This window comes from Collinsella sp. HCP3S3_D1 (assembly GCF_052064015.1).
Classification (GTDB): Bacteria; Actinomycetota; Coriobacteriia; order Coriobacteriales; family Coriobacteriaceae; genus Collinsella.
Genome location: NZ_JBQHWK010000008.1, coordinates 1 through 57,671, shown reverse-complemented (window position 1 = coordinate 57,671; position 57,671 = coordinate 1). Strand labels below are relative to the sequence as shown.

41 protein-coding genes, 5 tRNA genes and 1 pseudogene are annotated in these 57,671 nt (G+C 57.8%); 9 read left to right on the top strand and 38 right to left on the bottom strand.

Going from position 1 to position 57,671, the window contains the following annotated elements; all coding sequences use genetic code 11:
• Positions 1-72 precede the first annotated feature (72 nt).
• The 4 genes from ACTNDJ_RS04045 to ACTNDJ_RS04030 all read right to left on the bottom strand — a co-directional run bounded on the left by ACTNDJ_RS04045 (position 73) and on the right by ACTNDJ_RS04030 (position 3,227).
• Complete coding sequence (locus tag ACTNDJ_RS04045; RefSeq protein ID WP_441083398.1) at positions 73-756, bottom strand: site-2 protease family protein; 684 nt, start codon at positions 754-756, stop codon at positions 73-75.
• A gap of 9 nt (positions 757-765) precedes the next feature.
• Complete coding sequence (locus ACTNDJ_RS04040; RefSeq protein WP_427717404.1) at positions 766-1,062, bottom strand: hypothetical protein; 297 nt, start codon at positions 1,060-1,062, stop codon at positions 766-768.
• Positions 1,049-3,079: an ABC-F family ATP-binding cassette domain-containing protein gene (locus ACTNDJ_RS04035; RefSeq protein WP_441083397.1), complete on the bottom strand. Its 2,031-nt coding sequence runs from the start codon at positions 3,077-3,079 to the stop codon at positions 1,049-1,051. Before ACTNDJ_RS04035 ends, ACTNDJ_RS04040 begins: the two co-directional genes overlap by 14 nt.
• 75 nt (positions 3,080-3,154) lie before the next feature.
• Positions 3,155-3,227 (bottom strand) — tRNA-Ala (locus ACTNDJ_RS04030).
• Positions 3,228-3,933: 706 nt separating this feature from the next.
• Here ACTNDJ_RS04030 and ACTNDJ_RS04025 point away from each other — a divergent pair.
• Positions 3,934-4,009, top strand: a tRNA-Ile gene (locus ACTNDJ_RS04025).
• 208 nt (positions 4,010-4,217) lie between these two features.
• Here ACTNDJ_RS04025 and ACTNDJ_RS04020 read toward each other — a convergent pair.
• The 4 genes and pseudogenes from ACTNDJ_RS04020 to ACTNDJ_RS04005 all read right to left on the bottom strand — a co-directional run.
• Positions 4,218-4,290 (bottom strand) — tRNA-Ala (locus ACTNDJ_RS04020).
• A 524-nt stretch (positions 4,291-4,814) separates the two neighbouring features.
• Positions 4,815-5,972 (bottom strand): hypothetical protein, encoded by a 1,158-nt coding sequence (locus tag ACTNDJ_RS04015; protein ID WP_441083396.1) that lies wholly within the window; start codon positions 5,970-5,972, stop codon positions 4,815-4,817.
• A gap of 371 nt (positions 5,973-6,343) precedes the next feature.
• Positions 6,344-6,418, bottom strand: a tRNA-Val gene (locus tag ACTNDJ_RS04010).
• Between the two features lie 138 nt (positions 6,419-6,556).
• Positions 6,557-6,766 (bottom strand): annotated as a pseudogene (locus ACTNDJ_RS04005) (DUF3825 domain-containing protein); the annotation flags it as partial.
• A gap of 891 nt (positions 6,767-7,657) precedes the next feature.
• Between ACTNDJ_RS04005 and tet(W) the strand changes: the two are divergent.
• Entirely contained in the window at positions 7,658-9,577 is a 1,920-nt protein-coding gene (gene tet(W) / locus ACTNDJ_RS04000) for a tetracycline resistance ribosomal protection protein Tet(W) (RefSeq protein WP_441063590.1), read from the top strand.
• A gap of 144 nt (positions 9,578-9,721) precedes the next feature.
• On the opposite strand, the gene ACTNDJ_RS03995 is transcribed toward tet(W), so the two are convergent.
• The 24 genes from ACTNDJ_RS03995 to ACTNDJ_RS03880 all read right to left on the bottom strand — a co-directional run bounded on the left by ACTNDJ_RS03995 (position 9,722) and on the right by ACTNDJ_RS03880 (position 35,875).
• The gene (locus tag ACTNDJ_RS03995) at positions 9,722-10,795 is read right to left on the bottom strand and encodes a hypothetical protein (RefSeq protein WP_441083395.1); all 1,074 of its coding nucleotides are present in this window, start codon (positions 10,793-10,795) and stop codon (positions 9,722-9,724) included.
• Between the two features lie 256 nt (positions 10,796-11,051).
• Positions 11,052-11,726, bottom strand: a complete 675-nt coding sequence (locus ACTNDJ_RS03990; RefSeq protein WP_441083394.1) for a hypothetical protein — start codon at positions 11,724-11,726, stop codon at positions 11,052-11,054.
• Positions 11,727-11,988: 262 nt separating this feature from the next.
• The gene (locus tag ACTNDJ_RS03985; RefSeq protein WP_441083393.1) at positions 11,989-13,248 is read right to left on the bottom strand and encodes a nucleotide sugar dehydrogenase; all 1,260 of its coding nucleotides are present in this window, start codon (positions 13,246-13,248) and stop codon (positions 11,989-11,991) included.
• Positions 13,249-13,316: 68 nt separating this feature from the next.
• The gene (locus ACTNDJ_RS03980; protein ID WP_441083392.1) at positions 13,317-14,357 is read right to left on the bottom strand and encodes an NAD-dependent epimerase/dehydratase family protein; all 1,041 of its coding nucleotides are present in this window, start codon (positions 14,355-14,357) and stop codon (positions 13,317-13,319) included.
• A gap of 36 nt (positions 14,358-14,393) precedes the next feature.
• Positions 14,394-15,566 (bottom strand): non-hydrolyzing UDP-N-acetylglucosamine 2-epimerase, encoded by a 1,173-nt coding sequence (wecB, locus tag ACTNDJ_RS03975; protein ID WP_441083391.1) that lies wholly within the window; start codon positions 15,564-15,566, stop codon positions 14,394-14,396.
• Positions 15,567-15,609: 43 nt separating this feature from the next.
• The gene (locus ACTNDJ_RS03970; protein ID WP_441083390.1) at positions 15,610-17,055 is read right to left on the bottom strand and encodes a lipopolysaccharide biosynthesis protein; all 1,446 of its coding nucleotides are present in this window, start codon (positions 17,053-17,055) and stop codon (positions 15,610-15,612) included.
• Entirely contained in the window at positions 17,052-18,053 is a 1,002-nt protein-coding gene (locus ACTNDJ_RS03965) for a GNAT family N-acetyltransferase (RefSeq protein ID WP_441083389.1), read from the bottom strand. The genes ACTNDJ_RS03970 and ACTNDJ_RS03965 overlap by 4 nt, the downstream gene beginning before the upstream one ends.
• Positions 18,054-18,110: 57 nt before the next feature.
• A complete protein-coding gene (locus tag ACTNDJ_RS03960) occupies positions 18,111-19,271 on the bottom strand; it encodes an ATP-binding protein (protein ID WP_441083388.1) in 1,161 nt (386 codons plus the stop codon).
• A complete protein-coding gene (locus ACTNDJ_RS03955) occupies positions 19,258-20,670 on the bottom strand; it encodes an O-antigen ligase family protein (RefSeq protein ID WP_441083387.1) in 1,413 nt (470 codons plus the stop codon). The genes ACTNDJ_RS03960 and ACTNDJ_RS03955 overlap by 14 nt, the downstream gene beginning before the upstream one ends.
• A complete protein-coding gene (locus tag ACTNDJ_RS03950) occupies positions 20,663-21,628 on the bottom strand; it encodes a hypothetical protein (protein ID WP_441083386.1) in 966 nt (321 codons plus the stop codon). The genes ACTNDJ_RS03955 and ACTNDJ_RS03950 overlap by 8 nt, the downstream gene beginning before the upstream one ends.
• On the bottom strand, positions 21,625-22,731 hold the full coding sequence (locus ACTNDJ_RS03945) for a glycosyltransferase (RefSeq protein WP_441083385.1): 1,107 nt from the start codon (positions 22,729-22,731) through the stop codon (positions 21,625-21,627). Before ACTNDJ_RS03945 ends, ACTNDJ_RS03950 begins: the two co-directional genes overlap by 4 nt.
• Entirely contained in the window at positions 22,728-23,219 is a 492-nt protein-coding gene (locus ACTNDJ_RS03940; RefSeq protein ID WP_441083384.1) for an acyltransferase, read from the bottom strand. The genes ACTNDJ_RS03945 and ACTNDJ_RS03940 overlap by 4 nt, the downstream gene beginning before the upstream one ends.
• Positions 23,216-24,304, bottom strand: a complete 1,089-nt coding sequence (locus ACTNDJ_RS03935; protein ID WP_441083383.1) for a glycosyltransferase family 4 protein — start codon at positions 24,302-24,304, stop codon at positions 23,216-23,218. Before ACTNDJ_RS03935 ends, ACTNDJ_RS03940 begins: the two co-directional genes overlap by 4 nt.
• Before the next feature lie 144 nt (positions 24,305-24,448).
• On the bottom strand, positions 24,449-25,654 hold the full coding sequence (locus ACTNDJ_RS03930) for a polysaccharide biosynthesis C-terminal domain-containing protein (RefSeq protein WP_441083382.1): 1,206 nt from the start codon (positions 25,652-25,654) through the stop codon (positions 24,449-24,451).
• A gap of 13 nt (positions 25,655-25,667) precedes the next feature.
• Positions 25,668-26,726, bottom strand: a complete 1,059-nt coding sequence (locus ACTNDJ_RS03925; RefSeq protein WP_441083381.1) for a polysaccharide biosynthesis protein — start codon at positions 26,724-26,726, stop codon at positions 25,668-25,670.
• On the bottom strand, positions 26,719-27,921 hold the full coding sequence (locus ACTNDJ_RS03920) for a glycosyltransferase family 4 protein (protein WP_441083380.1): 1,203 nt from the start codon (positions 27,919-27,921) through the stop codon (positions 26,719-26,721). Before ACTNDJ_RS03920 ends, ACTNDJ_RS03925 begins: the two co-directional genes overlap by 8 nt.
• 4 nt (positions 27,922-27,925) lie before the next feature.
• On the bottom strand, positions 27,926-28,900 hold the full coding sequence (locus ACTNDJ_RS03915) for an ATP-grasp domain-containing protein (RefSeq protein ID WP_441083379.1): 975 nt from the start codon (positions 28,898-28,900) through the stop codon (positions 27,926-27,928).
• A complete protein-coding gene (locus ACTNDJ_RS03910) occupies positions 28,893-29,558 on the bottom strand; it encodes a sugar transferase (RefSeq protein WP_441083378.1) in 666 nt (221 codons plus the stop codon). Before ACTNDJ_RS03910 ends, ACTNDJ_RS03915 begins: the two co-directional genes overlap by 8 nt.
• Positions 29,551-30,804, bottom strand: a complete 1,254-nt coding sequence (locus ACTNDJ_RS03905; protein WP_441083377.1) for a DegT/DnrJ/EryC1/StrS family aminotransferase — start codon at positions 30,802-30,804, stop codon at positions 29,551-29,553. The genes ACTNDJ_RS03910 and ACTNDJ_RS03905 overlap by 8 nt, the downstream gene beginning before the upstream one ends.
• Before the next feature lie 15 nt (positions 30,805-30,819).
• Entirely contained in the window at positions 30,820-32,700 is a 1,881-nt protein-coding gene (locus tag ACTNDJ_RS03900) for a polysaccharide biosynthesis protein (protein WP_441083376.1), read from the bottom strand.
• Between the two features lie 86 nt (positions 32,701-32,786).
• Positions 32,787-33,332: an antiterminator LoaP gene (loaP, locus tag ACTNDJ_RS03895; protein WP_441083375.1), complete on the bottom strand. Its 546-nt coding sequence runs from the start codon at positions 33,330-33,332 to the stop codon at positions 32,787-32,789.
• Positions 33,333-34,117: 785 nt separating this feature from the next.
• Positions 34,118-34,193: transfer RNA gene (locus tag ACTNDJ_RS03890), tRNA-Ala, on the bottom strand.
• Between the two features lie 341 nt (positions 34,194-34,534).
• A complete protein-coding gene (locus tag ACTNDJ_RS03885) occupies positions 34,535-35,176 on the bottom strand; it encodes a thiamine diphosphokinase (protein WP_441083374.1) in 642 nt (213 codons plus the stop codon).
• Positions 35,177-35,185: 9 nt separating this feature from the next.
• The gene (locus tag ACTNDJ_RS03880) at positions 35,186-35,875 is read right to left on the bottom strand and encodes an HAD family hydrolase (protein WP_441083373.1); all 690 of its coding nucleotides are present in this window, start codon (positions 35,873-35,875) and stop codon (positions 35,186-35,188) included.
• Positions 35,876-36,206: 331 nt separating this feature from the next.
• On the opposite strand from ACTNDJ_RS03880, the gene glgB reads away from it, so the two are divergent.
• The 7 genes from glgB to ACTNDJ_RS03845 all read left to right on the top strand — a co-directional run bounded on the left by glgB (position 36,207) and on the right by ACTNDJ_RS03845 (position 49,648).
• On the top strand, positions 36,207-38,486 hold the full coding sequence (gene glgB / locus ACTNDJ_RS03875) for a 1,4-alpha-glucan branching protein GlgB (protein WP_441083410.1): 2,280 nt from the start codon (positions 36,207-36,209) through the stop codon (positions 38,484-38,486).
• Positions 38,487-38,579: 93 nt separating this feature from the next.
• Complete coding sequence (locus ACTNDJ_RS03870; RefSeq protein WP_441048450.1) at positions 38,580-41,006, top strand: glycogen/starch/alpha-glucan phosphorylase; 2,427 nt, start codon at positions 38,580-38,582, stop codon at positions 41,004-41,006.
• A 105-nt stretch (positions 41,007-41,111) separates the two neighbouring features.
• Positions 41,112-42,260, top strand: coding sequence for a glucose-1-phosphate adenylyltransferase (locus tag ACTNDJ_RS03865; RefSeq protein WP_441083372.1), 1,149 nt, complete (start codon positions 41,112-41,114; stop codon positions 42,258-42,260).
• Positions 42,261-42,264: 4 nt separating this feature from the next.
• On the top strand, positions 42,265-43,392 hold the full coding sequence (gene glgD / locus ACTNDJ_RS03860) for a glucose-1-phosphate adenylyltransferase subunit GlgD (RefSeq protein ID WP_441083371.1): 1,128 nt from the start codon (positions 42,265-42,267) through the stop codon (positions 43,390-43,392).
• A 90-nt stretch (positions 43,393-43,482) separates the two neighbouring features.
• Positions 43,483-45,807 carry a glycogen synthase GlgA gene (gene glgA, locus ACTNDJ_RS03855; RefSeq protein WP_441083370.1) on the top strand — a complete coding sequence of 775 codons (2,325 nt, stop codon included), beginning with the start codon at positions 43,483-43,485 and terminating at the stop codon, positions 45,805-45,807.
• 219 nt (positions 45,808-46,026) lie between these two features.
• The gene (locus ACTNDJ_RS03850; RefSeq protein WP_441083369.1) at positions 46,027-49,323 is read left to right on the top strand and encodes a 4-alpha-glucanotransferase; all 3,297 of its coding nucleotides are present in this window, start codon (positions 46,027-46,029) and stop codon (positions 49,321-49,323) included.
• Between the two features lie 88 nt (positions 49,324-49,411).
• Entirely contained in the window at positions 49,412-49,648 is a 237-nt protein-coding gene (locus ACTNDJ_RS03845) for an FmdB family zinc ribbon protein (RefSeq protein WP_441083368.1), read from the top strand.
• Between the two features lie 459 nt (positions 49,649-50,107).
• On the opposite strand, the gene ACTNDJ_RS03840 is transcribed toward ACTNDJ_RS03845, so the two are convergent.
• The 6 genes from ACTNDJ_RS03840 to ACTNDJ_RS03815 form a co-directional block, all read right to left on the bottom strand.
• Complete coding sequence (locus ACTNDJ_RS03840) at positions 50,108-51,508, bottom strand: RsmB/NOP family class I SAM-dependent RNA methyltransferase (protein WP_441083367.1); 1,401 nt, start codon at positions 51,506-51,508, stop codon at positions 50,108-50,110.
• Positions 51,505-52,425, bottom strand: coding sequence for a methionyl-tRNA formyltransferase (gene fmt, locus ACTNDJ_RS03835; RefSeq protein WP_441083366.1), 921 nt, complete (start codon positions 52,423-52,425; stop codon positions 51,505-51,507). Before fmt ends, ACTNDJ_RS03840 begins: the two co-directional genes overlap by 4 nt.
• Before the next feature lie 362 nt (positions 52,426-52,787).
• Positions 52,788-53,324 (bottom strand): peptide deformylase, encoded by a 537-nt coding sequence (def, locus tag ACTNDJ_RS03830; RefSeq protein WP_118449363.1) that lies wholly within the window; start codon positions 53,322-53,324, stop codon positions 52,788-52,790.
• An 18-nt stretch (positions 53,325-53,342) separates the two neighbouring features.
• Entirely contained in the window at positions 53,343-55,796 is a 2,454-nt protein-coding gene (priA, locus tag ACTNDJ_RS03825) for a replication restart helicase PriA (protein WP_441083365.1), read from the bottom strand.
• An 88-nt stretch (positions 55,797-55,884) separates the two neighbouring features.
• Positions 55,885-57,360 carry a glutamate--tRNA ligase gene (gltX, locus tag ACTNDJ_RS03820; protein ID WP_441083364.1) on the bottom strand — a complete coding sequence of 492 codons (1,476 nt, stop codon included), beginning with the start codon at positions 57,358-57,360 and terminating at the stop codon, positions 55,885-55,887.
• 239 nt (positions 57,361-57,599) lie between these two features.
• Positions 57,600-57,671 (bottom strand): IS3 family transposase (locus ACTNDJ_RS03815; RefSeq protein ID WP_441015707.1); only part of this gene is annotated, 72 nt, incomplete at its 5' end.

The following is a 57,671-nucleotide window of genomic DNA, read 5'->3' as shown; positions in this document are numbered from 1 at the left end:
TTGACGGCGCCTTCGCGGCGCGGTTTGGGTGCATGTTGCGACCGTTTTGCACGGCCGACCTGTAAGTTTACCCTAGATGCCGGCGATTGCGAAGTTAAGCAGCTGCCCAGCGAGCGGATACACGGTAACGTCGAAATATCGTCCGATCACATCGATGCCGGTCCACATGGGCAGCAGATACAGCACCAGGATGAGTATGGGCATGGCGTATTGCTGCAGTTGGTAGTAGTTGGTGAGCGCCTTGCCTTTGAGGAACGGCACGATGATAGACGAGCCGTCAAGCGGCGGAATCGGGATGAGGTTAAAGAACGCGAGCGACAGGTTGACCACGATAAAGGTGGCGCCAAAGTTCATGATTTGGGACGCTACGGCAAAGGACATGCTGGTGTAGAGGTTGCCGTATGCTGCGTGCATGATGGCGGCCGCAAGGCATGCCAGTGCGATGTTCGAGGCGGGGCCTGCCGCGCTCACCAAGACCTCGTCGCGCTTGGGATGCTTAAGGTTGTTGAGGTACACGGGCACCGGCTTGGCAAAGGCAAACACCGGGCCGCCGGCGGCGAGCATGAGCAGCGGCAGGAGGACGGTGCCAAACGGGTCAATATGGTTGAGCGGGTTGAGCGAGACGCGGCCGCGCGAACGGGCCGTTTTGTCGCCAAGCGCCCAGGCTGCGGCGGCGTGTGCGCTCTCGTGGATCACGATGCCCACGATGACGGCGACGGCGCTGGCAAGCAGGTTCATGAGGTAGCTACTGGACATGGCACTCCCCTAGCGGACGCGGCGCGAGGCGCGCGTGAGCAGGTAGTCGGCCACAAACAGGATGACGGCCACGATGGCGTAATCCAGGCGGAACACACCGCCAAAGGGCGATGTGATGACGCCGTAGCCGGCGATGGCGCTCGGCAGCGCGCGCGAAAGCTCTACGACAAAGCCCACAATCTGCAGCTTGGCGGAGAGGCCGCTAAAGCACAGCAGCACGGTCATCGCGCTCATAAAGATGCCGCAGATGCGGCACGCGATGGCGATGATGCTCATCGCCACGGCAGCGGCCTTACGAGAGTTCACGCGCGGTCTCCTCTTCGATTTGGGTGGAAAGCTCCAGCCATTCGTCCTCGAGCTTGGGCAGCTCTTGCTTAAGCCCGTTATATTCCCCCAGCGCGGCGTTGAACTTATCCTGATCGGCATAAAGCTCTTCGCTCGCCATCAATTCCATAAGCTCGTCATAGCGGGCTCGCTTCTTGTCGAGCTCGGCCTCGATCTTCTTGAGCTGGTTGCGCACGCCCTTGAGCTTTTTGTTGAGCGCGGCGCGGGCCTGGGCCTCGGCGCGCTTTTGCTCCTTGGTCTTTTTGCCCTCGGCCGGCTTAGGCGCTGCGGCGGGGGTATCGGCCTGGGCGGCGCTGGCTTTGGTGGGCTTGGCTGCGGAAGGTGTGCTCTCCCCTGCCGCCTCGGCGGCGCGGGCCGCGAGGTCCTCGCGCTTGTAGAGGTAGTAGTCGTAGTCGCCGTCATAGACCGTGACCTTGCCATCGCGGATATCGATCACGCGGTTGGCCACGGCTCGCACCAGGTGCTCGTCGTGGCTAATCAGCACGATGGTGCCGGGGAAGTTTTGCAGGGCGTTCTCGAGCATGTCCACCGAGTCGATGTCCAGATGGTTGGTGGGCTCGTCCAGGCACAGAAGTGCCTCGGGGGCCACGAGCATCTTAGCCAGGGCCAGACGCGCCTTTTCACCGCCGGAAAGAACGCGTACCTGCTTTTCGATAGAATCGTTGTCGCTAAACAGGAAGGCGCCCAGCAGGCTGCGCTGCTGCGGCACGGTCCACTTGGGCGTGACGGTGTCGATTTCTTGCAGGACGGTGTTGGACTCGGTCATGCCCTCGAGCGCGTGCTGGGCGTAATAGGCCACGCCCACGTTGGTACCCAGGTCGCGCGTGCCGGTAGTGGGCGGCTCCAGGCCGGCGATGATCTTCATGAGGGTGGACTTGCCGGCGCCGTTGGGGCCGACGAGCGCCACATGCTCGCCGCGATAAAGTTTGAGGTCGATATCGCTATAGATGTGCTTGTTGCCGTAGGACTTGGACACGCACTCCAGGCCCACGACCATGTCGCCGGAGCGCGGCGGGTCGGGGAACTTAAAGTCGATGTGCTTGTGGCCTTCGGGCAGGATGACGAGCTCCTTTTTGATCTGCTCGATCTTGCGGATGCGCTCCTGCGCCTGGGCGGCTTTGGTGGGCTTGTAGCGGAACTTGTCGACGAAAACCTGCATGTGGGCGATGTCGCGCTCCTGGGCGGCACGCTTGGCGCGCATCTGCTCCAGGTTGTCCTCGCGCTGCTTGAGGTAGCTGCTGTAGTTGCCGGTGTAGGTGGTCACGCGGCGGTTCTCGAGCGCGGCGACGTGGTCGACGCAGGCGTCCATAAAGGCGCGGTCGTGGCTGACGATGAGCACGGCGCCGTCGTAGTTGGCGATAAAGCCGCGCAACCACTGGACGCTTTCGAGGTCCAGGTGGTTGGTGGGCTCGTCCAGAAGCAGCAGGTCGGGATGGCGCAGGAAGAGCTTGGCCAGCGCGATGCGCATCTGCCAGCCGCCCGAGAACTCGGAACACGGGCGCTCAAAGTCGGTGACCTTAAAGCCCAGACCGGACAGGATCTTACGGGCATTGCTTTCGAGCTCGTAGCCGCCCAGATGCTCAAAGCGGTCCTGGACCTGGCCGTACTCGTTAAGGAGCGCGTCGACGTCCTTGCCCTGCTCAGAGAGCTCGGTGATCTGGGCTTGCAGCTCGTTGGCGCGCTCGCCCATGCGGCGGATTTCCTTGGCGGCGGCCATGACCTCGGCGAGGATGGTCGTATCCTTGTGCTCCAGGTTGGTTTCCTGCTCAAGGTAGCCCACCTGACAGTCCTTGGAGTACTGGACCTGGCCGGCGTCGGGGCTGTCGATACCCATGATGATTTTGAGCATGGTGGTTTTGCCGGCGCCGTTGGGTCCCACGAGCGCAAAGCGTTCGCCGGGGTTGATCTGAAAGGACGCGCCGCTAAAGAGGACGCGCGCGCCGAAGCTTTTTTCGATCTTGTCGACCAGGAGGATCATGGTGCCGCCTTTGACCTTGTGTGCCTATATGAAAAAAGGCCCCAACTTGCGTTGGAGCCTCATTCAGTGCTCGGGTGGAGACGAGGGGGATCGAACCCCTGACCTCTTGACTGCCAGTCAAGCGCTCTCCCAGCTGAGCTACGCCCCCGTGCGAAGAAGTACTATACGGGAACTCCCCCGCCGATGCAAGGACAATTTCGGAAAAACTTTCGGCTGCGGGGCCGGGGATGCGGGACGGGCTCGGGAGCGAGGGGCCCGCGGTGCCCGATCCGGCCCGCGGGGCGCGCCCCGCGGGCGGCGGCGTGGCCGCCGCCCCCTCTCCGGCGCCCTTGGGACATCTCGAGTCCCGCCGGCCGCCGTTTTTTCGCTTCCGCGGCGCGGGCCGCCATCCGCCCAACGGCCATCCTGCCGGCACCAGGCCCATTATCGGGACCAATCGCGCTCCCGCCCACCCGGCGATCTCAAAACCATGCCGGTTTACGGGGCCAGGCCGGGAACCCTCGGGCATGCCGTAATCGGTAAAATCAAAACCGCAGGTAGAAGACTTGCGAATTTCGTGAGATGCAGGGTATGGACGGCCGGTCCGGGTCCAGCCCCGTAATCCGGCATGGATTTGAAATGGCACCAGTTCGCCGATGGTTAACTCTATTTGCAGTCTTGGGATAATGGCTTGAACAATTCCCATCCAGTGATATTTCTTGTGATGCATCTTGATTGTCAGGGAATACCGGGTGTTAAAAACATGGCTTGATCGTACGTTGTGCGACATGCTTGTGCATGGTAGTATTTCAAATCGTGATTTAACCCGATGGGAAATGAATTTCCATTGTTGAAATTATTATCACAGTACATAAGGGCTCTTGGCGCAACGGTTAGCGCAGGGGACTCATAATCCCTGGGTTCTGGGTTCGAATCCCGGAGGGCCCACCAGAGTATTTCGAGGCCGGGCAACACGCCTGGCCTCTTTACATTGCGTTGACGCCTTATTTTGGCCTGCAATGGCGTAGGGCGTTAATTTCATTCATATTTGCAATTTAGAATGGATTTACTTCAACAGCCACTAAGTAAAGATAAACTGCAGGACGATTGATATGAAAAAAGGCCCCAACTTGCGTTGGAGCCTCATTCAATGCTCGGGTGGAGACGAGGGGGATCGAACCCCTGACCTCTTGACTGCCAGTCAAGCGCTCTCCCAGCTGAGCTACGCCCCCGTGCGAAGAAGTACTATACGGGAACTCCCCCGCCGATGCAAGGACAATTTCGGAAAAACTTTCGGCTGCGGGGCCGGGGATGCGGGACGGGCTCGGGAGCGAGGGGCCCGCGGTGCCCGATCCGGCCCGCGGGGCGCGCCCCGCGGGCGGCGGCGTGGCCGCCGCCCCCTCTCCGGCGCCCTTGGGACATCTCGAGTCCCGCCGGCCGCCGTTTTTTCGCTTCCGCGGCGCGGGCCGCCATCCGCCCAACGGCCATCCTGCCGGCACCAGGCCCATTATCGGGACCAATCGCGCTCCCGCCCACCCGGCGATCTCAAAACCATGCCGGTTTACGGGGCCAGGCCGGGAACCCTCGGGCATGCCGTAATCGGTAAAATCAAAACCGCAGGTAGACGACTTGCGAATTTCGTGAGATGCAGGGCATGGACGGCCGGTCCGGGTCCAGCCCCGTAATCCGGCATGGTTTTGAAATGGCACCAGTTCACTGGCAGGCAAACAAGGTTGTTCTAGTATCTCGTTGCCGGCTAATTCCCGATTTCCAACCAGTTGCACAAAACATTTGCTCGCAGTCGCGTCTCGGCGCGCTTCATCGCCTCGGATTTGGCTTTATATCGAATCCTCAAACGACTGCAGACGCTTTTGACTATGGTGTCTAGCTGCTTTTTGTCGTTAAGCATATCGTGGGTTACCAGGAACACGTCGAAACCCATGCTCTGGAGCGCAGTCATACGTTCCGCATCGTGGTCAAGTACCGCGCCTGATCCATGGATGACTTCACCTTGAATCTCGATAATTACTGCCTTCATTAGCATTGGGTTTACAATCACGATGTCGCCGTAGCAGACCTTTTGACCTGCGATGCTTTGGGCTGCCTCGGATAGAGGGGTTAAATCGTTGAGGTATACGTATCTGAAACCTGAACCACCTAGACGTCGAGAACGACTTAGGAGCAGGACTCCCGCGACCTCGAGTGGAGATGCAGCAATGCCGATAACCTGTTGAGCGGCATCATAAAACTGCTTTCCCCACATTTGACTTTTGACCTTATCGGCGAATCGATGCAGGTCGCTCAGTTCGATAAGCGGCTTTCTCATCCAAAGAGAAGTACCTTTGAGTTTCGTAACCTCTCTTCCATCCTCACGCTTGTTCGATTGGCCTTCATTATCTGGGACCTTAACGGTTGCGTGGGCATAAACTCGTTTCCAAGGAACCTCGTCTTCGCCCTCTCCAAGTTCGAACAGATTCTGCGTGCAGGAATTGCGATTCTCCTCTTCTGCAATTTTTAGCTGCATTTCGGCAGCGGGGGTTGGCTCGAAAACAGAAAACCAGCCGCATAGTTCGTACATAGCCAGCACGAGATCTATTTGAGACACAAAGCGTGTCATAGTAAATAACGTGTTAAGCGGATTGGTGACACTAAAGCCTAAATGAGTGTCGATTGTTGTGCCGGCATCCGATGCCCCTTCCCAACGAATAGTGGAGCGCAATCCCGAGTGGTGATTACAAGAACCTGGCGAAGCTACAGCGATAATCGGGGTCTTGAGGACGTCGGTTACGAAAGGGGCTTGGGATAGAGCTCGCCATCCGTCTTCGGAGTTGGGCAGGCGCGGGTAGAGATCGCGCACCTGCGGCGGGCAGCGCCAGTAGCGAAATGCTGTGTTTGCGCAGACGATTTCGTCCATTTGCGTCTCCCCTGGTTTCGGCCGCGGGCCGTGTGGATCACGGGCATGGCCGATAATCTACTGGGCCATCATGCGGGTAAGTACCGGAAGCAAACCAATAGCTTGACGAGTTCTGCCGAAGATCCCTCGTGCAATACAATTCCGCTGGAAGGAGCTCTGGGCGTGTGGTCCCTGTCTCCACATTTGCGCGCGGATCACATGGGGAATTCAATGAAAATACGCATGCGTTTTATACAAAAGATGCAATGGCGTCGGTAAATAGGGCGCGATATATAATGACGCCTTATACGACTAGGATCCGATTTTGGTGTCACCCTTGGTGTCAAAAAGAAAAAGGCCAGAGGCTTAACACCTCTGACCTGTGCTTTTGATGGTGGGCGATACAAGATTCGAACTTGTGACCCCATCCGTGTGAAGGATATGCTCTACCCCTGAGCCAATCGCCCGTCGCCTTTCGGCAAAAGAGATACTAACATAGCCGCGCGCGGTTTACCAAGAACTTTTTGCCCTCGATTTTAAATTCGTGGGCGCCAGCCAAACCAAAGCAACCAAGGTAACCGGCAAACCCGCAGCTAAACCACCATTTATCGCTTAATCCAGGATGTCTCGGGGCGGCAGATAAGTCGCGCGTTGTTGTAAGACATGTCGAGCTTGAGACAGGTGCGCGCGGCGTAAAGGCCGTCCTCGCGCTGGATGGTCAGCGCCAGCTCGGGCTTGTCGCCGGTCTGGCACAGCGGCAGGAGCAGCTGAATCCGGCCGCCGTAAAACTGAGGCACGGCGAGCGTGTAGCTAGCTGCGGCGCGGTCTGGTCCGCGTCGCGCTCGGTTAGGAACACCGCGCGGCTAAAAGAAAACGAAAGGTAGTTTTTGAGGATGCGGTTACTGGGCCCCAGTCCTCGGGGTCGGCGAGGTCAACCAGGCGGTCGTAGCAGGGCTCGGGATAAAACGCAAAGTCGTAGGCATTGCTGCACAGGGTGCTAGGGCATGCTTTCAGGATAATTCCTGCAACAATGCTCATGTACGGTAAAGAAGCAAGCAACCGAAAACAATAGATAGACCGCCAGCACTACACTATTCCGAACCAAAGACCAAAAGATAAGCATTTTGAGAAAATCTAAACTTTTGGATTTTCCTACAATGCCGACTACGGCGGAATCCCTCCCACTCCTTATATATTTCTTTCTGTATACATTGAATTTGTATTTAGTAAAATGCAGACAACACCACGGATCGGCTTTTGGTTGGACAATTCCAACCAAACACCACAGCAGACAGCAGAAAACATTCTGAACGCTAGGAAGCCGGTATGATTGTTACATATAAGGGGAAGAAAAATTTCTTTTAGGTACTTGCTTTCCTAAAACTGATGTGATAAAAACTGATGTGATACAATGATTTAATCCAGAAAAGGAGTAAAAAATATGCGGCAAGGTATTCTTAAATAAAACTATAATCAAATAGTGGGAACAAAGGATTATGATAGCTCCTTTTGTAGGGGCTTAGTTTTTTGTACCCAATTTAAGAATACTTTTGCCTTATCAATTTTGACATATCCCCAAAAACAGCACTCACAAACAGGTGTATGCTGTATATGTGTATGTCCGCAGATTATCATCCCCAGCGGTAAAAGTATTTTACTGCTGGGGATTTTTATGCCCTTTGGGGCTGTAAAGGGAGGACAATCACATGAAAATAATCAATATTGGAATTCTTGCCCATGTAGACGCTGGAAAGACGACCTTGACGGAGAGCCTGCTATATGCCAGCGGAGCCATTTCAGAACCGGGGAGCGTCGAAAAAGGGACAACGAGGACGGACACCATGCTTTTGGAGCGGCAGCGTGGGATTACCATTCAAGCGGCAGTCACTTCCTTCCAGTGGCACAGATGTAAAGTCAACATTGTGGATACGCCCGGCCACATGGATTTTTTGGCGGAGGTGTACCGCTCTTTGGCTGTTTTAGATGGGGCCATCTTGGTGATCTCCGCTAAAGATGGTGTGCAGGCCCAGACCCGTATTCTGTTCCATGCCCTGCGGAAAATGGACATTCCCACCGTTATCTTTATCAATAAGATCGACCAGGCTGGCGTTGATTTGCAGGGCGTGTATCAGTCTGTTCGGGATAAGCTCTCCGCCGATATTATCATCAAGCAGACGGTGTCGCTGTCCCCGGAAATAGTCCTGGAGGAAAATACCGACATAGAAGCATGGGATGCGGTCATCGAAAATAACGATAAATTATTGGAAAAGTATATCGCAGGAGAACCGATCAGCCGGGAAGAACTTGCGCGGGAGGAACAGCGGCGGGTTCAAGACGCCTCCCTGTTCCCGGTCTATCATGGCAGCGCCAAAAAGGGCCTTGGCATTCAACCGTTGATGGATGCGGTGACAGGGCTGTTCCAACCGATTGGGGAACAGGGGAGCGACGCCCTATGCGGCAGCGTTTTCAAGGTGGAGTATACAGATTGTGGCCAGCGGCTCATCTATTTGCGGCTATACAGCGGAACGCTGCGCCTGCGGGATACGGTGGCTCTGGCCGGGAGAGAAAAGCTGAAAATCACAGAGATGCGTATTCCATCCAAAGGGGAGATTGTTCGGACAGACACCGCTTATCCGGGTGAAATTGTTATCCTTCCCAGCGACAGCGTGGGATTAAACGACGTATTGGGGGACGACACCCGGCTTCCTCGTGAAAGGTGGCGTGATGCCCCCCTCCCCATGCTGCGGACGACGATTGCGCCGAAAACGGCAGCGCAAAGAGAACGGCTGCTGGACGCTCTTACTCAAATTGCGGATACTGACCCGCTTTTGCGCTACGAGGTGGATTCCATCACCCACGAGATCATTCTTTCTTTTTTAGGCCGGGTGCAGTTGGAGGTTGTTTCCGCTTTGCTGGCGGAAAAGTACAAGATTGAAACAGCGGTGAAGGAACCCTCCGTCATTTATATGGAGCGGCCGCTCAAAGCAGCCAGCCACACCATCCATATCGAGGTGCCGCCCAACCCGTTTTGGGCATCCATCGGACTGTCTGTTACACCACTCCCGCTTGGCTCCGGTGTACAATACGAGAGCCGGGTTTCGCTGGGATACTTGAACCAGAGTTTTCAAAACGCTGTCAGGGATGGTATCCGTTACGGGCTGGAGCAGGGCTTGTTCGGCTGGAACGTAACGGACTGTAAGATTTGCTTTGAATACGGGCTTTATTACAGTCCGGTCAGCACGCCGGCGGACTTCCGCTCATTGGCCCCGATTGTATTGGAACAGGCATTGAAGGAATCGGGGACGCAGCTGCTGGAACCTTATCTCTCCTTCACCCTCTATGCGCCCCAGGAATACCTTTCCAGGGCTTATCATGATGCACCGAAATACTGTGCCACCATCGAAACGGCCCAGGTAAAAAAGGATGAAGTTGTCATTACTGGCGAGATTCCCGCCCGCTGTATACAGGCATACCGTACTGATCTGGCCTTTTACACCAACGGGCGGAGCGTATGCCTTACAGAGCTGAAAGGATATCAGGCCGCTGTCGGTCAGCCGGTCATCCAGCCCCGCCGTCCAAACAGCCGCCTGGACAAGGTGCGCCATATGTTTCAGAAGGTAATGTAAAGATACATAATCGTCAAGACGGCAACAATCAGAAGTTATGGAGGGTAACATCGGCCCGGACAATATCTAGCCACGGATATGTTGCTAGGGATCGGTTTGGGCTTGACGGTTCGATTTTCTCTTCGCCTCCGGAAATCGAGCGCTTTAGCAGCGAATCGCGGCGCAAAGGAGCGCTATGCCGAGAAAGATTAGCGTTAGGGATGCGGCGATCCAGCAGTTATCACCGGCCTTGGGGAGCGAGGCGGTCGTCGCGGTGGCGGCCTTGGGCCTAGAGGCCTTGGCGGCCGTGGTATTGGTCACTGCGGTGGTGGTCACCATCTTAGTCGCGGACGCGGGCTTTTGTGTGGGATTCGTCGAGGGATCCGCAGCTGGCTCGCCGGTAGCGGGGTCGGTGCCAGGGGCGGACGGAACATCGCCCGGCACGTCGGGCCCGCCGGTCTCCCCCGCCGGCGCCGTGGCATCCACGGGCTCGATCGTCACATGCGCTGCCACGAACCCGTCGGCACCCACCACGCCGCCCGTGCCAAAGGTCCCACCCGCAGGCGCAACAAAGCGCGCGGATGCAAGCGACCCGCCCAGGCAGGCGACGCCGCCTTCGGCGCCCGACGCATCCAGCCAGGACGCATCGACGAAAAGCTGCCCGGCCGCGCCGCCCAGCAAACACACGCCATAGGCGCGCACGCCCGCCCCGGAGCCCGCGCCCGCGGCGACAACGCGCCCATCGCCGCGAACGGCAAGACTGTCCGCGAACACGCCGGCCACCCACGCATCCGCGATGCCGGCGCCGTTGGCCCGCGTGTCGACCTTGCAGCCGTCCACCGCGAGCGTTCCCGAGACGTAGATTCCGCACTGCGAGCCCGTGGCCACCAGCGACCCGGTGCCGCAGAGCGTCAGATCGCCCCACACCTCCATGCCGCAACGCGAGATGTCCACGTCGGGCGCGCTCGTCTCGACAACAGTGTTCTGCCCGGCCAGCGTCACCACCAGATCGCCGTCGGCGCCGATGGCCTCGCCCGTGTAGCCGTTAAGCTCTAGGTGGTCGGCATCGGTCCAAGCCCATCCGGGGCCCGACACGCCCGGCTCGTAGTACGTGGCGCCCGCGATGAACAGGCTCTCCGCGCCCGCGGCATAAGAAGGCCCGCCCAGCAAAACGCATAGGCAGGCCATGGCAGTAAACAGAATGAAGTGACGGCTGGTGTGGAACGCGGCAGCAAACATAACCGCTCCGATCTTCGCAAGAGCCAATGGAAGCTGCACCAGAAAACTACCTGGTAGCAGCAGTTATTAGTGTAGCGAGATCAGATATCGGGCGAAGAAGGAAACCTGTGATCGGCTCCCAAAATTAGGCGTAAATCGTTTTGCCAGTCGGTGAAAGGCATTCGTGCCGAAAATGTTGGTGTAGGGGCGACCCCCTAGCGTCTATTAAACAAAGAGCGGTCACCAGTCCATTACCTCTATCCTCGCTTATTGTGCGCTATCCAATCGTCAGCGTAATAAAGACCTCCTCATTTCCCAACTCAAAGAGATCCTGAGATAGTTCTTGAGAAGTCTTCGTTCCAAAGCACCCCCGAGTCAAATAGGGAACCGAACAACCGCGCACCCGTTGCAAATCTTCAGCAAGCTCCGTTCTCCTAGTCAAATGAGCGATATCAGTTAGATCGCCAAGCTTAAGAATTAGAGGCTCATATGAGCGTTCATTCCTATTAACGGCGATACGCCATTCAGCTTGGTTTGCATAACGAACATTCTTTACAAACACTCCTGCATTAAAATGTGGAATCCTATTTGGAAAAACCATATAAGCAGGTAATGGATTATGAGATTTTAAATCCATTGTTGATTTAACAACTTCAGAGGGATTCAACTGAACGCTATCTCTATATTCAACCGGAGCAGCTACAAAGTCATAACCCAATTGCAGAACGGCTGTCCTAAGCCTAGATATAAGTTCACAGGGATTGTCAATAACAACAATCCATGAACCAAGGTCAAGGCCCGGATCGGGCAATTCAACTAAGTCGACTCTCGTATCTACTTGCTTAATGAGGACACACGAAAAGCAGCACACATTACAGTAGCCTGCGCCTCTCGGTATTGCATACGATTCTTTTGCAAGGATACCGAGTAAATCTTCAGGAAAGCCCCGCATGAGGAAGCCTGTCGGACTGGATCAAGAGGCCCGACGCAGTCGATTGCAGCACGGGCGATGTCCCGTTCTTGATGCTCAAGGCTAAATGCAGGGAAAATGGAGTTCGTTGCTTAACGTGCTATATACAACGCATCGCTCACCAGCTGCAAAAGGAATCAGTCTTATACCAAAAGAGGTCATATCGGCGTTAGCCGATATGACCTCTTTCTTGACAATGCGACTCATAGATAAGGCTAAAAATCGCGGTCGGGAATCCTCTCCCCTAGTCCCGCTTAAACAGATCCCTCGTGTACACCTTGTCCGCCACGTCCGCGAGCTCGTCGCTCCAGCGGTTGGCGACGATCACGTCGCAGCCGGCCTTGAAGGCCTCCAGGTCGTGCGTGACCTCGGAGCCGAAGAACTCCGGCGCGTCCAGCGTGGGCTCGTAGACCACCACGGGCACGCCCTTGGCCTTCACGCGCTTCATGACGCCCTGGATGGAGCTCGCGCGGAAGTTGTCGGAGTTCGACTTCATCGTCAGGCGGTAGACGCCCACGACCGGCTTCGGCTTGCCCTCATACACGCGGTCCCACACCATCTGCAGCACTTCGTCTGCCACGAAGTCCTTGCGGGTGCGGTTGGCCTCCACGATGGCCTCGATCAAGTTCTGCGGAACGTCCTTGTAGTTCGCCAGCAACTGCTTGGTGTCCTTGGGCAGGCAGTAGCCGCCGTAACCGAAGCTGGGGTTGTTGTAGTGGCTGCCGATGCGCGGCTCCAGGCACACGCCGTCGATGACGTCGCGGGTGTTGAGGCCGCGGACCTCGCAGTAGGTGTCGAGCTCGTTGAAGTAGGCCACGCGCAGCGCCAGGTAGGTGTTGGCGAAGAGCTTCACGGCCTCGGCCTCGGTGGTGCCCAGTACGAGCTCGGGGATGCCCACGGTACCGTCGGCGTTCACGCGCTCCAGCTCAGCGGGATCGGCACCCTGCGCAAGCAGGCGGGCGAACTTCTCCGCCGCGGCGACGGCGTCGGCGTCCTCCTTCGGCGCGCCCACCACGATGCGGCTGGGGTGCAGGTTGTCGTAGAGCGCCCTGCTCTCGCGCAGGAACTCGGGGCTGAAGAAGATCTTGCTGTCGCCCAGCCTCTCCCGCAGGCCCGCGGTGTAGCCGACGGGGATGGTCGACTTGATGACGATCCAGGCATCCGGGTTCACTGAGCGCACGGCGGCGATGGCGGCCTCGACGGAGCTCGTGTCGAAGAAGTTCCTATCGCTGTCGTAGTTGGTAGGCGTGGCGATGACGGCGTAGTCGGCGCCCGTATATGCCTCGGCCACGTCGACGGTGGCATGCAGGTCGAGCTCGCGCTCCCCCGCCTTGGACTCCGCCAGGAATCGCTCAATCTCGTCGTCCTGGATGGGCGACTCGTAGTTGTTGATCTTCTCGACCTTCTCGGACACGATGTCCAGCGCGTGCACCTCGTTGTGCTGCGAGAGCAGGACGGCGAGGGACAGGCCAACGTAGCCGGTACCGGCAACAGCGATCTTCATGTCATTCTCCAATTGTCAAAGAACAGTATTCAGCATGAAAAATGACCCTGCTACAGGGCCATGATTTGCTAAATGTTGTAGTAGCGCTTATACCACTTGGCAAAGGCCCTCAGGCCGTCCTCGAGCGGCGTCGCGGGCTTGTAGCCCAGGTCGCGCTGGAGCGCCGTGGTGTCGGCGTAGGTGACGGGAACGTCACCGGGCTGCATCGGCACGAGCTGCTTGTGGGCCTCAAAGTCGTAATCGGTGGGAAGCACGCCCTCCTCCACCAGCACGCGCTGCAGCGTGTCGACGAAGTCGAGCAGGTTCTCGGGATGAGAATTGCCGATGTTGTAGACGCGGTGCGCGGCGAGCGGCAGCCCGTCCTCGCCCATCTTCACCTCGGGCGCGGCGTCCACGACGCGCCTGACGCCCTCGACGATGTCGTCGACGTAGGTGAAGTCGCGGCGGCAGTCGCCCATGTTGAAGATCTTGATGGTCTCGCCGCGGCGTAGCTTCTCGGTGAAGCCGAAGTAGGCCATGTCGGGCCTTCCCATGGGGCCGTACACCGTGAAGAAACGCAGGCCGGTCGCTGGAATGGAGTAGAGCTTGGAGTAGGCGGCGGCCATGAGCTCGTTGGACTTTTTGGTGGCAGCGTAGAGCGAGACCGGCGAGTCGACGCGGTCCTCCTCGGAGAACGGCACCTTCTTGTTGCCGCCGTAGACCGAGCTGGAGCTGGCGTAGACGAGGTGCTTGACCGGGTGGTGGCGGCAGGCCTCGAGCACATTGAAGAAGCCCACGAGGTTGCTCTCCAGGTATGCGCGCGGGTTCTCGATGGAGTAGCGCACGCCCGCCTGGGCGGCGAGGTTCACCACGACGTCAAAGCAGTTCTCGGCGAACAGGCGCTCGATGAGGGCGGCGTCGCAAAGGTCGCCGCGCACGAAGGCGAAGCGGCCGTCCGTGTCGGCCTCGGCCAGCATGCGTAGGCGCGCGTCCTTGATGCCGGGGTCGTAGTAGCTGTTGAGGTTGTCAAGGCCGACGATCGCGTCATCGGTCTCATCGAGCAGTTTCTTGACGAGGAACGCGCCGATGAAGCCGGCGGTTCCGGTAACAAGTACTTTCCGATTAATCATAAATTCCTCTTTTGAGATATCGTGTCCGGTTCAGGCTCACAGGCCCTTCCTCCACACCATCTTGTCCACGACGCCGGTGTAGCTCTGGATAATCTTGACCACCTTGGTGGACACGGTCTCGTCGGCGTAGTCGGGCACGGGCGCCTCGGGCAGCGACCCCTCCGCGTCGAGCTCGACGGCGGTGTGGACCGCCTGGAGTAGGCCGCGCTCGCTGATGCCGGCGAGCGTGAAGCACGCCTTGTCTAGCGCCTCGGGGCGCTCGGTGGAGGTGCGGATGCACACCGCCGGGAACGGGTGGCCGACGCTCGCGAAGAAGCTCGACTCCTCGGGCAGCGTGCCGGAGTCCGACACCACGGCGAAGGCGTTCATCTGCAGGCAGTTGTAGTCGTGGAAGCCCATGGGCTCGTGCATGCGCACGCGCGGGTCCAGTTGGAAGCCGGTGGCCTCCAGGCGCTTGCGGGAGCGCGGGTGGCAGGAGTACAGGATCGGCATGTCGTACTTCTCCGCGAGCGCGTTGATGGCGGTGAACAGGCTCGTGAAGTTGGCCTCGGTGTCGATGTTCTCCTCGCGGTGCGCCGAGAGCAGCATATACTTTTTCGGCTGCAAGCCGAGCTCGGAGAGGATGTCCGAGGCCTCGATCTTGCCCAGGTTCGCGCGCAGGACCTCGGCCATGGGCGATCCCGTGACGTAGGTGCGCTCCGGGGCGCAGCCGGTGTCCTTGAGGTAGCGGCGGGCGTGCTCGGAGTAGGCCAGGTTGACGTCGGAGATCACGTCGACGATGCGGCGGTTGGTCTCCTCGGGCAGGCACTCGTCCTTGCAGCGGTTGCCGGCCTCCATGTGGAAGATGGGGATGTGCAGGCGCTTGGCCGCGATGGCGGACAGGCAGCTGTTGGTGTCGCCCAGGATCAGCAGTGCGTCAGGCTGGACCTGCACCATCAGCTTGTACGAGGCCGCGATGATGTTGCCCACGGTCTCGCCCAGGTCGGCGCCCACGGCGTCCAGGTAGACGTCGGGGTCGGCGAGCTCCAGGTCGCGGAAGAAGATGCCGTTGAGCGTGTAGTCGTAGTTCTGCCCGGTGTGCGCCAGCAGGCAGTCGAAGTGGCGGCGGCACTTCTTGATGACCTCCGACAGGCGGATGACCTCGGGGCGCGTGCCCACGATGATCAGAAGCTTCAGGCGACCATCATCTTGGAATGAATATTGATTCATCGGAATTAACTCCTTCACTAACAGCTAATGCTTAGCTATTGCGTCATCGTCTTCTTGAAAATCTACGAGACACATACGAGAGCAGAAAACGCTGTTCTCGACTCCCAACCATCTTTGACGCCAATAAATACAGACCAATGCCAACAACAACTTGCAAAATCAGACGAATCGAATAGTCCCCGATCAATCCGTTGAGCGCCCAGACCACGACAAACGTTAGAAGCGACGCGAAGGCAGTCTTCCAGGTTGCTCCAAACACCATACCCGACGTAATGGGCAGAAGCTTTGCTGCTGCCCATCCCATCAGGATGCTAGAAAACGCCATGGAGACGACGAAGGAAATGGCCACTCCAATCGGCCCAAACGGGATAAATGCGATTAAAAACGCAATGCTGACAATATCTTTCACGATCTCCAATTTCAAGATGACAGAACTCTTGCCCGTGGCATAAATCGCTTGTCGAAACACTCCCTGGGCCGGTTGGAAGAGCTGAGCAAAGCAAAACAAGGTGCAAAACGTGGCCGCCGGCAACCATTTCTCTGTTAGCAAAAGAACCAAAGCCGCCTCAGACGATGCGGCAAAGATAATGAATACCGGCGTCACGGCATACACAACTAAGCTTAAATACCTAGTGCATTCGCACGCCAATTTATGAGGCTCATCTTGTAACCGAGAAAACACAGGCAAAAGGACACCGCCAACAGCGTCGTAGATGCCCCTCATCAACGTCGAAGGATAAGTCTGCCCCCTGTCATAGTAAGAAAGCTGCGCGGTAGTGTATTCACGTCCTATGAAGAGACTCCTTGCCGCCTCGACGGCGTATGATAGAAGCTCCGAAACTAGGATGCTACCTCCGAAATCGAATATATCCCTCAAGCGTTTGAAGGAAAAACTAAAAGACGGCTTCCAAGCAACTTGAGACAGCATTGCTAAAACAAGAACGAGCTGATTCAAGACTGTTTGCGCGACCAGCGCCCAAAGACCAAAGCCCGCTACCGCCATCGCAATGCCGACTACGCCGGAAATGACGCTCGAAAACAAACCTCGCAAGAAAATAGCCCTGAACATCATATCCCGAACGAGAAGGGCATTCTGGATGCAAGACAGTCCGCTTAGAAATAGAGAAGTCGAGATAACGACCAAACCGCTCTTCAGCTCTGGAACTCCAAAGAACGAAGCGATGTATGGAGAACAGAAAGCCAATATGAGAAACAGCAAGGCGGCAATGATCTCGCAAGCCCAAAAGGCCGAATCGCAGTCCATATCATCGACCGCTTTCATCCGAATTAGCGATGACCCAAAGCCTTTTTGTACGAAGATGTTCGCGATGTTTACGAATATCATCAGTATCGCCAAAGCGCCAAACGCTTCGGGAGCGATAATTCTTGCAAGAACAATCTGTACAACAAGATTGATTCCTTGGACGCTGAACCTCTCAAACAGTTTCCACGCAAAAGAACCCGCAACAGAACTTTGAGTACCTGTCATTTTTCTCCCATAATCGTATAAGTGCCCCGTACGCTTAAAGTGGGCACTCCATTAAGTTTTTTCTTGTATCCCTCGCTACCCCGTCCAAGATTGAATTCAAATGGCTCGCCTTCAAATTGCTTGAGGCACTCGTTGATTAATACCATTCCAGGACTGTAGCGACTAAACTCGTCATCGATCGCAAGCCTGGGAACGTGAATATAGTTTTTGAATTGATAGCCAGCCAAGAAAGCGGCGCACTTGTCGTTTACAAGTAATTGATAGATTACTCCAGAAGGCGAGCTTGATACGGTCTGGTAAACGAGATCTCGCTTGCTCGCCCTGATCCTTTTGAATTGCTGCCACGCAGAGGACTTATAACCCCAATCCTGCCTCCGCTTTTGATATATTGCATCTATTTCCTGAAGCAGCGTATCGTCTATTTCCTGCTGAACTATCTTCTTCAGACCGAAGCAAAGTCCATCGTTTGACAGCCGATTATACGACGTTCTAATATTCTGCCTGGTTTTCTTACTCAACCCATCAAACCAATTTTGATACCCCGACGCGGCAATCATGTAGTTCTCGAACTGCTCGGACGGCTCCAAGAAAGAATACATCTTTGAACGCTGCGACACGAATATGAAATCAAGCCTATAGTCCGCGAATAGATTATGGACAGTATCAAGGATGTCCTTCATCTCATCCCTCCCCAAAGAATCTCGGTAAACGAAATCTAGGGTTCCCGCATTCGTACCATGCCCGAGGAGACGAATCGCCTTACAAGGATGCTCATCCAAAACCAGCGGCGCAATCGCAATAGGTTCTTCAGCATTGGTGAAAACAATGAACCTGCAGGTCGTGTTTCCCCGGAGGATATTGCTGAGTGACGTTTTCCTATTTACATAACACATAAAGTTAAATTCGTACGACTGATAGTAATTCTCAGGAGCATCCGTCTGAATTGAAAGCCAGTAATCGCGGGTTTTCTCTATGTTGTCGAATATCAGGTATTCCACTTGCTAACTCCCAAAATAGACGCTCTATGAAACAATTGATGAAAGCGGGTATGCGTATCAGGACTTGCCAACTGGAAGATGCCCCGCAATGCGTCCTAGCATCAAATCAGACCAGTATGCTCGAACAGGCCTCATATCTCCTTTGACGGCAAAAATATGCCTTGAGTCCCTAAACTGTTTGATCCATTTAGCCGGCCGAATGTTTCCCTTAATCACATGAAATACATCACGTTGCTCGACCATAAAAGGGCGGTTGTCCGACACAGGATGCGATAAAACAGCACCCGAGACCCAAAGTGCAGGAACGTTGCACCCTAACTGAGTCATGGCGTAAGAGGGTGCTCCGACGCGGAAATTGCACTCGATAAAATAGGCCTTACCAGCACTGAATTTGAACTCCATATCATAGATGCCAAAAAAGCCTGCTTTGTCAATGAAAGATCGAACAGCATCAAGGTCAATCCCGTCATGAGAACTCACGAACCGCGCATATGACGTGCTGCCGTTCGCAAGCGGATACTCTCTGATTTTCTCTATAACCCCAGCGACCGAAGAAACACCATTGCGACTCCTGTAGCCCATAACCTCGACCATATGGGAATCCTTGCCGCAGATGTACTCTTCAATAAGTACTCTTTCATACCCACCGGAAAAGAACTTCTTCAGACACTGGGACGCCTCTTCACTTGTATATGCGATGGAAATATCGGACTTTAAACCCTCTACACTAACAACAGGCTTAATAATCACAGGAAAATTCAACTGTTTTGAAACTTCTAGTCCGCCTGCCACGCTTTCCACAACCAGCCCAGCAGCCGTATTCAAACCGCAGGAGCGAGCCAGTGCCTTGGCCGTCGCCTTGTCTTCAAGCGGCAAAAGCCCACCTGCAATACCAGGTGCAACACAATTTCCCGGAAGGTCCTCCAGAAAACCGCTCACGACTATAGCCGCCTTATCCGAAGTCGGAACTACGGCGACGGGACGGTGAGATGCGGCACAGATTTCGGTCAACGCTTCGTAAACAGAAGCATCGCTCGGAGCAAACCGAAGCCCAGAGACCCATTTCGACTTCGTCACACACGTCGCATGATCGGACATCAGAACAAGAGCAACAACAAATCCAGCCTCACCAAGGCTTCTTACCACGCCAAGAGTGTTGTAATGGTCATCACCAATCACCACAACCGTGTCGCCTGACTTAATTTTATCGAGTCGCATCGAATGACGCCCTCCTGTACTTGATTTGGCGTTCTCGGCCCATCTCTCCCCGACAGATGGTTTGGGTTCTTTGGCCGCATCGATTTTGAAAGCAGGGTAGTATGGAAATACATACGTAGACGAAATCGTAATCTGATAATGCAAGACCGAAGCACGTAATAGCGAGAGGCAACATGTACAGAAGGCGCGGATCGCTACAAACGCCCTTGATGTTTTTCAGGGAGGGCTTAACGATAAAGACGAGACACGCCAGTCCCACAATCCCCAGCTCTGTGAGTAGTTCTATATATGCGTTGTGGGCGGCATCGCCCAAGCCAGAGGCATAGCGCCCATTGTCGAAGCCAAAGCCAAACGCCATATAACCGACGTTACTTAACCATTTGCTCAGATAAGCATTCCAAATAGCAGCGCGCCCTGTCGTAAGATCTTGCCCAGACCCCATCCTTAACATAAATCCAGGCAGAGCAACCTCGAAAATCACCGCAAGTAGGATAGCTGTGAGGAGAGGAATGCCAACGATGAACAAAACAGCCTTTTGCTTCGAGCTCCCAAAAGACCGTTTCCCTAAAACTACACAAAACACCACTGCAATGAGGGCCAGTGTTATGGAAAAGCTCTTTGAATAGCTCCTAAGGCCCTGCGCTACAAGAAACACGGTAACAAGCACATCCATGACCTTATAACATTTTTGTTTCGTTACAAGTAAATCGCCCAAGGAGAGAGCCACGGCGCACAGAACCAGCTGCGAAAAGAAATTGGCATCGCCGACTAACCCGCTAAACCGGTCATAAACGACACCCGCTGTTTGAAATGTGGATATCCTGGAAGCGATGTCAACTGCCAAGCTCGGATAAACGTTCGCGGCGAGAACCATTGCGGCGACCGAAAGGGGAAAGCACATCGCAACAGCAGAACGCATTTGTTTAAGAGAATGCCCATCTTCCGAGTCAAGCGCGAGTATGGAAGCGACGCAAAGGGCAACGTTGACTAAAAACGCAAAAACCTTGTTAAGCGAAGCCCCGACGACGATAACATCAATCAGTTGGGCTGCCGCCAAAACAGAAAAGGCTGCGACCAACGGATAAAGAACCGGGTGATTCGCAGCCAGTCCGCGCATTCCAAACAGCGCCTTTGCTATCAGAACCAAATAGAATACAACTGCGAAACTTGGAAGGCCGGCTCCAGCCTTGAACAGGCCCGAGAATGGCTGAACTGCGAGCAAAAACACGAAATTTGACTCGATATTGCTTCTAAAAAACCAGATAAGATAGCCGACGAAAAATGGAATCGATGCCATGTAGCCGATGTACATGTGCAGCGCCACCATGCCGAACAAGGTCAAAGGCAAAATTATCTGATATGGCTGGAAACCACTATCCGCACTAGATATCCTAGGCAAAATCTCTCCCGTCGCGCGATGTTTCCTCGAATTCGGCCAGTGTGTAGCCAACATAGTCCTCTGATATCTTTGAAAAAAGAACTTCGAGAGAGCCGTAAAGGTCATCAATTTGGCTGTCCGTTTTAAATGTAGGGTTAAGCCCAGCAGAGAGTTCCGAAGAATGAAGGATAAATTCGAGGAAGGGGTAGCCGTTAGCCGTGGCGTGATCGACAAGCCCCAACATTGCATCGAGGTTGTCAGTCGAGGGCCTTAACCAGAGCTTTCTATTAAGCACATGTCCCGCGGCACCTTGCACATTCGATAACGGCGAACTCTCGCGCCTCATCTTCCCCGTAATTCGCGAGGCCGGCGCAATTGTGACGGGCACCTCGAGCAGTGCATCGCCATCCACCACATTCTTCTTGCCAATACGGAAGGGATGATTACGCACCTCAGAGAAATCTGGCCCTCCGGCATTGCAGCCTTTTGTCCCTGTCCAGTTAACATACGGGGTCATGCTGCAATCGACCCTGATTCCCTCTTCTAGCAAGATCTCGGCATATTCCTCCGACAGGCCCCAACGCCCTGCCCGATGCGAGACAACTTTGACACCGGCACGCTCCTCTATCATCTGCTTAAGGATTCGAACCTTTTCACGAATTTCATTTGGTGGGAACTCTGACAAGAAAGGCTGGGAGTCACCATATGCGAAAGACGACTCGAAAGGGGGGCTGTTCCATGCGTGAATATGCAGCCCAATCTCGCATCTACCCTCGGCGCATGTCCTTGCAGCAAAATCGACATACCAGTCATCGCAAATCATCTCATAGTCTGTAAGGTATACGGGCTTGAACCCGTACCTATCGCACAGGGCCTGAAACCTTGGGAGATTCCTTGCATTGTGAGTCTTTATTACCTTAGGATTGTCCCAAAGGGAATCGCCTTCGGTATCGATGGTAATTATGAATGGTCTTCTCATTTCTTCGCACCTACCAGGTCGTTAATGAGGCCATTCCATTGAGCGCAAATGGCGTCCGGAGAAAAGAGGGCCTCAGCAAGAACACTTGATTTGTTCCCCATCCTGCTCATATCGCTATCGGTCAAGGAAAGACACTTGCGCAATGCTGCCGCTATAGCGGGCGCATCGAACCCACCACAGACAATTCCATTTCCCTGGCCCGCAAGAACATCAAAATCGGAAACGGGCGTCATTAAGATGGGCTTCCCAAAATGCATGCCCTCGCATATCGCATTCGGCAAGCCTTCCACAGTGCTGAACAAGCCTACGACATCTGCGGCAGCAATTATAGGGTAGATGTCTTCAACCGCTTCATGCAATCTCACGCAATCAGACAGTCCGTTATCGCGCACAATCGCAGAAGCCTCATCGAAGGCCCGCGTATCACCCGCAACTACTTCCGAACGGCCATACCAGTCAATCCGAATTGCTTCCCTCTCGCTATTCGTCAAAAGGCTGACTGCACGTGTTAGTTCAACCGGGTTCTTCAAGTACTGAAAACTTGCCGTAACGACAATGTTCAGTTTTCCCCGTCCGGACGGGTGCTCGAGAGGAGAGACGCTCTCGACAACGAGAGGGTTGTAAATAACATGCATCTTGTCGGAATACTGCGGAAAGGCATTCTTCCACATGCCACAAGCCAGCTGCGAATTACAAACAATTGCATCAGAAAAAATCTCGAACCTTTTCATAAATTTAGCCCTTTTAGACACGAAAGAGGATTCTTTCGCGCTAAGCTCATTCGTGATCAGCTTCCAGCTGTGTGGTCCCATCGATGAGACGCATGCGATAAAATTCGGGGTCTCCAAGAAAGAAATCACAACATCGGGGGACGTTTTTCTCAGATGTTGTCGAACGCTCAAGATCAAATCGATGTCGTTCTTCGACTCAATGTAGGTTTCATATACCCCGAAAGAATGCAGCTGATTAGCAAAGAAATCAGCCGCACGATATACGATGAAATCAACCTTGTGACCAGAATCAGTGAACAGCTTTGCTAAGTTGACAAGCTGCCTCTGGGCGCCGCCAGAACCAAGAGAGTCAATCAGGCACGCGATTTTCATCTTTGAACCAAATCCTTAACTACAACATCACGTCTGTCATACATGATTGAATATGGAGGCACATCACGATTGACAACAGCACCCGCCGCAATCACAGAGCCATCCCCAATCGTCACGCCCTTTAAGATGAGGACGTTGCTACCGACCCAGACGTTATTCCCGACAACAATCCGTGCTGTAATGTATGGTGGTTCGCCGTCTTCGGTTAAACCACGGAAATCGTGATCATGGTCATAAAGTCTGACTCCCTCACCAAACGTCGACCCATCGCCAATCGTCACAGAATCACGGCAGTTGATTGAACAATAATTGTTAAAGAAACAATGCGAGCCAATCGAAATTCTTGATGACGGTGTCGAAGGATTCAGAAAAAAAGCTCGCCTAAAAAAAGTCCGCGACCCCATGGTAATTTTTTTACCGTACCTCAATTTCAATAGCATCTTTTTAATAACGCAGACACTCAGGCCCGGGATAGATGTCAATTTCATCGTTCTCCAGCCACCGCTCTATACAAATCAATATATTTGCTGATGACGGTCTCTTCCGAATAAAGCTGAGCTGCCTTACTGCTGTTGGCCGACCCCATTTCCCGTCTTCTTTCGCCTTCATTCAAATACTCGAGCGCCCCTACGACACTACCCAAATCGTGATAATCAACGACAAAGCCACCGTCTTCTCCAATCATGTCCGCATTGGCCGCCCAATCGGTGACCACACAGGGGAGGCCGGCGCTCATTGCCTCAACCAAGGAATTAGAGAAACCCTCGCCCTTGAACCTGGAAAGAAAAAGGAAAGCGTCAGCCTTCCCGTATTCGTCGAGAATGGCATCTTTGCTTAACTGCCCAAGCAGCACAACGTTGCTCGGCACCGGGATATCCGATGGGAAGTCGCCCTTACCTGCAAGGCGGAACTCGATATTCGGTAATTCCCGGGCAATTTTGAGAATGTCGAACGCTCCCTTACTCTCTATGATCCCGCCCGTGTAGAGTACACTTCTCAGCGGGCCATCATATGTTCGAAGCGCCTCTCTTGAAATCTCGAGCTCGGCGCTTGAAACGAAGTTCGGGACAAGATACGTAGGGGTCCTATAGAACTCGTTCAGGAACTTCTCCGAAGCACGATTGAGCACGATTGCCGCCTCAGACCGAGACAACAGCAACCCCAACAGCCAACTAGTTATCCCATTGGTCACGTAGTTCGGGATAGTACAGCGGAAATGAATTATGAAAGGAACGCCGAACCTGTTTGCGATCGACGCGCAAACGATTTCCCTGAGCATGCTCAATGGCGCAGCTGGAATGCTCGCATGGACGGCGTCGACGTCACCGCCCTTTAGAGCCGTCCTCAAGTCACCCCAAATCCTGAAACACCTCTTCAACTCTTGCGATAAGCTTCTCTTCGCCTCTCTGCCATAAATCTCCCTACCCGCAATCACGCTTTCGTCTATATGCACGAAGTCAACATACCTAGAGGCGAAATCGGAATGCAGCATGCGCAATGTCCAAGATGCAATTCCTCCAGCCGGGGGAGGTATAGGCCCGATGAGCGCTATCTTCAATTTGTTCTGCAACATGTTCTCCCCATAAAGACTATTTTGAATAAAGGGCAGGGTTTTCGCCCAGATTGCTTGGTTTCCTGTATTTCAAAACTCGAGCCGGGTGGGCCCCTCTTCTCAGGACGTCACAAGCTTTATATAGCGTTTTCTAAATCCCATGGTTCACACTTCCTCATAGTAGGTGTCGGGGTTCTCGGGGTCGAAGGGCTCGTTGGCCCACATGACCGTCACGAGGTCCTCGGAGTCGGACAGGTTGGTGATGGAGTGCGTGTAGCCAGGGACCATCTCCACGGCGCGCATGTCGGAGCCGGAGACGATGTACTCGTCGACGGGGAACGGGTTGCCGTCGGCGTCCTCCCCCACCTTCCTCAGCTTGATGGAGGCGGTGCCGGAGACCACCAGGAACCTCTCCCACTTGCTCATGTGCCAGTGGTTGCCCTTGGTGATCCCGGGCCTGCTCACGTTGATGGAGACCTGGCCGCGCTCCGGCGTGCGCAGGAACTCGGTGAACGAGCCGCGGTCGTCCACGTTGGGCCTGAGGCCGTAGGCGAAGTTCCCCGGCTCGTAGTAGGAAAGGAACGTGCTCCAGAGCTTCTTGGAGAAGGAGCCCTCCGAAAGGTCGGGCACCGAGAGCGTCTCGCGGCTGTCGCGGAAAGTGCCCAGCAGGTAGACGATCTCGCCCAGCGTCTTCACGTCGGTTTCCGGGACGTAGCAGAACCCGTCACCGTCGACGCGCTCGAGGCCCTCGTAGCCGCAGCGGTGCTCCTCGCCCAGCAGGGCGCCCAGCATCTCGCCGACGAGGTCGTCGATGTAGAGGAGCTCCAGCTCCACGTTGGGGTCGCTGACGGTGTAGGGGCGCCCGTTGGCGATGGCGTCGCAGAAGGTGGCCACGGCGGAGTTGTAGCGCGGGCGGCACCACTTGCCGTAGAGGTTGGGGAAGCGGTAGATGAGCACGGGCGCGCCGGTACGCTCCGAGTACTCCCGGAACAGGCCCTCCCCCGCGAGCTTGGACTCACCGTAGACCGAGCCCTCGAAGCGGCCGGAGAGGCTCGCCTGCGCGGAGCTGGAGAGCATGACGGGGCATTTGTTCCCGTGGCGCTCGAGCGTGTCCAGCAGCGTGGAGGCGAACCCGAAGTTGCCCTCCATGAACTCCGCCTGGTCCTTGGGGCGGTTGACGCCGGCCAGGTTGAAGACGAAGTCGGCACGGGAGCAGTAGTCCTCCAGCTCGGCGGGCGCCGAGTCGAGGTCGTACTCCATGACCTCGAGGGGAAGGAGAGGCTGACACTTGGCGCGGCGGTCCTTGCCGTCGCGGATGTTCTTGAGCGCGCAGCAGAGGTTCTTCCCGACGAAGCCCCTGGCGCCGGTCACGAGGACGCGCACCCTACTGCACCGCCTCGTGCTCGCGGCCCTCCAGGGCCAGCTGCACGTACTCGGCGGTCTTGATCTTGGCGATGGTGCCCTCCACGTCGAGCCTCTCGGTGTTGTGGGAGGTGTAGGACTCGTCTGCCTGGGTCTCCACCTCGCCGTCCACGACGAACTTGTCGTAGTTGAGGTCGCGCGAGTCGCAGGCCACGCGGTAGTAGCCGCCCATGTCCTCGGCCCTCAGGCGCTCCTCGCGGGTCATGAGGGTCTCGAAGAGCTTTTCGCCGTGGCGGGTGCCGATCACCTGGGTGCCTACGCGGCCGAAGACCTCCTGGACCGCCTCGGCGAGGTCGCCGATGGTGGAGGCGGGGGCCTTCTGGATGAACAGGTCGCCGGGGTTGGCGTGCTCGAAGGCGAACTGCACCAGGTCCACGGCCTCGTCCAGGTTCATGAGGAAGCGGGTCATGTTGGGGTCGGTGACCGTGAGCGGCTCGCCCTTCCGGATGCGGTCGATGAACAGCGGGATCACCGAGCCGCGCGAGCACATGACGTTGCCGTAGCGGGTGCAGCAGATGGTGGTGCGTCCGGCGCCGTTGCGGGCGTTGGCGTAGATGATGGACTCCATCATGGCCTTGGACTTGCCCATGGCGTTGATGGGGTATGCGGCCTTGTCGGTGGACAGGCACACGACGCGGTCCACGGCCTCGTCGATAGCGGCGTGGAGCACGTTGTCCGTGCCGATGACGTTGGTGCGCACGGCCTCCATGGGGAAGAACTCGCAGGAGGGCACCTGCTTCAGGGCGGCGGCGTGGAAGATGTAGTCCACGCCGTGCATGGCGTCGCGGACCGACTGGGCGTTGCGGACGTCGCCGATGAAGAAGCGCACCTTGGAGGCGAGCTCCGGGGACCTCTCCTGCAGGCGATGGCGCATGTCGTCCTGCTTCTTCTCGTCGCGCGAGAAGATGCGGATCTCGGCCAGGTCGGTGCCCATGAAGTGCTTGAGCACCGTGTTGCCGAACGAGCCGGTGCCGCCCGTGATCATCAGGGTCTTGTCTTTGAATGCAGTGGGTTTATTCATTGAAGTGCTCCATTATCAGCTCGTAGCTTGTCTCGGACGTGTAGTTCTCCTCTAGATAGAGGCGTGACCTCTTGCCCATATCATCAATTTGCGCATCGGTGAGAGCGCGGCACTTCTCCAAGAAGCTTTTCGCCGAGGCGCTCGACCCGGCAACGCCGAAACCATTGGCCTCGGCAATCCTACCCATGTCGCACACCTCGTCGGTTGCGGTCACAACAGGTAGCCCCGCCTGCATGTAGGAGAGCACCCTGGAGGGGAAGTTGGGGATGGTGAACCTGTGGTCAAGAACGACAAGGCCGACGTTGCAAGCGCACAGCATCGTATCGTACTCGGAGCGTCCGAGTGACCCCAGGAGCATCGCATGGGCGGGCGCTTCCTGCTCGAAGTAGGCCTCGAGCAGGAAGCGCTCAGTTCCACTGCCTGCGATCAGGAAGAACCCCGCGGGGTCCTTCTCGTTCTCGCGGAGCACTTCGATGAAGAAATCAATCGCCTGGGGCTTTCCGAGGTTGCCGCCATAGACGAAGATTCTCTCGCCGGAGGGCAGACCGTACTTGGAGCGGAAGGCCTCAGGGTCCTCCCCGGCGAGGTCGCGCGGAACAATTGCGTTGGGGTTGACCTCGACCCGCGACGGGTCGAGCCAAGGCTCGTGCTCGAGTAGATAGTCCCTGTTGGCCGGGGACATGCAGCCGATCCAATCCGCGGCCTGATAGGTCTTTCTCTCGCTGCGCTTGAAGAAAGCGTATATCGGCGCCTTGGGACCGCTCTTGCTGAGCATTCCGAGGTCGATCGCGTTCTGCGGGAAGATGTCCTTGAGAAGGAGATATGTCCTGGCGCCCGTAGCTCGCTTAACCTTTTCCACGACACCCGAGATAGTAGTAGGGGGCGTTGCGTAGAGCACTAGGTCGAAATCGACGCCCGGGACGAAACGCTTGAGGGCGTCAAGGTACCTGACTCCGATGGAGAGCGTCGAGACGCCCTTCTCTATCAGATTGGTCTTGGTGATGTTGCCGACCGCGACGCGGATGATATTGATCCCACACTCGCATGCGAGCTCGGAGGGCAAGCCCGTGCGCCTCTCTCTCGGCGAGAGGGCGTAAACGGAGTGACCGTGCTCGGCGAACGTCCTAAGGAGATCGGTGTATATGCCGGTGTCCCCGGACTCCATGGGGCTCTGGCTCAGAAAGAGGACCCGCATACCGCTATCCCCTCAGCGTCATTATCTCGTTGTACTTCATCATCACGATCCCCTCGTCGTACTCCCCAATACGCGGCTTGTTGGCCACCCCGTCGAGGTTGTTGACGATGAGCTCGATGTGGTCGCACCCGGACTCGTAGGCGTGCGGGTAGCCTCCGCCGAAGCGCGGATTCACCTCAGAGATGTAGTACTCACCGCCGATATCGAAAACGTCGATGTCGACCTGGCCCCTGAAGCCGGTCTCCCCCACGAACCTCTCGATCAGCTCGAAGAGCACGGGGTCCTTGAAGGAGACGGCCTTGTCGGTCTCGCCGGCACGCATCTTGAGCTTTTTCTTAGTGAAGATGGAGACGACCTTACCGCTGACAATGTCGACGTAGACATCGGCACCGATCTCCTGGCCGTACAGGAACTCCTGGATCATGAGCCCGTCGCCCTGAGCGAGCATAAGGTCGAGGTAGTCGGCGTCCGAGACCTTGGAGATGGCGAGACTCGCGCTGCCCCTAGCGGGCTTCACGAACACGGGAAACCCGACCTCGCCGCAGTCGAGAGCTCGGTGGAACTCGGCACGGTCCATCCAGGAGCGCGCACATCGGTAGCCGTGGGAGGAGAGCCACTTGAACATCTCGAACTTGTCGAGCGCGAGCTCACAGAGTTCGTAGGAGGATCCGATGACCCTGGTCCCCACGGCCTCAAAGCGACCTGCATTCTTCGCGAGCAGGGAGAGCTCGGGGTCGATGAGGGAGAGAACACCCTTGACGTCGTTGTCCCTGCAAATCTCGAGTATGACGTCGAGGTATCCCTCGTCGGTCATACGCGGTACGATGAAGTGCTCGTCGGCCTCGTAGATGGCGGGCGCGTACTCGCTCATATCAGTAGCGAGCACCCTGCCGCGGCCCGCGAGCGAGCGCTTGAAATACTGCACGACCTTGTCGCGCGTTCCCGCGCTCAGGATGAGGATGTTGGTTCCGTTACTCATCAGCTGCTTTCCCCCTTGCGATCTCGTGGGACCTGATTTCCGCGAAGTTGCCTTCAGTTGCGGCGGTGTTGTCCGAGACGTCGCTACGGCTCAGAGCCTTGCCGATCGTTCTCAGGAAGATGTGAACATCATTGGCGAGGCCGATGCTCTCCACATACTCAGCGTCGAGCTCGAAGCGCTCGTCCCACTTGAGGGAGTTGCGCCCGTTGACCTGCGCGAGGCCGGTGAGACCGGGCCGCACACAGTGACGGAGCCTCTCGCGGTCGTTGTAGTAGGGCAGGTACTCGACCAGAAGCGGCCTCGGCCCGATGATCGCCATGTCGCCTCTCACGATGTTGAACACCTCAGGTAGCTCGTCCAGGCTCGTGGAACGCAGGGCGCGGCCGAACTTAGTCAGGCGCCGCTCGTCGGGCAACAGGTTTCCGTCGGCGTCGCGCTCGTCGGTCATCGTGCGAAACTTATATAGGTTGAACACCTTCTCGTCGCGGCCGGGGCGCGGCTGGCGGAACAACACGGGGCTGCCCAGCTTCACGCGCACGAGCACGGCCACGATGGCAAGCACCCACCAGAAGAGCGCAAGCAAGAGTAGAGAAAGCACGAGGTCTATCGCACGCTTGCCGTGACGCTGGTAGAAGGTCTCATTGCCGAGCTTACTCAAAGCAGCCCCTTACGACCTCGATGATACGGTCCTGCTGGTCGGGCGTCATCTTGTTGTCAGAGGGCAGACAGAGACCACGATGGAAGATGTCCGCGCCAACATCCAAAGGCAAGCCATCTGCGCCCGTTGCACCGCCAGAAATATACGCATTGGTCTTAGCTCGGCCACTGCCCTCTCGCGTCACGAAAGCATTCATGCGATAAATAGGCTGCATGTGCATAGGTTTCCAGATGGGGCGGCCCTCTGCGTTAATGGCAGCAATAGCCTCAAGAATCTCGGTGGGGCAGCTCTTACCAGGCTCGCTTACGTAAAGAGCCTCACTCTCGCCGCGAACCTGCTTGCACATCGCGTCGGCATCAATCAGCATGCAGGAAAGCCAAAAGTTCGGCTCGCAAACGCTGGGATCATAGGGGTTCATGCTTACCGGCAGCCCCTTGAAGCCCTCTTTGTAGCGCATGTAAATAGCCTTCTTTTGGGCAATATGCTCCTCCAGATACGGAATCTGGCCACGCACGACACCGGCAATTACATTGCTCATGCGATAGTTATAACCAAGCTCCTCATGCTGGTACCAGGGAGCGGCCTCGCGCGACTGGGTCGACCATTTGCGCGTTTTATTAGCTGCCTCTTTGCTGTCCGTCAAAAGCATGCCGCCGGCGGATCCGGTAATGATTTTATTGCCGTTAAAGCTAATGGCGCTGATGTCACCAAACGTACCAGTCTGACGACCCTTATACGTAGCACCAAGTGACTCAGCAGCATCCTCAACAAGGACAGCCCCGTGCGCATCGCAAATTGAACGAAGTTCTTCAACTTTGCCAGGAGTGCCGTAAAGATGCGCCGCCACAACAACTTTGGCAGTCGGATGCAGCTCAAAAGCCTTCTCCAGGGCGACAGGATCCATGTTCCAGGTATCGCGCTCGGTATCGATAAATACAGGGACGCCACCCTCATAAACAACTGGGTTCACCGTAGCGTCGAATGTCATATCGCTACAAAGAACCTCGTCACCAGGTTTAATACCAGCGAGCTTCATGGCAAGATGCAGCGCAGAAGTACCGCAAGAAAGGGCAACGGCATAGCCGCAACCAATCTTTTCGGCCATTAGGCGCTCGACTTCGTTGATATTCTCGCCTACCGTCGACATCCAGTTGGTCTCATATGCCTCGGTAACGTATTTGAGCTCATCGCCGTGCATGGTCGGCGAACTAAGCCAGACCTTGTTCTCAAAAGGCTTAATGTCCATCTTGGCCCCTTATCCCTAATCGTTAAACTGCGGATGATACGTAGGGACAACCTCGGCGAGAGCGGACTTAACCGTGTCGTTGTCCTTGTCGAGACAGTCATGAAGCTTCTCGAGCTTGTCTTTGATCTCTTCCATCTTGTCGGCCTCAGCTGTGGAAATGCGAATCTCGGAGTGCTCGGTAGGCAGGAGTTGCTCGTTGTCCATAAGGAGCTCCTCGTACATCTTTTCGCCAGGACGCAGGCCGACTTCTTTAATCTCGATGTCTTTGCCAGGCTTAAGACCGCTAAGCGTGATGAGGTTCACGGCAAGGTCGTAGATCTTGACCGGTTCACCCATGTCCAAAACAAAGATCTCACCGCCATGTGCCAAAGCACCGGCAGTAATGACCAGTTTGCTTGCCTCGGGGATGGTCATGAAGTAACGCGTGATGTCCTTGTGCGTAATGGTGATAGGGCCACCCTCGCGAAGCTGGCGCTTAAACAGCGGGATGACCGATCCGTGACTGCCCAGAACATTGCCAAAACGGACAGCGGTAAAGATCGTCTTACTGTTGGCCGCGTAATACTGGACGATCATCTCGTCCATACGCTTGGTGGCGCCCATTACGTTAGTGGGATTAACAGCCTTATCGGTAGAAATCTGTACGTAGTGGCTGCACTGGTACTTGTCGGCAAGGCGCACGACGTTGAGCGTGCCAAAGACGTTGTTCTCAATTGCCTCGCGGGCGTTGTGTTCCATAAGAGGAACGTGCTTGTGGGCTGCAGCGTGGAAAACAACTTGAGGATGGTACTTCTCAAAGACCTTGGCAATCGCTGGGAGATGCGTAATGGAGCCGATAAAGACTTGGATATCGGTGCCTTGATCATGAGCGGTCTTGACGATGTCGTGATACAGCTCGTAGGTAGTGTTCTCGTAAATGTCAAACAACACGATTTGCGCAGGCTTTGCCGGAAGCAGCTGACGTACAAGCTCTGAGCCAATAGATCCGCCGCCGCCCGTGACCAAAATGCGCTTACCGGTAACGTAGCCCATCTGGTTAAGGTCAAGCGACTTCTCCTCACGAGAAAGCAGGTCGCTGATCTCGACCTCACGAAGAGCAACCCTGCCTACACCATCCTGTGGAATATCGCGAACATTAGGGAGTGTGAGGACCCTAAGACCTGTCTTCATGCACAGGTCGTAAATACGCTGACGTTCTTCATGCGTGGCGCTCGGTACGGCTACGACAATCTGCTCTGCCTCGCAATCGTGTGCAATAGCGGGAATGTCCTCGCAGGTGCCGCAAACCTTAATATCGTGAATGCGCTGGTTCTGCTTATTGGGGTCGTCATCCACAACGGCAACAGGGTCACCGATCATATCGGGATCTCCGTTGAGCATACGCTTGATAGTGAGCGATCCGGTCTCGCCAGCTCCGACGATGAGTGTGCGAGGCAGATGAGCGTCGGACTTGCTTTTAAAACGCCAGAGCTGACTGCCATACATAGCGCGAATACCAAAACGGCCACCACCGCAGATAATGACCAAAATGGCCCACGCCATGACGTCCTCGCGAAGCGACATGCCCTTGCCAAAGAGTGCGCTAAAGATCACATCGCCGATAATAGAACCGACAGTTACCGCGGCAACAATACGTCCGGCTTCGGAAATGCTCGCATAGCGCCACAGGCTGCTATACATGTGGAAAAACCAAAATACGATGACGTTGATAACCGCGAGCACAGTAACTGCCGGAAATGCGCCCGCAGCCCCGCTAAATGATGCCCAATGCTGCGTTCCCCACGACGCAATAAACACCGCGAAAAAGGTCGCTGCAAAGTCATAGGCCATCAGCGCGTACGGTTCGAAGGCGCTCAGCTTCCCCTTTTGCTTTGCACTCTTTGATTCAGTGTTCAAATTAGCTCTTCTCATCCCTATTAATCCCGTTGTTTACGTCCCCGCCCCCGGGGATCCTCCCTGTCCCGTTAAACAGTCGCCTGCAGCTAGGCGATCGCCTTTTTAAGGTTTCGCATTGCGCGCTGCTCGGCTGAAAGCACGGCAAGGCCGACGCGTGTAGTTACGCGTCGGCCGCACAGGTCGAGCTCCAAATAAGCAGTGCTCTTGCGTCTGTTAATGGTTTTGATAAGGCCTTCGTGGCCCAGCAACGGACCAGCCGTCACTACGACCTGGTCGCCGTCTTTTAAGGCCTCGCTCATTGGCACAACGCGGTCTCCCGCATGAGTAAAGCTTCCAATAAGCTGGACCTCTTCTTTTGCCAGCGGCACAAACTGACCGTCCTGGGATAGCACCCGGGCAAAGTCGTCCATGCGCAGCAGATACTGTTGCACGGTGCGGGGATCTGCCGTATCGCAGATAAGATAACCGGGAAAGAGCGGCTTGGTCGTATTGACCCATTCGCCGTGTACCTTGATCTCGGTTTGAAATTGGGGATAAAAGAGCTCTTGAATGGTGCCAGCCGGCACCATGCGCTCAATGCGCTCGCGCATTACATCTTCGCGACCATTAATGACTTGGATCACATACCACACGAGCACCACCCCCTTGCTGTCTTACGTGTGGCTCACGGGGTTTAGGTATGGCTTCGCCAGGGCGCTTGTGCGCGAAGGCGCTCCATATTCAAACCCTGAGCCCAGTTAGACAAGCGCGTGGCTCTGCCCCACCGTGAACGGTATGTATAAGTGCAGTTGCTAGAGTCGCGGACGTGTATCGCAAAATGACCGCGACCCCAGCTGGCTGCGTGCGATCCAGTCAAGCGGGAACAAAACTGGATCGCACGCAAACAGCTGTAGGACTGCTGCGATTTGTCATGGAATATCGAATCGAAAGAACAGCTTGCCCGTAGACAAAACAAAGCCTTTCGATGCGAAACGCATGACGACTATTGGAGCTCGTGGTTTTTCTGGCACCGCCGTTACGGCCGGATGCCGATCGACCCCGTGCTTTGCGGCTTGTTGGAGCCGTGAACACAGTTGAACCCATGTAACGTTATTTATCCTAGCACAGCAGGTAGCCCATACGTTTTGGGGTATGTTGAGCAACATATTGGTTACTTGCCGTGGTTATGGGGGATATTGTGCCGCCTTGCACACATTGCCGCAGGTTTATAGGGGTGTATGGGTTGCTGAACACTGCCTGAGTTGTATTACTGGCGGCGTGAATTGCTCAAACTATTATGTTTGGCTAACAAACTTTGTACAAAACGGGGAGGTAATTGCGCAACTTTTTACAGGTTGATGCGAGCGTCACTTTGGTTTGTAGTGTGGACACGTATGAAAAAAGGCCTTCGGTTTACCGAAGGCCTTTGCATTCACGATGGTGGAGACGAGGGGGATCGAACCCCTGACCTCTTGACTGCCAGTCAAGCGCTCTCCCAGCTGAGCTACGCCCCCGTGACGAGGAGATACTATAGGGGAAGATTTCCTTTGATGCAAGGACTTTTTTGGGTTGTTGCCCTGCCTTACGGGTTTTCCTGGGACGGGGCTGAATTGACTGATTTTGACTTCGGCAAAATCAGTCAATTAACCCACCGTCCCGATAAAACCCTCACGCGGCGACTGCCTGCTCGCCCACCGTCCCGATAAAACCCTCACGCGGCGATTGCCTGCTCGCACACCGTCCCGATAAAACCCTCACGCGGCGATTGCCTGCTCGCCCGCCGTCCCGATAAAACCCTCACGCGGCGATTGCCTACTCGCCAACCGTCCCGATAAAACCCTCACGCCGCGGCACCTTACTTGTAGAGGTAGGCGATTGCCGTTCCTTGGTGGACTTGAATCTTGGCCGTTTTCCTTACGACATTAGAGATGCCCGTGTCAGCTAACAGGCCTAGAGGGCTGTGGTCTAGCTCCCACTCGAGACCGTGTTCGCTTACTACTGTCCCAGGGGCTATGGCGATGATGGAGAACGTCTTGCCCTCGGCACCCTCGATGGTCCACGACTCGCCTGCGTGAAGGATGCGGGCGACCACCTTGTCCTCGGCAATCCAAATGGGGGCATCCTCGTAGCCTGCCAGTAGCCCTAACACAGACAGGGCCATGTCGGGGCGGCCGCCGGTGGCGCAGGTCGCAACCACCTCGGCACCCGGCCAGCGACGGCGGACCGAATCGAGCGCCAACGCTAGATCGGTATAGTCCTTGTAGGGGTCGTGGCGCTCTACCTCAAAGGCCTCGGCGGCATCGACCAACGCGCGACCGGTGTCGCTCACCGTGTCGGCATCTCCTACATACACGTCGCAACCCAGGCCAGCGCCCAGCAGTGCATCGAGCCCGCGGTCCACGGCGACAACGTGGTCGCACTCCCCCGCTAGTCGACGCAACAGATCCGCGCTCGCCACCACCGGTGAGCCGCAAACAACTAATACTTTGCAAGCCACGGCCCTCGCCTAGCCCTTAAACGCAAGCACACGGGCCAGATCCAGGTCCTCATAGCTATCGATAAAGATATCGCAGTTATCGCGAACCTCGTCGCGCTCCATACGGCCGTGTGGGTCATAAATGCCCACCCGCTTAAAGCCTGCAGTGCCAGAGCTCTTAAGGCCAAAGACGGCGTCCTCAAACACCCACGCGCGCTCAAACTGGTGCCCGTGGCACTCCTCAAGGCGGCGCAGCGCCAGCTCGTACACATCGGGGAACTGCTTGGAGCGGCCCGCCTCGCCCGTCGTGGTAATAAACTCCATATAGGCGTCGAGCCCCGCACCCGCGAGTGCGGACTGTACCAGCTCGGCCGGCGTGGACGTGGCCACGCACATAGCAATGCCGGCCAATTTCGCCTGCTCCAAAAATGCCAGGAGCCCCTCGCGCGGCGGCACTTTGGAGTAGCCATCGATCAGGATGTCGCTCAGCTCGCGATACAGCTCCTCGCCATTTTCGCCAATGCCCCACGTGTCGTGGTAGGCCTGGCACTCGTCCTCGAGCGACAAATGCTCAAACTGGGCAAAATCGTCGACCGTTACATCAATGCCGTGACGCCGCAATAGTTCGGGCTGGGCATAGGCCCAAACGGGGGTGCTATTTACCAGTGTGCCGTCGCAATCAAAAATTAAAGCAACATTAGAGGCGGCTGTGTGGTTCATTCGCAAACCTTTCAATGTCAAATGGTAAACAACCTGCTAAAAACGTTTTACCAAACGTAAATCTAAAAATCTTGAAACCCTAATTGGTAAAACTGTCAAGAGTTTTACCATCGCAATTCTGTCAGTGGCATAAACATGGCGCTCACCGATTAAACGCCACCGTAAATCCACTTTCGTCCATAAAAGTAACGGACAGGTGTTATTGTGGTTTTTGCCGAAAGTTCCACCGTGCACGCGAGGTGGGACGACTCATAGAGCTATCGCCGTCCCTTCGATTCGTGCAGCCTTGGACCTTTCGCATCTAGTCACCAAGGCAACACGCTGCCGCGTCATGATGGGATCAAACGTGAGCGATACAAAGCTAAAGCCAGCAACCAAAAAGCCCGCTACCCGTAAAGCCGCCCCGCACGCACCGGAGCTCACCAAGGACGATGTCTATCTGTTTGGCATTGGAATGTGGGAGCGCAGCTGGGAAAAGATGGGCGCGCATCCCGACACGCAGCAGCGCACGCGCGGCTGGCGTTTTTGCGTTTGGGCGCCCGACGTTAAGAGCGTCCACGTTATCGGTGAATTTAACAATTGGGACGAACAAGCCAACCCGCTGGTGCCCGTACACACGAGCGCTATCTGGGAAGGCTTTATTCCTGGCGCCGAGCAGGGCCAGCTCTATAAATACCTCATCGAGACCAACGAGGGCGAAAAGCTCTACAAGGCCGATCCGTACGCCTTTAAGGCCGAGTGCCCTCCGGGAACGGCGAGCGTGCTGTGGACCCTCGATGGCTACCAGTGGAACGACGCCGCGTGGCTCAAGCGCCGCGCCGGCCACAACCACATGTCGCAGCCGCTCAACATCTACGAGGTGCATATTGGCTCGTGGAAGCGCCACGGAGACGAGCCACAGGGCGAGCCGGACGAGTACGGCAACTACCCCGGTCCCATGGACCCCTTCCCTGCGCAGCGCGGCGAGTTTTACACCTACGACGACCTGTCGGTGGAGCTCGTGGACTACGTGCGCGATATGGGCTACACGCATATCGAGGTCATGCCGCTTATGGAGCACCCCTTCGATGGCTCCTGGGGCTACCAGACGACCGGCTACTTTGCCGCCACGTCACGCTACGGCAACCCGCAGCAGCTCATGCACTTTATCGATGCGTGCCACGAGGCGGGCATAGGCGTGATTATGGACTGGGTGCCCGGCGGTTTTTGCGCCGACTCCCACGGCCTTGCCACCTTTAACGGCCACATGCTGTTTGAGCACGAGATTCACCCCAACTGGGGCACGCACAAGTTTGACTTCGCCCGCGGCGAGGTCCGCTCCTTCTTGGTCTCCAACGTGCTGTACTGGATCGAGAACTTCCATGTGGACGGCATTCGCATGGACGGCGTGTCCAGCATGCTGTACCTCAACTTTGGCATTGACGATCCTGGCCAAAAGAAGTTCAACAAGTACGGTACCGAGGAGGACCTGGACGCCAGCGCGTTTATCCGTCAGGTCAACTGCGCTGTTGAGGCGCACTACCCCGACGTGATGATGATGGCCGAGGAGTCCACCGCCTGGCCGCTTGTGACCTATCCGCCGCAGGACGGCGGTCTGGGCTTCCACTACAAGTGGGACATGGGCTGGATGAACGACACCCTGCACTACATGCAGACCGATTTTCCGTGGCGCCCCGGCAACCATGGCTTGCTCACGTTCTCCATTATGTACGCCTTTACCGAGAACTTTATCTGCCCGCTGAGCCATGACGAGGTCGTGCACGGCAAGTGCTCGCTCATCGGCCGCATGCCGGGTGACTGGTGGCGCCAGTTTGCCGGCCTTCGCACGCTCGCCTTCTACCAGATGACGCACCCCGGTGCCAAGCTCAACTTTATGGGCAACGAGATCGGCCAGTTTATCGAGTGGCGCTACTACGAATCTATTCAGTGGTTCTTGACCGAGCAGTATGAGACCCATGCACACCATCAGGCGTTCATTAAGGCGCTCAACCACCTGTATACCGCCGAGCCCGCCCTGTACGAGCGCGGCTACAACGACGACGGCTTTACCTGGATCGACGCGGACAACTCCAAGCAGTCCATCGTGAGCTTTGTGCGTCAGGGCGAGAACGTCGATGACGACCTCGTGATCCTGATCAACTTTGATCCGGCGGCCTACGAGAGCTTCCGTGTGGGCGTGCCGCGTGAGGGCGACTGGGAGGTCATCTTTGACTCCGACCGTCCCGAGTTTGGCGGCAGCGGCTATGCTGGCGAGGAGCCCTACACCTGCTCGAGCGAGCCCTATCCCTGGAACGGGCAGATGGACTCCATCGAGATTAAGGTGCCCAGCCTGGCAGGCGTGGTGCTTAAGCGTCGCGGCCCCAGCAGCTATAAGCCGCCCGTGGTCGAGGAGCCCAAGAAGGCGACCCGCAAGCGTGCGTCCTCGGTAAAGCCCAAGCCAGCGGCCGCCAAGAAGGCTCCGGCCAAGGCAAAGGCCACGACGACCAAGGCCAAGGCTAAGGCCGCCGCAAAGCCCACTGCCAAGGCTACCGCGACCAAGAAGCCGGCTGCCAAAAAGGCCGCTACCAAAGCCAAGTCTGCTTCTGTTAAGTCGTCACCTAAGGATGCGTAACAAAGGCGTTACCACTGTAATTTCCCGCCCCGCGGGGGCGTAGGATACAAGTCACAGCCGTTCCGGGAGAAACATCCCCGGGGGAAGGAACGTATGAATAAGATCTTCGACAACAAGCAGGAGTTTACCGAGCTCTATCGCGATGCCGTCATGAGCATTAGCGGCAAGAGCGTCGAGGCCGCCAGCGACCTGGATCGCTTTAACGCCCTGGCCAAGCTCGTGGCCGAGAAGGCCCGCACCGTTGCCACCAAGAGCGACGCCCGCGCCACCGCCGAGGGCAAGAAGCGTGTGTACTACTTCTCGATCGAGTTTTTGATCGGCCGCCTGCTCGACAACTACCTGCTCAACTTTGGCGTGCGCGACATGGTCGCCGAGGCGCTCGACGATATGGGCCTTGACCTGTCCGTCATCGAGAGCCAGGAGCCCGATCCGGCGCTGGGCAACGGTGGCCTGGGTCGTCTGGCCGCATGCTTCCTGGATTCCATGGCAGCCGAGGGCATTGCCGGCTACGGCAACGGCATGCGCTACCGCTACGGCCTGTTTAAACAGGAGATCGTCAATGGCAGCCAGGTCGAAACCACCGACGAGTGGCTCACCAACGGCTATCCCTGGGAGGTCCGTCGTCAGGACAAGGCCGTGACCATTAAGTTTGGTGGCCGCGTCGAGGGCTTTGAGGAGAACGGCCGCACGTTCTATCGAACCGTGGACACGCAGGACATCCTGGCCGTCCCTTATGACATCCCCGTGGTGGGCTATGCCGGCGAGACCGTCAACAAGCTGCGCGTCTGGGCCGCTGAGCCGGTCGAGGAGCACTTCGATTTGGAGGCCTTCAACCGCGGCGACTACGCCCTGGCCGACGCCGAGCGCGCCGAGGCCGAGGCCATCAGCGCCATCCTCTACCCCAACGACGCCGGCGAGCACGGCCGTCTGCTGCGTCTGAAGCAGGAATACCTGTTTGTCTCGGCCGGTATCTATAGCCTGCTCGACACCTTTGAGAAGGAGCACGGCGCGAACTGGGAGCTGCTGCCGCAGTTTGTGGCCATCCACACCAACGATACGCACCCCGCCATGTGCGGCCCCGAGCTCATGCGCATCCTCATCGACGAGAAGAAGCTCGAGTGGGATGACGCCTGGAACATCGTGACGCAGGTCGTGAGCTACACCAACCACACCATCCTGCCCGAGGCCCTGGAAAAATGGCCCATCGGCACGTTCTCCAAGCTCCTCCCCCGTGTGTACCAGATCATCGACGAGATCAGCCGTCGTTGGCATGAGTCGTTCGATACTACGCAGGAGGGCTGGCAGGAGCGTCTGCGCCAGACCGCCATCCTATGGGACGGCGAGGTTCGCATGGCCAACCTGTCCGTGATCTGCAGCCACAGCGTCAACGGCGTGGCCAAGATTCACTCCGATATCATTAAGAACAATGTGCTCAAGGACTTCTATGCCCTGACGCCCGAGAAGTTCAACAACAAGACCAACGGCATCTCGCACCGTCGCTTCTTTGCCGAGGCCAACCCCACCTACGCCAAGCTCGTGACCGAGGCCATTGGCGACGGCTGGCTGAAGGACGCCTTTGAGCTGGAGAAACTTAAAGGTTTTCAGAACGACACCGAGTTCCTGAAGGCCGTGGGTGCCTCCAAGCGCACCAATAAGGAGCGTCTTGCCGCCTACGTTAAGGCAGAGACCGGTCTGGTTATTGACCCCAACACCGTCTTCGATGTTCAGGTAAAGCGTTTTCATGCCTACAAGCGCCAGCTCATGAACATCATGAAGGTGATGGACATCTACAACCGTCGCATCGCCAATCCCAACTTCCACGTGACACCGACGACCTTTATCTTTAGCGGCAAGGCTGCCTCGAGCTACACCTTTGCCAAGGAGACCATCCGCCTGATCAACTCGGTGGCCGAGGTCATCAACAACGACCCGCGCGTCAACGAAGTCATGAAGGTCTGCTTTATCCCCAACTTCCGCGTGAGCAACGCACAGCTCATCTACCCTGCCGCCGAGATTTCGGAGCAGATTTCCACAGCTGGCAAGGAGGCCTCGGGCACGTCCAACATGAAGCTCATGATGAACGGCGCCATTACGCTGGGCACCCTCGACGGCGCCAACATCGAAATCGCCGATTTGGCCGGCCGCGAGAACGAGGCGATCTTTGGCCTGACCGCTCCCGAGGTCGAGCAGCTCTGGGCATCGAACAGCTACTTTGCGTGGGATACGCTCAACAATGATCGCGAACGTCTGGGCCGCGTGATGGATGAGCTCAAGGACAACACGTTTGCCGGCCTTTCGGGCAACTTTGAGAGCATCTACAACGAGCTTATGAACAACAACGACCCCGATCTGGTCATGGCAGACTTCCGCAGCTACGTGGATGCATGGGAGAAGCTCACGGGCAGCTATGGCGACCAGGAGACCTGGAACCGCAAGGCCCTGCTCAACACCGCCTCGAGCGGCTGGTTCTCGAGTGACCGCACCATTCGCGAGTACCGCGACGAGATCTGGCACGCTTAAAGGCCGCGAGTTCCCTTTGCCGCACGGCATTACTCGACGGGCGCGACCGAGCGCCGCGCCCGTCGCTAATGGGTTTAGGAACATCGATGACAGAAGGAGAAATCGATGAGTAAGAAAGAATGCATCGCGATGCTCCTCGCAGGAGGACAGGGAAGCCGATTGGGGGCACTCACCCAAAAGATCGCTAAACCGGCGGTTAGCTTTGGTGGCAAGTTCCGCATTATCGACTTTTCGCTGTCTAACTGCTCCAATTCGGGCATCGACACGGTGGGCGTTCTGACGCAGTATCGTCCCTACCTGCTGCATGCCTACGTGGGCTCTGGCGAGGCGTGGGATCTGGACAGCCGCGACGGTGGCGTGTCGATCCTGCCGCCGTACGAGACGCAAACCGGTGGCGCATGGTATGCGGGCACGGCCGACGCCATCACGCAGAACCTCGACTACATCAAGTCCAACGACCCCAAGTACGTCCTGATTCTTTCGGGCGATCATCTGTATCGCATGGACTACCGCAAGATGCTCAAGACGCACATTGAGAACAACGCCGACCTCACGGTGAGCGTTATGCCCGTGCCGTGGGAGGAGGCTAGCCGCTTTGGCATCCTGACCACCGACCCCGAGGACGGCCGCATCACCAAGTTCACGGAGAAGCCCGAGAAGCCCGATTCGAACCTCGCGTCCATGGGCATCTACATCTTCTCGGCCGACGTGCTGGTCAAGGCGCTCGAGGAGGACGCTCTGGACCAGCGCTCGAGCCACGACTTTGGCAAGGACATCATCCCCAAGCTGCTCGGCGAGAACAAGCGCCTGTACAGCTACGAGTTCCACGGCTTCTGGAAGGATGTTGGCACCATCGCCAGCTTCCACGAGACCTCGATGGACCTGCTGGGCAACAACCCCGAGTTCGATCTGTTTGACAAGAGCTTCCCCATCATGTCCAACATCACCACGCGTCCGCCGCACTACATTGGCCCGGACGGTCGCCTGGACGACTGCCTGGTCTCCAATGGTTGCAAGATCTACGGCACCGCTCGCCACTCGATCCTTTCGACCGATGTCATCATCGAGGAGCGCGCCGTGGTCGAGGACTCCGTGCTGCTGCCGGGTGCGCATGTTAAGAGCGGCGCGCACATTTGCCGCGCTATTTTGGGCGAGAACTCCACGGTCGAAGAGGGCGTGAAGCTCGGCTCTGTCGATACCACCAAGGATACGGCCGTCGTTGGAAATGACGTCGTTGTCGGGAAGGGGGAATGATCCGATGATCAATCGCAAGGCCATCGGCTATATCACCGCTAACTACTCTTCGACCTACGGCAGCGTGCTGCTCAAGGATCGCCCCATCGCGTCCGTTCCGTTTTTGGGCCGCTACCGCCTGATCGACTTTCCGCTGTCCAACATGATGAATGCCGGCATTAAGACCGTCGGCGTTGTCATGCCGGGCAACTACCGCTCGCTGATCGACCACGTGGGCTCGGGCAAGGACTGGGGCCTGGACCGCAAGAACGGCGGCCTGTTCATGGTGCCCGGCAACGCGTATGGCACCACCAAGGGCGGCATGCGCTTCTTGCTCCGCGACATCATCTCCAACAAGACGCTGTTCCAGCGCTCGGACAAGCCCTATGTTGTGATGATGGGTACCAATGTCATCTTTAACATGGACCTCAACACCATCATCGAGGCGCACGAGAAATCCGGTGCCCAGATGACCGTGGTGTACTGCAAGGCCACGCACAACGTCGAAGACGAGACCAAGCTCGATATCAACGAGAACGGCCGCCTGACGGGCGTGAGCGCCGGCGTCGCGTACGGCGACAACGCCTCTATGGACTGCTGCATCGTCAACCGCGAGACACTGCTCCAGATCATCGACCACTACCAAGCCGCCGACTATCTGGACCTGCTCGAGGCGCTCCAGGGCGACTTTGGCAACATCGACGTGTGCAGCTACAAGTACAAGGGCGAGGTCGTGGGCGTGTTTAGCGAGAAGTCGCTGTATCGTCGCAGCATGGACCTGCTCGACCAGACCGTGGCCGATCAGCTCTTTGACCCCGAGCGCCCGATCCTGACCAAGGCCCACGACGTGCCGCCTTCGCGTTACGCGACCGGCAGCCACGCCTGCAACTCGATCATCTCGGCCGGCTGCATCATCAAGGGCACCGTGCGCAACTCGATCCTGTCGCGCGGCGTTGTGATCGAGGAAGGCGCCTCGGTGACCAACTCGATCATCAACCAGAGCTGCATCATCAAGAGCGGCGCCCGTGTTGAGAACGCCATCCTGGACAAGAACAACGTGGTTCCCACCAACACCGAGCTTCGCGGTACGCCCGAGAACATCCTGGTGCTGGGCAAGGCTCCGTTAACTTCCGATACCACCATCGCTCGTTAACGTTGGCACCACATAATCGCACGTAACTTGTAGAATAGTCGCCCGGTTAGCGCCAGGCGGCTATTCTCGAATTGCAACATGGGAGACATAATGGCACAAACCAGCAAAAAGATGCAGATCGTGTTTGCCTCGGCCGAGTGCGCGCCGTTTGTTAAGACCGGCGGCTTGGGTGACGTGGCGGGCTCGCTGCCTGCGGCACTCGTGCGCGCTGGCGCCGAAGTCATTGTGATGGTGCCCAAGTACGCCACCATCAAGGACGAGTACAAGGCGCAGATGGAGCACTTTGCCGACTTTTACGTGAGCCTGAGCTGGCGCAACGAATACTGCGGGTTGGAGAAGCTCGAGCACGACGGCGTCACCTATATGTTCGTGGACAACGAGCACTACTTTGCGCGCGACTATCCCTACGGCTTCTTTGACGACGGCGAGCGCTTCGCGTTTTTCTCCAAGGCCATCACCGAGAGCCTGCAGCACCTGCCCGAAGGCTTTGAGTGCGACATCCTGCACTGCAACGACTGGCAGACGGCGCTGGCGCCCGTGTTCTTGCGAGAGTTCTACCAAGGCCTGCCGCTGTACGACCGCGTCAAGACCGTGTTCTCGATCCACAATGTGGCGTTCCAGGGCCAGTTTAGCGACACCGTGATGGAAGACATACTGGGTATGGCGCATATTCCGGCAGCCGCCACGCAGTTGCGCTGTGACGCCTGCAGCATTAACTATATGCTGGGCGCGCTGCACTATGCCGATGCCATCACCACGGTGAGCCCCACCTATGCGGGCGAGATCCAGACGCCCGAGTTTGGCGAGGGCCTGGACGGCGTGCTGCGCGAGCGTTCGTACGCTCTGCAGGGTATCCTCAACGGCATTGACGTTGTGGGGTTTGATCCGGCGACCGACAAGCGCATTGCCGCCAACTACACGGTTGATGACCGCGCGGGGAAGGCCGTATGCAAGGCCAAACTGCAGGAGGAGTTGGGGCTCGAGATTCGCGACGACCGCCCGCTTATGGTGATGGTCACGCGCCTGACGCGACAGAAGGGCATGGACCTGGTCATGTACGCGCTCGACCGCATCCTGTCCGGTGGCGTTCAGGTGGCCGTGCTGGGTACCGGCGACCGCGACTACGAGGACGGCCTGCGCTACTTCCAGGGCAAATACCCCGGCACCATGGCGGCGCGTATCGAGTTTGACCCGGCGCTTTCGCAGCGCATGTACGCCGCCGCCGATATGTTCCTGATGCCCTCGAAGTTTGAGCCCTGTGGCCTGTCGCAGATCATCGCCATGCGCTACGGCACCCTGCCCATTGTGCGCGAGACCGGTGGCCTGAAGGACACCGTGCAACCATACAACGAGTTTACCTGCGAGGGCACGGGCTTCTCATTTAGTCACTTTAACGGCGACGAGATGGGCGACGCGGTGTTCCGCGCGGCTCGCCTGTTCTGGGATAACCGCGAGGCCTGGAATCAGCTGGTCACGCAGGCCATGAGCCAGGACTTTAGCTGGACACGTTCGGCCGATAAGTATCTGGACCTGTATTTCTTTATGCATCCGGAGATTGAGAGGCCGGTGGCTGTGGAGGCTGCTGCGGCTGTGGAGGAGCCGGTTGCCGCTGAGGCCGAGCCTTCGGCACCCGTTAAGGAGCCCGCTGCTGCCGAGGAGCCCAAGGCCGAGGAGAAGCCGGCTGACGACGGCGAGGTAAAGCCCACGGCGAAGCCTGCCGTCAAGAAGACGACGACCCGCAAGACGACGACTAAGAAGGCCACGACCACGAAGGCCGCTACGAGCAAGACCACTACTGCCAAGGCAACCACCACGCGTAAGCGTACGACCGCCGCTGCCAAGAAGGCTGTCGAAGCCGAGGCCGCTCCCGAGGTAAAGGCCGAGGCCACCGCTGAGGCTACCACTGCCGAGGCTAAGACCGCGGCAAAGGCTCCGGCCAAGACCGCTGCCAAGAAGACGACCTCGACCAAGACCGCGACCGCCAAGAAGGCCACGGCTGCGAAGTCGCCGGCGACCAAGGCTGCTACAACGAAGGCCGCCGCGAAGACGGCCCCGAAGGCTGCTGCAAAGCCCGCCGTCAAGGTCGAGGAGGCACCCTCCGAGCCCAAGGCCAAGGCAGCTGTCGAGGCAAAGCCGGCCGCCAAGACCACCACACGCAAGCGCGCCACGACAACGGCCAAAAAGGCTACGACCAAGACAGCCGCTCCCAAGGCAGAGGCTAAAGCCAAGGACAAACCCGCAGTAAAGGCCGAACCGGAACCGAAGGCCGCCGAGGTCAAGACCGCTCCAAAGGCTACGGCAAAGACCGAACCCGCCAAGAAGGCTCCGGTCTCCCCCGCCGCTCCAGCCGAGGAAAAGGCTCCGACCAAGAAGACCTCCGTCCGCAAGGCAACGGCCACCCGCAAGCGCCGCTAGTCCACAGACGATCTAAAACCTAATAAAAACCCTTAACAAGGGGCGCTCCAACCGGGCGCCCCTTCTCTGTAGATAGTTGATAAAACGATTTTCTAGGAAAACCGTTCGCCGATAGTGAGCGACTGTAGTTTATACAACTAAAGTGCAACGGATATACTTATGCACTGTGCGTTAAGCCCATGACCCGCTGGCCATGATTGTATAGAACTGGACCGTACTATGAGATTGATACACAACAGCCGCCTGACGCAGTTTCGCACTCCTTTTGGCGCTGTGACCACTGGAACTTCCGTTTCGCTTTCGGTGATTTTGGAGGATGCCGACCCCAACCAGGCAACGCTCACCCTGCGCACCTGGGTCGACGGCATCGGAGAGACCTTGATCCCCATGGAGCACAAGGGCGATGGCATCTTTACCGGTGAGCTCAACTGCGACGAGCCCTGTCTTGTATGGTACAGCTTTATATGCAATATCGAAGGCCAGTCCGAGGTCCGCTTGGGTGCGCCGCAGGGTCGCACCGGCGGCGAGGGCGTTGTATACGACTACGCCGAGGTTCCGTCCTTCCAGATTACCGTCTACAAGCACCGCGAGAACCGTCCCACCTGGTACGAGCACGGCATGGTCTACCAGATCTTCCCCGACCGCTACGCCCGCGACGAAAACTGGCGCGAACGCACGCTGGCCGAGGTCGAAAAACCGCGTAAGGGAATCCAGCGTCGCTTGGTCGAGGACTGGAACGAGCCGCCCGTGTACGAGCGTGCCGAGGACGGATCCATCAAGACTTGGGATTTTTACGGCGGCTCTCTCAAGGGTATCCAAAATGACCTGCCCCGCATCGCCGAGCTGGGCTTTACGGCCATCTACCTCAACCCGATCTTTGAGGCCGCGAGCAACCACCGCTACGACACGGCCGATTACACCAAGATCGACCCGATTTTGGGAACCGAGCAAGACTTTACGGAGCTATGCGAGGCGGCCGAGAAGCTCGGCATTTCCATCATCCTGGACGGCGTCTTCAACCATACGGGCGACGACTCGATCTACTTTAACCGCTACGGCAACTATCCCGGCGTCGGCGCGTGGCAGAGCGAGGACTCCCCGTGGCGCGATGCGTTTACCTTCCACGAGGACGGCACGTATGACTGCTGGTGGGGCGTGAGCAACATGCCCGCCCTCAACGAGAATTCCGAGCTCGTGCGTAAAAAGCTTCTGGGCAAGGACGGCGTCATTCGCAAGTGGCTGCGCGCCGGTGCCCACGGCTGGCGACTCGATGTGGCCGACGAGCTTTCCGATGACTTCCTGGCCGATATCAAGGCCGCCGTGCTCGAAGAGAAGCCCGATGCGCTGCTGCTCGGCGAAGTCTGGGAGGACGCCTCCAACAAGATCAGCTATGGCCATCTGCGCCGTTATCTGCAGGGCTCCGAACTCGATTCCGCCATGGACTACCCCTTCCGCGATATGGTCATCGGCTTTTTGATGGGCTACAAAAACGCCTATCAGGCTGCCGAGGACATCGAGACACTGCGCGAGAACTACCCGCGCGAGGCACTGGCCTGCGCGCTCAATCTGCTTTCGAGCCACGACCGTCCGCGCATTATCTCGGTGCTCGGCGGTGGTCCCGACGAGTCGCAGCTACCCGAGAGCGAGCGTAGCAAATGGCGCTTGGACGAGAACTCCATGGACCTGGCCAAGAGGCGCTTTTGGTTGGCGACGCTCATGCAGATGACCTTCCCCGGCGTGCCCTCGATCTATTATGGCGATGAGTACGGCCTGGAGGGCCTCACCGATCCGGGCAACCGCCGTACCCTGCCGACAAAGGACCAGCTCCACGATTTCGATACGTTGGCCATCGTGAAGAACGCATCCGCCCTGCGCCGCGCGTTGCCTTTTATGGTTGACGGCGAGATCAAGGCCTTCGCGCTTAACGACGACGTCCTAGCCTACACCCGCACGGGCAAAGACGGCGAGGCTGCGACTGTTATCGTCAATCGCAGCCTGCGCAATTCGCACCGCGTGACGATTCCGGCGCTCGGTGAATGCGCGAGTGACGTGATCAGCGGCCACGAGTGCGAGATCCACAACGGTACGGTCACGCTCGACCTGTACCCGCTGGGCTCTTCGATCATCTATCACCATGCCGAGAGGCGCCTGCAGGAGCCGCTCGATCATGGTGCGGGCGTCGTGTGCCACATCACCTCGGTGCCGACTGACGATGGCAAGCCGGGTACGATCGGCGCGCCCACGCGCCGCTTTATCGACCACCTGGCCGCCATGGGCATGCGCTACTGGCAGGTCCTGCCCGTCAACCCGACGGATTTCTTCCGCTCCCCCTATGCCGGACCCTCGGCTTTTGCGGGTAACATCGACCTGCTGCCCGAGAGTCACGAGGAGCTGGCCGCCGACTTCGCTTCTTGGAAGGCCCACGGTGGCGAAGATGCCGACCCGCTGTACACCGCGTTTAAACATCGCAATGCCGATTGGCTCGAGAAGTACTGCGTCTACATGGCCGTTAAGAAATACTTTGAGGGCGAGTCGCGCCACGATTGGCCGGCAGATGTCGCGCGCTACAACGAGCATCTGATCGACGACAAGCGCTTCCACGACGAGGCCGAGCTTCAGGCCTACATGCAGTACCGCTTTGACCTGGCTTGGTGCGAGCTCATGAACTATGCGCACAAGAAGGGCATCGAGGTCATCGGCGATATCCCGATGTATGTATCGGACGATTCGGCAGATGCGTGGAGCGAGCCCGAGAACTTCTGGCTGTCCGATACCGGCAAGGCAATCGAGATCTCCGGTGCGCCGCCCGACAACTTTGCGCCCGAAGGTCAGGTGTGGGGAAACCCCACCTTCCGCTGGGATCACATGAAGGAGACCGGCTATCGCTGGTGGCTCGATCGCCTGCGCCGAGCGTTCGCGCTCTACGACCGCGTGCGCCTGGACCACTTCCTGGGCTTCCACAACTACTTTAGCATTCCCGCTGGCAAAGCCTGTGCCGACGGCCGCTGGCTTGCTGGTCCGGGCAAGGACCTGTTCCAGACCGCCTACGACGAGCTGGGTCCGCTCAATTTTATTGCCGAGGATCTGGGCTATCTGACTCCTGGCGTTCGCGCTATGGCTTCGACCTGCGGTTTTCCCGGCATGGACGTACTGGAGTTTAGTGACTACGACGTTCGCTGCGGAATTCATCCCACGCCGGGCAAAATCCTGTACACCTCGACGCACGACACTTCGACGCTCGCTGGCTGGTGCACGCGCTCCTTTGCAGGCGGCGACGAGACGAGCGGTGCTGAGGTGGCGGCCAAGCTGATGGGCGACGCGCTCGCAAGCGACGCCCCCCTGGTGATGATGCCGCTGCAGGATGTGCTGGGGCTGGGCGATGACGCACGTATGAACGTGCCGGGTGTAGCCACAGGCAACTGGACGTGGCAGGCACAAGAGGCAGACGTTGCGGAGGCCGAAGAGAAAACTGCGAAGCTCCTGCGCAGCACCCATAGATTCTGGGGCGAAGCGTGATAAAACCCCCGATATGGGGTACAGTTACAGCTGTTTGAATTTTTGCGGGCAGAGCGATCTGCCCGCTTTGTGCTGAAAAGGAAGTATTATGGCGCGCTACGAATATAAGTGCACGAGCTGCGGCAACGTTTTTGAGGTTGAGCACCCCATGTCCGAGACTCCCGAGGTTGTATGCCCCAGCTGCGGCGCCCCGGCATCCAAGACGTTCTCGGCCAGCGGCATTAAGTTCGACGGCAGCGGTTTCTACAACACCGACCAGCGCAGTGGCGGGTCCAGCACCAGCGCCACAAGCGGTTGCTGCGCCGACTGCCCACATAGCCACTAGCGACAAGCGGTCCCGACACCCAGGCTTCCTGATGAGTTGCGGTGAAATAGTTCCTGAATCAGCCCTTTCAACGGCCAAACAGGATCCATTTCACCGCAACTTTTCTTTAGATGGGATTTCGGGCTGATGCTAAGTTTGTAACATTTCAAAACCCTGCCGGATTACGGGGCCGAATTGGCAACCTCTATCCATTCCGGTAATTTGCAAATTTCAACAAACCATCTACCTGCGGTTTTATTTAGGCCATTTTTGCTGTGGTCAGGCATCACCAATCTTGCCCCGTAATCCGCTCTACTTTTGATAGCAGCAAGTATGAAACGGGGCTATTTTTCCCACTCTTTAGCTAATTTGGGACGGGGCTTTTTAGCTGCCCCAGCTGATAACGCAAATGTTTGGCCGACTGGCGGCCAGGGCAGCTAAAAAAGCCCCGTCCCAAATTAGCTACCCTTGGAATCCGTTTTACTTGCGAACCAGTCTGGCGCAGAAGTGGCCGTCGTAGGAGTCGGCGTTTACCGGCACGCTTTGGAAGAGGCCTCGTGCGTTTTGGCGCAGGGTGACGAGGCTCTTGGCGTGGTCGTACTCGGGCAGCTGCAGAATCTGTGCCTCGGAGAGGGGTGCCACGGTAAAGCCGGCGCCCTCGGGAGAGGCTAGGAAGGCATCAACGACCTGCGTGTTCTCCTCGTCGAAGACCGAGCAGGTGGCATAGATAAGCTCACCGCCGGCAGCCACGCGCGCGGCTGCTTCCTTGAGCATCGTCAGCTGCAGGCGGGGCAACTCAGTCGTAACGTCGCCCTCGGCAAGGCGCCAGGGAATCTCGGGATGACGGCGCATGGTGCCGGTGCCCGAGCACGGAGCATCGATAAACACCGTGTCGAACAGGGCAGGCTCGCCAAGCATCGCGTCAAAGGACGTGAGCACCTCATTGAGCTCGCAGGCATCGCCCGACACCGTACGAACACCCGTAATACCCGCCTTATGCAGACGTGCGAGATTCTGGTCGCACTTGCGGTCGTGCAAATCGAGTGCGGTGTGCTGACGGTCGTAACCGGCACGTTTGGCCTGGCACATCATCACATAAGTCTTGGTGCCACGACCGGCGCCAATCTCTAGACAACGCCCGGGACGGGTCGCCGCGGTGGCGATGAGCTGGGCGTTAAGGTCCGAGGCCACGGCGGCTGCGCGCTCAAACACACCCGACGCAACCGTGGCCTGCGCGTCGACCGGCGCATGGCAACCCGGGAACACGGGTGCCACAAGCTGAGAAATGTACGGATCGGGGTTGGTTGCATAGGCATTCTCGTGCAAAGCCAGCGGCGCGGGCGCCAGATTGCCGGCAAAGCCGAGCGCGCCCTCGGGTGTATCGAACGACGCCATAATGCGAGCGCACAGCCAGCGCGGCATGCCCATCAGGCGAGATAGGCGAACCAAACGGCGCTCGGACTCATCGGCATCCGCCGCAGTGGCAAAGTCCTCGACGTTGTTCGCAACCTTATGCAGCACGGCGTTCGCCAGACCGGCGGCAGACTTAGCACCGCTGCGCACGAGCTCAACGCCCTGACTCACCGCAACGCGACCCGGGGTATGCAGATAGAGCATCTCGAAGGCCGAGATGCGAAGTGCCATGCGCACACGAGGCGCGACCTTTTTGGGCTTATCGAGAAACTGGTCGAGCAGCTCATCCAAAATGCCCTGGGTGGCTGCAACGCCCAGTGCCAAACGAGCGGCGAAAGCAGAATCGCGCTGGTCGATGGCCTTGGCCGAGGCACGGGACGAGAGCACGTCACGCGCGTACATGCCGCGGCGGTCGGCCTCCATCAAAACATCGAGCGCGAGCTTGCGCGCGGGGGAAAGCTTACTCATGACAAAACACCCCACGAAAGATCCGCACCCTGCAGGCCGGCAACCCAGGCAGAAGCAGCCATAGCACGCTTACCATCGGGCTTAACCTCGAGCAGTTCGACCGCGCCATCGGACAGGCCCAGGTAGACGCGCTTGGCCTGAACAGCGACGAGCCCCTCGCCAAGCGATACATCTGCCGGCGCGGCATCGAGCACGCGCACGGTCTTGCCGGCAATCACGCAGCGAGCGGGAGCGGTGTCGGAAGAGGCAAGCACATGACGCACGCAATCAAGTGCCCCCATCTGCGGATCCAGACGCATCTCCTGCTTGGAATTCTTGGCAGCATGCGTGACGAGTGACTCATCCTGCTCAGTCCAAACAGCCGAGCCATCGGCAAGCGAGGGAAGCGTATCGGCAAGCAACTTACCGCCCAGCTCACCAAGCTCCATCGTGAGTGCCTCGGCATGTTTACCGGCAACCGAGGTCGACACCTGCGCGCAATAAGCGCCCGTATCCACGCCATGCCCAATGCGCATAATGGAAACGCCAGTAACCTCGTCACCAGCAAGAATGGCACGCTGAATGGGAGCGGCACCACGCCAACGGGGCAGCAGCGAAGCATGAACATTCACAATACCGAGCGGCGCCATATGCAGCACCTCATCGGGCAAAATGCAGCCATAGGCAGCCACACAGAAAATATCGGCATCAGCAGCCTTAAGACGATCAAAAACATCCGGCGTCATACGATTTGCCTCAACAACGGGCAGACCAAGCTCAAGCGCCTTGGCCTTAACAGGAGACGGCTCCAATTTTTTACCACGCCCGCGAACAGCATCGGGACGCGTAATTACCAGCGTAATCTCATTCCCAGCCTTAACAAGCGAAGTAAGTGACGGCACCGCGAAATCGGGCGTACCCATAAACACAATACGCATAAAGAACGTCTCCCCTCAAACAAAACCGAGACGGCTCCAAATAACAGCGGAAAGCCAAGCCGCCAGCCCTTCCGCAATAACATTTCAACAAGAACAAATATACCCAAAACCAAAGAAAGAGCCGCAATAAAAGCAGCTCTTCCAACAAAGCAATTATCAGCGAAGACGCCCCTCCCTGGCCCTGCGGCACCCGGGCGAAAAGGAGCACGAAAACGCAGTCCCCTTCCGCCGCAGGGCTTAGGTTGTTGCTCCACGCGCAGTTCCGCACGAGCCGAAGAGCACTTAATGTGCTCTTCGTGCGAGCAGGACTGTTTGAGCATGGAGCAAAACCTAAGCCCTGCGGCGGAAGGGGACGGTGGGACCTACTCCGTCTCGCCCGGTCGAGCACCGCGGGCCAGGGCGTCCTGGTACTCCTTGACCGCCTTGATGCGCTGCATCGGCTTGAGTCGCTCGAACATGGTGTTGCCGTGCAGGTGATCGATCTCGTGCTGCAGGCACACGCAGAACAGGTCGCCCGAGGCCTCATAGCGAATCAGGTTGGCGTCCAGATCGTATGCCTCGACAACGACATGGTCGGGACGCTCGATCTCGCAGCTAATGCCGGGAATAGACAAGCAGCCCTCGCTAAACGGCACCAGATGGTCGCTCTGCTCAACAATGACAGGGTTGATGAGCACGTACGGGTCATAGTCGTTCTTGTCGGTATAGTCGCAGTCGATGGTGACGAGCTGGATGAGCTCGCCGATCTGCGGGGCGGCCAGGCCGCAACCGCCGTTGTCGAACATCATCTTCTTCATCTTCTCGGCAAGCGCCTCGATCGCCGGGGTGATCTCCTCGATGACGGCGCACTCCTGGCGCAAACGAGGGTCGGGCGACAATACGATTCCGTTGGCTTCCATGGCCATCCTTTCGGGTTGTTACATCAAATCATAGGCGTCGACGTCAACGCTCACGCTCACGCCGCGCACGGAGCCCACCTCTTTGAGGCAGGCGTCGATATCATCAGAGACATGGTACCCTACCGGCGACTTTACAAGCAGATGGAAGCGGTAACGGTCTTTGGCTCTCTCGATTACACACGAAGCGGGGCCCAACACCTGCGGCACGGCGCTCCCCGCTCGCAAAAAGTCAGGAGCAGTGGCATGCCAGCGGCGCTTGAGAAGCTTTGCGATGCGCCCAATGTAGTCCTGCGCATTATCACGATTCGCCGACCACACCAAAATGTTGACAAGACGCACGAAAGGCGGGTACAGCGCGTCTCGGCGCTGGTCCAGGTCGTAGTCGGTAAAGATCGAGCGGTCGTGCTCGGCAACGGCGCGAATGACCGGGTCCTCGGGCAGATACGTCTGGATGATAACCTCGCCGGGGCGATCGCCGCGGCCGGCGCGACCGGCGACCTGTTCCAGCAAATCGTAGGCGCGCTCCCCTGCCCTAAAATCGGGCAGCTTTAACGCAAAGTCGGCATTGACCACGCCCACGAGCGTGACCTCGGGAAAATCGAGGCCCTTGGCAATCATCTGGGTACCCAGCAGCACCGCGCAATCGGCGGCATCGAACTGCTCGAGTAGTTTTTTGTGCGCATCCTTGCCGCGTGTGGAATCGGCGTCCATACGAATGATGGCGACATCCTCGGGCAGCATCTGGCGTAGGGCGTCCTCGATCTGCTGCGTGCCCAGGCCCATTTTTGCCAGGTAGCGGCTGCCGCACTTGGGACAACGACTCGTGGGCGCCGGATAGGGCTGCACGCGCCAGGACGATCCGCAGGTGTGGCACTGCAGCGTGTGCGTGCGCTCGTGGTACGTGAGCGCGGTAGAACAGTGGTTGCAGGTGGGGACGCAGCCGCACTCACGGCACATCAAAAACGGCGCAAAACCGCGGCGGTTGTGCAGCAGTACGGCCTTCTCGCGGCGCTCGACCACGCGTTCCAGGCCTTCCATCAGCGGTTTAGAGAACATGGAGCGGCTGCCGTGCGCGAACTCGCGGCGTAGGTCGGCAATGCGGACCGTGGGCAGCACGGCGTGTCCCGGGCGCTCGGGCATCTCGACACGCGTCCAGGTGGCACCGTTGTACATACCGCGGCGACAGCGGTCGAGAGCCTCGGCCGAGGGCGTGGCGGAGCCCAACACGAGCGGGCACCGATAGCGGCGCGCCATCTCGGCAGCCACCTCGCGCGCATGGTAGCGCGGGCTGGAGCCCTGCTTGTAGCTGGTCTCGTGCTCCTCGTCGATGATGATGAGGCCAAGATCGCTGAGCGGGCAAAAGAGCGCCGAGCGGGCGCCCACGACCACGCGCGCGGCACCGCTGGCAACCATATCCCACTGGTCCAGACGCTCGCCGGCCGAAAGACGCGAGTGGAAGACCGCGACCGTCTCGCCAAAGCGCGAGCGGAAACGGCCGACGGTCTGGGCCGTCAGCGAAATCTCGGGCACGAGCACGCAGGCCGAACGGCCGGCCGCCAGCACGCGCTCAATAGCCGAAAGGTAAACCTCGGTTTTACCGGAACCGGTGACGCCATCGACAAGGACAACGTCGCCATGGGCATCAAGGCGGGCGCGTTCAATCTGGGCGAGCGCCTGCTGCTGGCCGTTGGTAAGAGAGACCGGCGCCTTGCCGCTTGCCGAGGACAACGTGGTCTGCTCGCTACACCCACGCCAGGCGCGGCGCTCCTCCACCACCACGACGCCGCGTTTTTCGAGCGCTTTAATGGTCGCCGACATGCTGTTGTAGAGCAGGTTGAGGTCGCGCGTGGTGACCGGGCCGCATTGGAGCGCGTCGATGAGCTGACGCTGACGGACCGCTGTCTTGGGCGGCGTGTAGTCGAATCCCTCGGGCGTGAGCATGACCCAACGGTTTTGGATGGGTTTTACGGCGGGGCGCTCAACGGTCCACACGCCGTCATCGCCCTTCACGACACGCGGACTGCCGCCCGGAGGCAAGAACAGACGCAGGCACTCGGAAAGCGTCGCGACGTACTCGTGGCTCATCCAGCGCGCAATGCGTGCAGCCTCGGCGGTAAAGAGCGGCTTGCTGAGGATGGCCTCGATGGGCTTGATGCGCAAGGGGTCGAGGGCGTCGTTGCCTTGCAGGTCGCCCAGCTCGGGCGCGATATCGACGATATAGCCCGCGGCCGCACGGTTGCCAAAGTGGACCAGGACCGTGGACCCGATCTGGGCATCGTTGGCAAGGGACCGCGGGATGCCGTAGTCGAATGGCTCGGAGAGCGCACGGGTCGGGATGTCGAGGACCACGCTCGCGTAGGCGGAGACGGGTTCGGGTGCGAGCTCGGGCTGCGCCGGGGCGGCGGCAGGGGCCGCGGACTTCGGAGCTTCCTTAGGTTCCGGCGAACCAAACAGCGACAGTTGCTCGGCCATGGCCCCAGCACCTCCTATCCCATACGTCTTTAGAAACAAGAGCCCCGCTCGGGTGAACGGGGCTCGGATACATGCGTTTACGCAGCTGCTACAGCGCCATCGTGCGGGCGCGGTCGATGCGCGCCAGGCAGTCGTCGCGGCCGACGAGCGCCATGGTCTCGCCCAGCGGGGGGCTCACCATGTTACCGCAGACGGCGACGCGCACAGCTTGGAACACCACGCGCTTCTTGAGGTCCATCTGCTCGGGCAGCGGCTCAAGCGCGGCGTCGATGTTGGCAGCCGTCCACTCATCCACGCCCTCGAGCGCGGCCTTGGCGGCATCCAGAATGGCGCCCATGCCTTCCTTGGCCAGACCCTTGTTGACAGACTTCTCGTCATACTCGAGCGTCTCGGCCGTGGCAAAGATGGGAGCGGCGACGGTCACGGCGTCGGCCGGCATCTTGGTGCGCGGCTTGACGATGGCGGCAAGCGCGTCAATCCAGTCCTCGCCGTACTCGATGTTACCCTCGATCATACCGGCCTCGTGCAGCTCGGGGATCATGATCTCGTCGGCAAACTGGGCGTCGGACATGTTGTTGATGTACTCGGCATTGACCCAGTCGAGCTTTTTGGGGTCGAAGGTCGCCGGGTTCTTGGAAATGCGGTCGAGCGAGAACTTACGGGCCAGAACATCACGCGGGATGATCGTGGTCTCGCCGTCGAGCGACCAGCCGAGCAGCGCCAGGTAGTTAACGAACGCGTCGGACAGGTAGCCGGCGTCGCGATACTCCTCCACCGAGGTGGCGCCGTGGCGTTTAGAGAGCTTCTTGCCGTCGGCACCCAAGATCATGGAGATGTGGGCGAACGTGGGAACGGGCGCGCCGAGGGCCTCGTAAACCATGACCTGGCGCGGGGTGTTGGACAGATGGTCGTCGCCGCGGATGACATGGGTGATCTTCATCATGGCGTCGTCGACGACGGTCGCGAAGTTATACGTGGGCGTGCCATCGGAGCGGAAGATGACAAAGTCGTCGAGCTCCTTGGCGTCGAAGGTCACCTCGCCGTGGACGGCGTCGTGGATGACGACATCGCCGCGGTCCTCGGGCACCTTGATGCGAAGGACGTAGGGCTCGCCGGCCTCGATGCGGCGGCGTGCCTCCTCGGGATCGAGATCGCGACAGCGGCGCTGATAGCCCTGGAAGGGGTCTTTACGCTCCTGGGCGGCCTTACGGTCGGCCTCGAGCTGCTCCTTGGTGCAAAAGCAGGGATAGGCCTTGCCCTCGTCCCAAAGCTTCTGGGCGGCCTGCTTGTACAGGTCCAGGCGCTCGGTCTGGGCATAGGGGCCAAAGTCGCCACCAACCTCGGGGCCCTCGTCCCAGTCCAGGCCCAGCCAACGCATAGCGCGCAGAATGATCTGCGTGTTCTCGTCGGTAGAGCGGGTGGGATCGGTGTCGTCGATGCGCAGGATGAACGTGCCGCCGTTTGCGCGGGCAAAAGCCCAGTTATAGATAGCGGTGCGGGCGCCGCCGATGTGCAGCTTGCCCGTCGGTGAGGGTGCAAAGCGGACGCGAACGTCTGATGCCATGGAAATCTCCTCGATTGCAGGATGGATGTCTAACCGCACCAGTATAAAGCAACAATGCCCACCTCCGCACAAAGGGCACCGACCCAGTCATCGAACCCGGGTAGCTAATTTGGGACGGGGCTTTTTTAGCTACCCCGGCAGGCTATCGGCTAAACCAGCAAACAATCAGCCGGGGTAGCTAAAAAAGCCCCGTCCCAAATTTGAACTGCACCCCAAAACCTGGACGGCTTAAATAAGAACTACGCCGCAAGGGACTGTCTCCGGAACTCCTCCGGGGTCAGTCCCTTCAGTTTAACCTGGCGCCTCCTCGT

Excerpts from the sequence above, each read along its gene's own strand:
- ACTNDJ_RS04045 (WP_441083398.1), bottom strand. The coding sequence starts at position 756 with ATGTCCAGTAGCTACCTCATGAACCTGCTTGCCAGCGCCGTCGCCGTC.
- ACTNDJ_RS04035 (WP_441083397.1), bottom strand. The coding sequence starts at position 3,079 with ATGATCCTCCTGGTCGACAAGATCGAAAAAAGCTTCGGCGCGCGCGTC.
- ACTNDJ_RS04015 (WP_441083396.1), bottom strand. The coding sequence starts at position 5,972 with ATGGACGAAATCGTCTGCGCAAACACAGCATTTCGCTACTGGCGCTGC.
- ACTNDJ_RS03995 (WP_441083395.1), bottom strand. The coding sequence starts at position 10,795 with ATGTTTGCTGCCGCGTTCCACACCAGCCGTCACTTCATTCTGTTTACT.
- ACTNDJ_RS03990 (WP_441083394.1), bottom strand. The coding sequence starts at position 11,726 with ATGCGGGGCTTTCCTGAAGATTTACTCGGTATCCTTGCAAAAGAATCG.
- ACTNDJ_RS03985 (WP_441083393.1), bottom strand. The coding sequence starts at position 13,248 with ATGAAGATCGCTGTTGCCGGTACCGGCTACGTTGGCCTGTCCCTCGCC.
- ACTNDJ_RS03980 (WP_441083392.1), bottom strand. The coding sequence starts at position 14,357 with ATGATTAATCGGAAAGTACTTGTTACCGGAACCGCCGGCTTCATCGGC.
- wecB (WP_441083391.1), bottom strand. The coding sequence starts at position 15,566 with ATGAATCAATATTCATTCCAAGATGATGGTCGCCTGAAGCTTCTGATC.
- ACTNDJ_RS03970 (WP_441083390.1), bottom strand. The coding sequence starts at position 17,055 with ATGACAGGTACTCAAAGTTCTGTTGCGGGTTCTTTTGCGTGGAAACTG.
- ACTNDJ_RS03960 (WP_441083388.1), bottom strand. The coding sequence starts at position 19,271 with ATGCGACTCGATAAAATTAAGTCAGGCGACACGGTTGTGGTGATTGGT.
- ACTNDJ_RS03950 (WP_441083386.1), bottom strand. The coding sequence starts at position 21,628 with ATGAGAAGACCATTCATAATTACCATCGATACCGAAGGCGATTCCCTT.
- ACTNDJ_RS03945 (WP_441083385.1), bottom strand. The coding sequence starts at position 22,731 with ATGAAAATCGCGTGCCTGATTGACTCTCTTGGTTCTGGCGGCGCCCAG.
- ACTNDJ_RS03940 (WP_441083384.1), bottom strand. The coding sequence starts at position 23,219 with ATGAAATTGACATCTATCCCGGGCCTGAGTGTCTGCGTTATTAAAAAG.
- ACTNDJ_RS03935 (WP_441083383.1), bottom strand. The coding sequence starts at position 24,304 with ATGTTGCAGAACAAATTGAAGATAGCGCTCATCGGGCCTATACCTCCC.
- ACTNDJ_RS03925 (WP_441083381.1), bottom strand. The coding sequence starts at position 26,726 with ATGAATAAACCCACTGCATTCAAAGACAAGACCCTGATGATCACGGGC.
- ACTNDJ_RS03920 (WP_441083380.1), bottom strand. The coding sequence starts at position 27,921 with ATGCGGGTCCTCTTTCTGAGCCAGAGCCCCATGGAGTCCGGGGACACC.
- ACTNDJ_RS03915 (WP_441083379.1), bottom strand. The coding sequence starts at position 28,900 with ATGAGTAACGGAACCAACATCCTCATCCTGAGCGCGGGAACGCGCGAC.
- ACTNDJ_RS03905 (WP_441083377.1), bottom strand. The coding sequence starts at position 30,804 with ATGGACATTAAGCCTTTTGAGAACAAGGTCTGGCTTAGTTCGCCGACC.
- ACTNDJ_RS03880 (WP_441083373.1), bottom strand. The coding sequence starts at position 35,875 with ATGAACCACACAGCCGCCTCTAATGTTGCTTTAATTTTTGATTGCGAC.
- glgB (WP_441083410.1), top strand. The coding sequence starts at position 36,207 with ATGATGGGATCAAACGTGAGCGATACAAAGCTAAAGCCAGCAACCAAA.
- ACTNDJ_RS03870 (WP_441048450.1), top strand. The coding sequence starts at position 38,580 with ATGAATAAGATCTTCGACAACAAGCAGGAGTTTACCGAGCTCTATCGC.
- ACTNDJ_RS03865 (WP_441083372.1), top strand. The coding sequence starts at position 41,112 with ATGAGTAAGAAAGAATGCATCGCGATGCTCCTCGCAGGAGGACAGGGA.
- glgD (WP_441083371.1), top strand. The coding sequence starts at position 42,265 with ATGATCAATCGCAAGGCCATCGGCTATATCACCGCTAACTACTCTTCG.
- glgA (WP_441083370.1), top strand. The coding sequence starts at position 43,483 with ATGGCACAAACCAGCAAAAAGATGCAGATCGTGTTTGCCTCGGCCGAG.
- ACTNDJ_RS03850 (WP_441083369.1), top strand. The coding sequence starts at position 46,027 with ATGAGATTGATACACAACAGCCGCCTGACGCAGTTTCGCACTCCTTTT.
- ACTNDJ_RS03845 (WP_441083368.1), top strand. The coding sequence starts at position 49,412 with ATGGCGCGCTACGAATATAAGTGCACGAGCTGCGGCAACGTTTTTGAG.
- ACTNDJ_RS03840 (WP_441083367.1), bottom strand. The coding sequence starts at position 51,508 with ATGAGTAAGCTTTCCCCCGCGCGCAAGCTCGCGCTCGATGTTTTGATG.
- fmt (WP_441083366.1), bottom strand. The coding sequence starts at position 52,425 with ATGCGTATTGTGTTTATGGGTACGCCCGATTTCGCGGTGCCGTCACTT.
- def (WP_118449363.1), bottom strand. The coding sequence starts at position 53,324 with ATGGAAGCCAACGGAATCGTATTGTCGCCCGACCCTCGTTTGCGCCAG.
- priA (WP_441083365.1), bottom strand. The coding sequence starts at position 55,796 with ATGGCCGAGCAACTGTCGCTGTTTGGTTCGCCGGAACCTAAGGAAGCT.
- gltX (WP_441083364.1), bottom strand. The coding sequence starts at position 57,360 with ATGGCATCAGACGTTCGCGTCCGCTTTGCACCCTCACCGACGGGCAAG.